The following is a 57,671-nucleotide window of genomic DNA, read 5'->3' as shown; positions in this document are numbered from 1 at the left end:
GCGGCGCGCTGGCGGCACCAGGCCCTGGAGCGGTGGCAGGTGCGGCTGGCGCCGCTGGCCTCGCGCGGGAGCTGGGGCGGGATCGACCCGTTCGGCCCGCTCGGCGCGGGCCGGTCCGGAGACGCGGACGGCGGGCCGGTCGCGGTGCTGACGCGGGCGTCGATCCGGCCGTCGCGGCTGGTCGCGTTCTACCGCTCGGTCCCGGCCGTGGACGCCCTGCTGCGGGAGCAGGACGGCTGCCTGGCCTCGGTCGGCGTCGGGGAGTGGCCGCTGGCCCGGCAGGCCACGTTCTCGCTCTGGCGCGACGCGGCCGCCGTGCGGGACTTCGCCTACCGGGACGGGGCGCACCGGCGGGTGATCGGGCGGACCCGGGACGAGGGCTGGTACTCCGAGGAGCTGTTCGCCCGGTTCGCCCCGTACGGCAGCGAAGGGACCTGGGACGGGACGGACCCCCTCGGCCCCCTCGGCCCCCTCGGCCGCGCCGATCCCCTCGGTCCCGCCGCCGGCCCTCCGCCGTAGCCGCGGCTCCGGCCGGCTCACCGTCCCCGGCCCTGCCCGTCCGGGACCGCCGCCTGGTGGGCGGCGGGCCCGGGCGGGCCGGGGACCCGTTCCGGGACGCCGCCCGCGGCCAGGTCGCGGGCCACCGCGCACGCCCGGGCGATCGTCCGGGCGCGGGAGGAGCCGTGCGCGACGACGACGGTGCGGCGCAGCCCGAGCAGCGCGGCCCCGCCGTGGGTCTCCGGGTCGTAGCGGCGCGCCACCTCCCGCAGCGCCTCCGGTCGGGCGTCCTGCGCCCGCGCGGCCATGGCCAGGACGGCCCGGACCGTCCCCTCGACGTTCTTGAGCACGACGTTGCCGGTGAAACCGTCGGTGACGATCACGTCGACGGCGCCGGCCAGCACGTCGTGGCCCTCGATGGGACCGCGGAAGCGCACCGGCAGCCGGCGCAGCAGCTCCTCGGCCCTGCGGGTCAGCCGGCTGCCCTTGCCCGGTTCCGAACCGATCGAGAGCAGTCCCACCGACGGCGTGGCCGCGCCGAGCACGCGCCGGGCGTAGGAGACGCCGAGCAGTGCGAAACCGGCGACCATCTCCGGTGTGGGGTCGCAGGTCACGCCCGCGTCGAGCAGCACGCTCGCGCCCCCGGTGGCCTGGGGCAGCGCCACGGCCAGCGCGGGCCGGAGCACCCCGTCCGCCCGGCCGACGCTCCTGACCGCGCACGAGGCGACCGCGCCGGTGGAGCCGGCCGAGACGAATGCGGCCCCCGCGCCCCGGCGCAGCAGCTCGCACCCGACCGCGATGCTGGTGTCCGGGGCGAGCGCGCCGGTGCCCCTCTCCCCCATGGGGACGACCCCCTCGGCGTGGACCACCTCGATCTCGCCGCAGGCGCCGTGGCGGGCCAGTTCCCGGCGGACCCGCCCGGCCCGGCCGACCAGCACCACCGGCACCCCGTGCTCCCGCAGCGCGGCCACGGCTCCGGCGACGGTCTCGGCGGTCCCGTGGTCCCCGCCCATCGCGTCGACGACGACCGGTCCCGGCATCCTGTCCTCCTGACGGTGCGATCCGACGTGCTCCGGGGGCGCCGCGGCCGGCGGCCCGCCCGGGGCTCTCAGCGCGTCCCGGCGGGCGCCCGGCGCTCCGCCCGGTCCGCCGTGGCCGCCGCGACCAGGTGGCGGGCGAAGACGGCCAGCCTGCGGCGGCGCGGCACGGTGGCCCTGCCCCGCAGGACGTCGTACCCGGCGGCCTCGATCCGCTCGAGGATGCCGCCGTACAGCTCGTAGGCGGCGCGCACGCACGGGCGGGAGGAGGGGGTGAGCATGTCCACGCCCTCCAGGGCCCGCCGGTAGTGCCCGCGCGCCCGCTCCGCCTCGAAGGCCAGCAGCCCGCGCAGGGCCGGGCCCGCGACGGGCCGCCCCAGGTCGGCGACGCGGACGCCGAACCGGTCCAGGTCGGCCAGGGGCAGGTAGACCCGGCCGCGCGCCAGGTCCTCGGCGACGTCGCGCAGGAAGTTGGTGAGCTGGAAGGCCAGCCCGAGCTGGCGGGCCGGTTCGCGGGCCCGTTCCGCCATGCCCGGCAGCGGCTCGAGGACGGGCAGCGTCATCGTGCCGATGACCGCGGCCGACCCCTCCATGTAGCCGAGCAGGTCGTCGTAGGTGGCGTAGCGGGTGACGGTCAGGTCGGCCCGCATCGACGCCAGGAACGCCCGGATGTCGGCGTGGTCGATGCCGAAGCAGCGCACGGTCTGCGCGAACGCGGGCAGCACGGGGTCGCCGCCGGCCTCGCCCGCCAGCGCCGGGGCGAGCCGCTCCGCCAGCCGGTCGAGGGCCGCCGCGCGGTCCCCGGTCACCGCGAAGGAGTCCACGATCTCGTCGGCGTACCGGGCGAAGCCGTACAGGGCGTGCACGTGGGGGCGCTTCCAGGCGGGCAGCAGCAGGGTCGCCAGGTAGTAGGAGCGCCCGTACCGGGCGTTGAGCCGGCGGCAGAACTCGTAGCTGCGGGTCAGCGAGACCGGCGGCGCCCCGGGCGCCCTCGGCGGGGGCCTCACCTGCCGGCCGCCAGGATGCGCTCGGCGGCCAGCCGCCCCGAGATCAGCACCGGGGGCACGCCCACGCCCGGCGCGGTGTACATGCCCGCGAAGTGCAGGCCGGGGACGCGCCGGGCGGCTCCCGCCGGGCGGAACCAGGCGGTCTGGCGGAAGCGGTGGTCCAGGGCGAACGGGGTGCCCGCCGAGTGGCCGAGCCGGGCCCAGCCGGGCGGGTCGAACACGATCCGGGGGGCGCCCGACAGGTCGCCGTAGCCCAGGCCGGCGAGCCTGGCCAGCAGCCGCTCCTCCAGGCGCGGGGTCAGCCCGTCCCACCGGCCGTGCGCCAGGTTGGGGGCGGGCTCCAGCACGGTGAGCGTGGCGTGCCCCGCGGGCGCGGCCTCGCCGTCGGACTCCGGGTAGGTGACCAGCAGGTTCGGGTCGGGCTGGGGGCGGCCGCGGGCCAGGGCGGCGAACGAGGAGTGCCAGTCGGCGCCGAAGTGCAGGGTGTGGTGGGCCTGGCCGGGCAGGCGCCGGTCGAGGCCGAAGTGGAGGACCAGGCAGGACGGCGAGTAGCGGGGGCGGCGCAGCCGCCAGTCGCCCGCGCCGCGCGGGAGCAGCCCGGCGTGGGCGCGCGGCAGGTCGCAGGCGACCACGACGCTGCCCGCGGGCAGGCGTTCCCCGGTGTCCAGCCGGACGCCGCTGACGCCCGAGGCGCCCGTCTCGACTCTGACCGCGCGCACGCCGTACCTGAGGCGGGCCCCCGTCTTCTCCGCCACGGCCGCCATCGCCCGGGGGATGGCGTGCATGCCGCCGCTGCGGGGGAAGTAGACGCCGCCGACCGTGTCCATGTGGGCGATCACCGCGTAGATGCCGAGCGCCTGCCGCGGCGACAGGCCGACGTACAGCGCCTGGAAGGTGTGCGCCTTGACCAGCCGGGGGTCGGTGAGGTGACCGCCCACCAGCCGGTCCAGCCGCCGGAAGCCGCCCAGGGCGGCCAGCCGGGCCATGCGGGCCAGCGCCGCCGGCCCGGCCAGGTTCCGCAGCCGCGTCATGTCCCGGTCGATGAAGGCGCGCCACTCGGCGGCGAACAGCTCGGCGAGCCGGGCCCGGAACCGCCGGTAGCGGGCCGCCTCGGCCGGGCCGCACAGCCGCCGCACCTCCTCCGCCATCGCCTCCTCGCCCGCCACGACGTCCAGGTGGGAGCCGTCGTGGTAGCGGAGCCGGTAGTACGGGTCCAGCCGGCGCAGCGGCAGCCAGTCGTCCATGTCCTCTCCCGCGGCGGCGAAGACTCCGGCCAGGACGTCCGGCATGGTGAGCACCGACGGCCCGGTGTCGAAGCGGTAGTCGCCCAGCCGGGCGCTCCCGCAGCAGCCTCCCGGCGCGTCCCCCGCCTCCACCACGGTGACGTCCCGCCCCGCGGCGGCCAGCCGCATCGCCGCGGCCAGGCCCCCGAGCCCGGCTCCGATCACCACGGTCGGCCCCATACGCCCTCCTCCTTCATCACCGAGGGCGGCGGCCCACGGGACGGTCCCGGTGACTGTCTGCCCTGACCCGGCCCGCTAATCTCCCGGGAACGGCCCAAGAGATCTCCGGTTCCGCCCCGCGGGCCGGGACTCCTCAGGCGGCGCCCCGGCTGCGGGCAGCCGGACGGTGAAGGCCGCGGATCCGCCCGCGCGCCGCGGGACGCTCAGCGCGGGCGGGACGCCCCGCCGCCCCCCGGGCGGTCCGGATCCTCCTCGGCGGGGTCGCGCGGCTCGACGTACGGCTCGGCGGCGGGGGGGTGGCCCGCGGCGATCTGCCGGCCGCGCACCAGCTCGGCGTCGAACTCGGCGCCCAGCAGGATCGCCATGTTGGACAGCCAGAGCCAGACGAGGAAGACCACGACGGTGCCGAGCGCACCGTAAGTCTTGTTGTAGGACGCGAAGTTCGCCACGTAGACCGCGAATCCGGCCGAGACGGCGATCCACAGCAGCACCGCCAGCACTCCTCCCGGGCTGATCCACGGGAATCCCGGCTGGCGGACGTTGGGGGCGGCCCAGTACAGCAGCATCACCAGGCACGAGACGATCAGCACGAGGACGGGCCACTTGGCGACGTTCCAGATCGTGACCGCGGTGTCCCCGACCCCCAGCGCGTCGCCCGCGATCCGGGCGAGCCGCCCGGTGAAGGTGACGATCACCGCACTCGCGGCCAGCAGGACGACCAGGATCAGCGTGAGGCCGACCCGCAGGGGGGTCAGCTTCCAGAACGGCCGCCCCTCCTCGATGTCGTAGATGGCGTTGCCGGCCCGGACGAACGCCCCGACGTACCCGGAGGCCGACCAGAGCGCGACCAGCAGACCGAAGATCGCGACCAGACCCGTCCCCTGGGTGCTGCGCAGGTTCCGCACCTGCTGCTCGACCAGCTCGGTGGCGTCGGCCGGGGCGACCGCCGACACCTGGGCCAGGAGGGTGGAGATCACGTCCTGGCCGACGAGGCCGAACAGCGAGACCAGGACGATGAGCGCGGGGAAGATCGAGAGCACCCCGTAGTAGGTGAGCGCGGCGGCCCAGTCCATCAGATTGTCGTCGCGGAACTCGCCGACCGTGCGCTTGAGCACGCCCCACCACGCTCCCGAGGGGAGCTGGGCGGGCGTCTCGGGGGCGGCCGGGCCCGCCTCCCCGCGGGCCCGGGCCGCATGCGGTGTGCTCATCTACCGGCTCTTCCGCAGCCGCGCGAGCCCCGCTCCGACCGGCTCCTTCCTGCCGAACCGCAGGATGCCGATCCCGGCGGGCTTGTTCCGCTGGAACCGCAGGATCCCGATGTCGAGCGGAGTGCGCTTGCGGGAGCGCAGGAATCCGGCGCCGAACGGCCGGCTCTGCCGGAACCTCAGCATCCCGATCCCGGAGGGGTTGTTCTTCCGCAGCCGCGGCAGGCCCGATCCGGTGGGGCTGCTCTTCATCAGCCGCGGCATCCTCATCCCGGACGATCCGGTGAGCCCCGGCATGCGCCTGGCGGGCGATCTCGTGAGCACCGTCGTGCGCGTCGCGGACGATCCGCTCTTCCGGCTCCGCAGGACGCGGATCACGACCAGGGCGACGGTGCCCAGTACGGCCAGGGTCGCCGCGGGCCGCCGGCCGGCCTCGGCCGAGACCTTCCCCGCCGCGTTCCTCACCTCGGCGGGTGTGGCGTGCCTGGCCTTGTCCAGCATCTCGGGCGCCGCCTCCTTGACCCGGTCCACCAGACCGGTGGCGGTGCCGGCCGTGGCCGCGCCCATGCGCTTGAGGTCGTCGCCCATGTGGGCGGCCTTCTCCTGTACCCGGCCCTTCACGTCGGTCTTGTGCATCAGCGCCTCCACGCTGTCTCCGAGTTCGCGGCGGGTCTCCTCGATCTCCCGCCGTACGGCCTCCTCCTGACTTCCCGGTCCCCGCGCGGCTCCCGCGCCGATCCCGGCCGTCCCGCCGCCCTCCCAGGGCGGGGTCCCGAAGTCACCGGCGGACGTCCCGTCCGGCCGGGGACCCGCGCCGGGCCGCAGGGCCGGCTCGTTCGGCGGGATGTTCAGCGATCCGCGCTCGTCCGAGGGGATGGGGGCGCCGATCTCCTGTCTGCGGGCACCGGTCACCCCCGCCTCCGCCGTGTCCCTGCCGGGACCCGGGTCGGTCTCGCTCATCGGTGTGCCCTCTCCTTCACGGCGTCGATGTCGTCCTTGACGCTGCGGATGGTCCTTTCGGGGGTCGGCGAGCCCATCGCGGACACCTGGCGCTTGCCCCGGACTCCGAGGAGCGCGGCCGCGACCAGCAGCACCGCGCCGACGACCGCCGCGGCGGCCCAGGCGGGCATCACGTACGCGAGCAGCAGGACGACCGCGGCGACCAGAGCGCCGCCGCCGTACAGGGCGACGACCCCCGCGCCACCGAACAGGCCCGCTCCTCGCCCCGCGTACTTGCCCTTCTCCGCGAGCTCGATCTTGGCCAGGCGGATCTCGTCCCTGACCAGGCGGGAGACCTCCTCGGAGACCTGCCGGATCAGCTCGCCGGTGGACAGTGCTTCTTTCGTAGCGTTCGCCATGAAGCGCCTCCTCCCTACAGAGGTAGGCGCTACCCTCTCCACCCACGGCAAACATGGGCGACCGGCCCCGGCGCGTCCCCGGCCGGGCCGCGGCGGCGCGCGGAGCGGCGCGGGAACGGAGTGCGGGGCGGCGCGCGGGGGACGGGACACGGGGGCGGACCGGGCCGGGCGGCCGGCGCCGGGGACGCGCGGGGACACGGCAGGACGCGCGGGAGCACGGGGCCGCGGGGACACGGCGGAGCGGTGGGACCGGCCTGTGGCCGGGGCCAGGTCTCCCCTCCTGCCCCGGCCACCGCCTCGGACGGGGTCATGCCCCGCGCTCCGCCGTCACGCGGTCTCGGAGGCCGCCCCCGTCTGCGGACCTCCGGGCGGCGCGGGACGCGGGGCCCTGAGCCTCCGCCGCCCGGAGAGCACGTGGCCTCGCCGCCGCCCCGCCGCGGCGCGGGCCGCCGGGCCCCGCCGCGTCCCCTGAGGGCTCGCGGGATCCGCCCGGCGACGAGCGATGACGGGAGACCACGCTAGATCGGCGGGCCTCCGCGCGGCGTCCTCCGGAAGGAGGATCCGGCCGTTACCCGGGCGGTACGGGCGGCTCCGCCGTACACCGTCCGCGGTATGCCCGATCGGCCCGGCACCCGATGGGGCGGCGCTCCCGGGCTGGCTAGCATGCGCGGGTGCGGGTGATGGCGTGGGCGGGCCGGATCGGCCGGATCGACCCCCTCCTGGTGGACGCGGCGTCCGCCGCGGGGCTCACCGCCATCACGCTCCTGTGGAGCGCGGCGGACCACAGCGGCCCGTGGCGGCGGCCGGACGCCGTGGCGGTCCTGCTGACCTGCCTGATCAACCTGCCGATCGCCCTGCGCAGGCGCGCCCCCGTCGCCGTGCTCGGCGGCTGCTCGGCCGCCGCCGTCTGCCACCACCTGCTGGGCTACCAGCCCACGGTGAACAACGTCGCGGTGCTGCTCGCCGTCTACACCGTCGCCGTCCACCGGCCGCTGCGGACCGCGCTCGCCGCCGCGGCGGCGGGGACCGCGGTGTGGTGGACGGCCTCGGCGGCGGCCGCCGGCGGGCTGGTCGTGCTGAACGGGGTCCAGAGCCTGGCTCTCGTCGGGGTCGCCGCCGCGTTCGGTTCCGGCGTCCGCCGGCTCGCCGAGCGCAACCGCCGCCTGGCCGAGCTGACCGAGCGGCTCCGGCACGAGCAGGAGGACCGGGCCCGGCGGGCGGTCACCGAGGAGCGCATCCGCCTCGCCGGAGAGCTGCACGACATCGTCGCCCACCACATGTCGGTGATCTCGGTGCAGGCGGGGCTGGCCCGCTACGTGTTCACCGCCGACCCCGGCACCGCCCGGGCCGCGCTGGACACGGTGGCCGCCACCAGCCATGAGGCGCTGGAGGAGATGCGGCGGCTGCTGGCGGTGCTCCGCCTGGACGGGGAGCCCGGCCGTGACGGCGTCTACGACCCCACCCCCGGCCTGTCCCAGCTCGACCGGCTCGTCGAGCGCGTCCGGGCCGCCGGCCTCACCGTGGACGTGCGGGTGACCGGCGGCGTCCGGCCGCTCACCCCGGGCGTGGAGCTGTGCGTCTACCGGGTGGTCCAGGAGGGCCTCACCAACGTGCTCAAGCACGCCTTCCCCGCGCGGGTGCGGGTCCGGCTGCACTACGGCGGGGAACAGCTGCGCGTCGCGGTGGCCGACGACGGCGCGCCCGCGCGGGCGACGGGCGGGTCCGGGGAGCACGGCGGGACCGGCGGATCCCGGGAGCACGGCGGGACCGGCGGGCCGGGGAGGGGCGGCCACGGTTTGATCGCGATGCGCGAACGGGTCAGGCTCTACCGGGGGACGGTGGCCGCCGGACCGCGCCCGCAGGGCGGCTTCGAGGTCGCGGTCGCGCTGCCGCTCCCGCCCGCGGCGGCGGGCCCGTCGAGCGGTGAGCGAGGGGACGAATGATCAAAGTGGTGGTCGTCGACGACCAGATCCTGGTGCGCGCCGGGTTCTCCGCGCTGATCCGGGCGACCCCGGATCTGGAGGTGGCCGGCGAGGCCTCCGGCGGCCGGGAGGCGGTCGCGCTGGCCGCCGCCGTACGGCCCGACGTGATCCTGATGGACGTGCGGATGCCCGACCTGAACGGCATCGCGGCGACCGAGCGCATCCTCGCCGCCGGGCACGCGCCGCCGAAGGTGCTGATCCTGACCACCTTCGACCTGGACGAGTACGTCTACGACGCGCTGCGGGCCGGGGCCTCGGGGTTCCTGCTCAAGGACACCCCGCCGGAGCGGCTGATCGCCGCGATCCGCACGATCGCCGCCGGCGACATGCTGTTCGCGCCCACCGTGACCCGCCGCCTCGTGGAGGCCTACACCCGGGGGCGCGACTCCGCCCTCGCCCCGCAGGCCGGTCTGGAGGCGCTCACCTCCCGCGAGGTCGAGGTGCTGCGCCTGGTCGGCCGCGCGCTGTCCAACGCCCAGATCGCCGGCGAGCTGTGCGTGAGCGAGGCGACGGTCAAGACCCACCTCAACCGGGCGATGTCCAAGCTCGGCCTGTCCAGCCGGGCACAGGCCGTCGCCCTCGCCTACGAGACCGGGCTGGTCGCCCCCCGGCGCCGGTCGTGACCCCGCCGCACCCGCCCGTCCGCGGGGTCAGCGGCCGGAGCTGAAGATGACCACCAGCACGCGCAGGCCCAGGATCGAGCTGACCACCAGCAGGCTGTAGCCGATGAGGTCGAGCAGGCCGAGGTCCGGCGTGACGGCGGGGCCGCCGTCGGTGCCGAGCAGGAGCACGGCCATGATCCCCGTGGTGGCGGCCAGGACGGTGAGCAGCGCCTGGTGCAGCAGGCCGGTCAGGTGCCGCCGGTCGCGCTCGTCGGCCAGCAGCCGCACGTTGACGCCGAACCGGCCGTGCTCGGCGGCGCCGGCGATCCGCTCGATCCTGCGGGGCAGGCGGCGCAGCATGGGCAGCAGGGCGAGGGCCTCACGGGTGGCCGCCTCCCGGATGCCCGCCACCTCGCCCCGTTCGGCGAGGTGGCGGGCGGAGAAGGCGCGGGCCTCGGCGACGACGTCGAATCCGGGCGCGAGCCGGGCCAGGGTGCCCTCGGCGGTCCCCAGCGCCCGGAACACCGCCGCCACCTCGGGCGGGACGGACAGGCCGTGCGCGGCGACGATCCGGAACAGGTGGCCGAACATCTGCGCGTCGGGGGTCGCGCCGGGGGCGAGGTGGCGGGCCATGAACCGGCCGAGCGCGCGCTCCAGCTCGCGTTCGTCGATCTCGTCGGGGCGCGCCACGACCTCCAGCAGGGCGTCGGCGACCCCGAGCGGGTCGCCCCGGTCCATCGCGGCCAGCAGGCGCTGCAGGGCCTCCCGCAGCGCCCCGTCGAGGCGTCCCACGGAGCCGAAGTCCAGCAGGGCCGGACGCCCGTCGGACAGCAGCATGATGTTGCCCGGGTGCGGGTCGGCGTGGAAGACGCCGTGCACCACGATCTGGCGGAGCAGCGTCTCGAACAGGGTCCTGGCGAGCTCCTGCCGGTCCACCCCGTCCGGTACGGCGCCGCCGAGCGGCACGCCGTCCAGCCGCTCCATCACGAGCACCCGGCGGCCGGACAGCTCCGGGCGGGGCGCGGGGATGCGGACCGGCCCGCCGGCGGAGGCGGCGGCCACGGCCGCCATGTTCGCGGCCTCCACCCGGAAGTCGAGTTCCTCGCGGAGCGCCTCGGCGAACCCCCGGGACAGGTCGCCCACGCCGACCGCGCGGCCCCAGCGGGTCCGCCGCTCCAGGGACCGGGCGAGGCGGGCCACGATGTCGAGGTCCTGCTCCACCACGGCGGCGATGCCGGGCCGCCGGACCTTGACCACGACCTCCTCGCCGGTCGCCAGCCTGGCCCGGTGGACCTGCGCGATCGAGGCCGCGGCCAGGGGCTCGCGCGCGAACTCCGCGAACGTCTCCGCCACCGGCCCGCCGGTCTCGGCGACGAGCACCGGTTCGATCTCCGCCCAGGGGGCGGCCGCCACCCGGTCCTGGAGCAGCCGCAGCTCCTCGACGAACTCCGGGGGCAGCAGGTCCCCGCGGGTGGACAGGATCTGGCCGAGCTTGACGAAGGTGACGCCGGCGTCGTCGAGGGCCTCGCGGAGCGAGCGCGCCAGGCGGGCCCGGCTGCCGGGGGCGCCCAGGTCGGGGTCGCGGCCGCGCAGGTAGGGGCCGAGGCCGTGCCGGACCAGGATGCGGGTGATCGCCAGGTAGCGCCGCGAGCGGGCCAGGCGGCCGCGCAGCCCCCGCACGAGCTCCAGCGGCCCGGGGAGCGAGCCCGGCGGCACCAGCGCCTCGGCGACCACCAGGAACACCATCCCGGCCAGCAGCGCGCAGACCGTCCCGAGGAGGAGGATCCAGAGCGGGCCGAGGCCCGGGTCCTCCGGGTCCACGCCGGCGATCATCGACTGCATCAGCGGCCCGCCCGCGGCGAGCACGAGCATCCCGGCCAGGAGCGTGCGGACCACGCCGAAGCGGAGGTCCAGCAGCCGCCGCACGACCACCGCGATCCCCGCCAGGACCGCGACCAGGGAGAGCACGGCTATCGCCGTCACCAGGAAGTCCATCACGCGTCCCATCCGAGGCCGACAGCGATCGCGGACAGACTAGATCATTCACCCGGGTAACGTGATGGAACGCACTCCGGCCGGGCCGCGGCCCGGCGTTCCCGCACGGTCCGGCCGGTCCGGACAGGTGGCGCGGGTGCGGGCACTCACGTGAGGATGGGAACCTGGGTCCGTCCGGGACACGCGAGAGAGGTGACACGCGCGACATGGCACAGATCGTCGGTGGCGGACGCCCGGTCAACGACGCCGAGCGGCGGGTCATCGCGCACCTGCGGGACAACGCCCCCGATGACTGGCTGCTGCTGCACAACATCGAGGTGCCGCGCGGCGACGACTCCTTCGAGGTCGACCTGCTCGTGCTGACCGGCCACTCGCTCTGCGCCATCGACGTCAAGGGCACCCGGGGCCGGATCGAGGTGGCCGGGACACGGTGGTTCCCCGAGCGGCGCGGCGCGTTCGGCTCCCCGGTGAGCAAGCTGCGCGGCAACGGACGGGCGCTCAAGGGCCTGCTGATGCGGGAGCGCCGGGAGCTGGAGCGGGTGTACGTCGACAGCGTCGTCGTGCTGACCGGGGCCGGGGCCGAGCTGGTCGACCCGGCCGGCCGCGACTCCCGCAACGTCACCGACCTGGCCGGGCTGGTCGCGGTGCTGAGCGACGCCTCCCGGGTGCGGCGGGGATACAGCACCGACACCCGGCCGTACCGCACGGCGATCATCGAGGCGCTCAACGGCAGCGTGCGGCGCTCCACGGCGCCCCCCAGGTTCGGCAACTGGGAGGTGGAGGAGGAGCTCGGCGGCGACGCCCGGGTCACCGAGTACCGCGCGGTCAACGCGACGGTGCGCGGCGGCGAGACGGTCCTGCTGCGCGTCTACCGCGCCGACCCGCTGGCCGAGGAGGGGCCGCGGGAGGCCGAGCGGCATCTGATCACCAACGCCTACCAGGCGCTGACCAGGATCCCGCCGCACCCGTGCGTCGTCCGCTCCCGCGACTTCTTCGCCGTCGACGACGAGAGCCGGTTCGTGCTGGTCCTCGACGACGTGCACGGCCAGGCGCTGCACCTGCGCCTGGGCGCCTCCGGGCGGCACGCGCTCCCGGCCGGCGCGCGGCTGGACGTGGTGGAGGACATGCTGAGCGGGCTGGCCCACGTGCACGCCAACAACGTCGTCCACCGGGCGCTCAGCCCCGCCTGCGTGCTGGTGGCCGAGGGCGGGCGCGCGATGCTGACCGGTTTCGACTACGCCAAGCCCGGACCCCGCGCGCACACCGTGGCCAACGAGCTGCCCAACGTGCTGGACACCCACTACGTGGCGCCCGAGTGCCAGGCCCGGCCGGAGCTGATGACGGCGGCCTCCGACGTCTACGCCGCCGGGGTGATCGCCCACCAGCTGCTGACCGGAGCGCCGCCCGGCGCCGGACCGGACGCCGGGCCCGCGCCGGACGGCGCCGATCCCGCGGTCATGGACCTGCTGCGCCGCATGCGCGACCACACCCCGGCCAAGCGCCCCTCCGCCGCCGAGGCGCTCGCGGAGCTGCGCGCGCTCCGCGTCCGGCGGGACGGGCAGGACGGAGCCGAGCGGGCGCGGCTCCGCGAGCCCGCCGACCCGGTACGGCGGGAGCAGGCCCGGCCGGGCCTGCTCCGGCAGGCGCTGAACCGCCTCTCCCGCGGGCGGGGGTGAACCCGCCGGGTCCCGCCCGGACGCGGGAGGAGCCTCAGCGCAGGGGGTCCCAGCGCAGGGGGTCCCAGCGCAGGGGGCCTCAGCGCAGGAACGCCGCGGCGACGCCGGCGTCGACCGGGACGTGCAGGCCGGTGGTGTGCGACAACTGTCCACCGGTCAGCACGAACACCGCCGCCGCCACGTGCTCGGGCAGCACCTCCCGCTTGAGCAGGGTGCGCCGGGCGTAGAACGCGCCGAGCTCCTCCTCCGGCACGCCGTACACCGCGGCGCGCTGCGCGCCCCACCCGGAGGCGAAGATCCCGGAACCGCGCACCACGCCGTCGGGGTTGACGCCGTTGACGCGGATGCCGTGCTCCCCGAGCTCGGCCGCCAGCAACCGCACCTGGTGGGCCTGGTCGGCCTTGGCCGCGCCGTAGGCGACGTTGTTGGGCCCGGCGAAGACGGCGTTCTTGCTGGAGATGTAGACGATGTCGCCGCCCATGCCCTGCGCGGTCATCACCCGGGCCGTCTCCCGGGAGACCAGGAAGGAGCCTTTGGCCATCACGTCGTGCTGCAGGTCCCAGTCGGCCTCGGTGGTCTCCAGCAGCGGCTTGGAGATCGACAGCCCGGCGTTGTTGACCACCAGGTCCACGCCGCCGAACGCCAGCACCGCCGCGCGCACCGCCGCCGCGACCGCCTCGGCGTCGGTCACGTCGGCCGCGACGGCGATCGCGGCGTCGGCGGCCCGGTGGGCCCCGGCGCCGATCTCGGCGGCGACCTTCTCCGCGGCGGCCGGGTCGCGGTCGGCCACCACCACGCACGCGCCCTCGGCGGCCAGCCGCCGGGCGGTGGCGGCGCCGATGCCGGAGCCGCCGCCGGTGACCAGCGCGATCCGGGCGGCCAGCGGCTTGGGCGCGGGCATGCGGCGGAGCTTGGCCTCCTCCAGCTCCCAGTACTCGATGCGGAACTTCTCCGCCTCGTCGATCGGCGCGTACGACGAGATCGCCTCGGCGCCGCGCATCACGTTGATCGCGTTGACGTAGAACTCGCCCGCCACCCGGGCGGTCTGCTTGTCGCGGCCGAAGGAGAACATGCCGATGCCGGGCACCAGCACGATCGCCGGGTCGGCGCCACGCATCGGCGGGGAGTCGGGGCCGGCGTGCCGGGCGTAGTAGGCGGCGTAGTCGGCGCGGTAGGCGGCGTGCAGCTCCCGCAGGCGGGCGACCACGTCCTCCAGCGGCGCGTCCGGAGGCAGGTCGAGCACCAGGGGGGCGACCTTGGTGCGCAGGAAGTGGTCGGGGCAGGAGGTGCCGAGCGCGGCCAGGCGGGGGTGCTCGGCGCGGGCGAGGAAGTCCAGCACCTCGGGGGTGTCGGTGTAGTGGCCGACCTGGGGGGCGTCGGTCGAGGCCAGGCCGCGCAGGACCGGGAAGAGCGCGGCGGCCCGCGCGTGCCGCCCGGCCTCGGGCAGCGTCTCGAACACGACCTCCCCGAACGGCTCGGGGCGGCCGTGGGCGGCGATGTACGCCTCGGCGGTGCGGATGATCTCCAGCGAGTTGGCCTGGCACTGCTCGCTGGTGGCGCCCCAGGCGGTGATGCCGTGGCCGCCGAGGATGACGCCGATGGCCTGCGGGTTGGCCGCGGCGATGGCGGCGATGTCGAGGCCGAGCTGGAAGCCGGGCCGCCGCCAGGGCACCCACACGACCCGGTCGCCGAAGATCTCCTCGGTCAGGGCGGGGCCGTCGGCGGCGGTGGCGATCGCGATGCCGGCGTCGGGGTGCAGGTGGTCGACGTGGGCGGCGTCCAGCAGGCCGTGCATGGCGGTGTCGATGCTGGGCGCGGCGCCGCCCCGGCCGTGCAGGCAGTGGTCGAACGCGGCGACCATCTCGTCCTCGCGCTCGACTCCCGGGTAGACGCCGGTCAGCGCGCGCAGCCGGTCCAGCCGCAGCACGGCCAGGCCGGACTCGGTCAGGGTGCCGAGGTCGCCGCCGGAGCCCTTGACCCACAGCAGCTCGGTCTCGGCGCCGGTGACGGGGTCGACGGCGGTGCCCTTGGCGGAGGTGTTGCCGCCGGCGTAGTTGGTGGTGCGCGGGTCGGCGCCGAGCTCGTGCGAGCGCCGCAGCAGTTCTTCGACGGGTGAGGTCATGGGGTGTCCTAACGGGTCGGCCGTGGTCTCGGAAAACGGGGCGGACGCCTGGGCTCCGCCGGGCGCCGGGGGCGTCCGGGTCGTCTCAGGCGCCCCAGCCGGCCTGCGTGCCGCCGACCCTCTCGGCGCAGACCTTCTCGAAGTAGCCCGAGCGGGCGTAGGCGGCCATCGGGTCGGGGTCCAGGCCCATCTCCGCGCGCAGCTCGGCCAGGAGCGGCCGCACGTCGGTGCTGTAGGCGTCCATCAGCACCGCGTTGGCCCCCAGCACGTCCCCGGCCGCCTGGGCGGCGGCCAGCGCGTCGCGATCGACCAGCAGCGCCTTGGCGGTGGCCTCCTGGACGTTCATCACCGACCGGATCTGCCCGGCGATCTTCGGTTCGAGGTTGTGGCACTGGTCGAGCATGAACGCCACGTGCGGGCCGTACCCTCCGCCGCGGACCACCTCGAACATGATCCGGAACAGCTGGAACGGGTCGGCCGCGCCGACCATCAGGTCGTCGTCGGCGTAGAAGCGGGAGTTGAAGTCGAAGCCGCCGAGTCTCCCCTGCCGCAGCAGGAACGCCACGATGAACTCGATGTTCGTGCCCGGCGCGTGGTGGCCGGTGTCCACCACGACCTGGGCCTTGGGGCCCAGCTCCAGGCAGTGCGCGTAGGCGGTGCCCCAGTCCGGCACGTCGGTGGTGTAGAACGCCGGCTCGAACAGCTTGTACTCCAGCAGGAACCGCTGGCCGTCGCCGAGGCGGTCGTAGACCTCGCGCAGCGCCTCGGCCAGCCGGTCCTGGCGGGCGCGGATGTCGTCCTGGCCGGGGTAGTTGGTGCCGTCGGAGAACCAGAGCTTGAGCGTGCCGGAGCCGGTGGCGTCCATGATGTCCACGCACTCCAGCAGGTGGTCGGTCGCCTTGCGGCGCACCCGCGGGTCGGGGTTGGTCACCGAGCCCAGCCTGTAGTCGTCGTCCTGGAAGACGTTGGAGTTGATCGCGCCGATCCGCACGCCCAGGTCCGCGGCGTGCCCGGCCAGCGCCGCGTAGTCGTCGACCCTGTCCCACGGGATGTGCAGCGCCACGCTGGGCGCGACGCCGGTGAAGGCGTGCACCTGCGCGGCGTCGGCGAGCTTCTCGAACGGGTCGCGCGGCACCCCGGGCTGGGCGAACACCTTGAAGCGGGTGCCGGAGTTGGCGTAGGCCCAGGAGGGGGTCTCGATGGCCTGCGCCCGCAGCGCGGCCTTGATGTCGGTGGTCATGCCTTTCCCCGATCAGTCCAGGTGGAACACTTCGTCGAGCGGGCTCATGTCCTCGTCCGGGCGCCCGTCGAGGGCTTCGAAGAACGGGGCCATCTCGGCCTGCCAGCGGGCGTTGACACCGGTGGCGGCCATCGCGGCGCGGGCGGCCTCGAAGTCCTCGGTCTCCAGGTAGCCGACCAGCAGCCCGTCCGGGTGCAGGAACAGCGAGTAGTTGCGCCAGCCGGCCTCGCGGAGGGCGTCGAGCATCTCCGGCCAGACCGCCCGGTGCCGCTCGCGGTACTCCTCCAGCCGCTCGGGCCGGACCTTCAGCAGAAAGCAGACGCGCTGCACAGGGGCTCCATCTTCTAAAAAACGTTTTAACAACTTCCAGGAAGGTACGGCGGGCACCCTCCCCTGTCAATGCCACTGAATCAGACAAACCGCATGGATGGATCAGATAATGGCACGTTCCTTCAGTTGCACGTTTTAATCACGTCGCGTCACCGGAGAGGAGACGGAGGGCGCCGGACAGGTGGCCGGGGACGAGCGCCAGGTTCTGGATCGCCGCCAGGCCGTACTGGGCGGCGTCGTTGGTGGAGACGAACGGGGCCTCGGTGACCGGCATGAGCACGGCCGGGCCCCGGACCTCGGTCAGCCGCCAGTCGCGCTCGCGCTGCAGCGGGTTGACGTTGAGCCGGTCCCCCTCGTCCACGAGGAACGCCCGCCAGGCGAGGCGGGCGAGCTCCGCGTCGCCGGTGCGGGCCGCGGCGTAGGCGGCGAGCCTGCTGTGCGCCTGCACCAGGGAGACGCCCTCCAGCACCCGGCCCACCTCGGCCTGCTGCCGCTCGGCGGGGGCGAGGTAGAGCCGGCAGTAGTCCAGCCAGGCCCGCTCGAACCCCTCGACGCCCAGGTCCAGGTCGATCAGCTCGGCGCAGATCTCCGGCAGCCCGAACACCGCCGACAGGTGGGAGACCTCGACGCTCTCGCGGGTGGCGTCGAACCGCCCGGCGGCCAGGTCGAACAGCGCCTGCCCGGTCAGGAAGCCGTACGGCAGGGCCGCGATGTCCGCCATCGTGCCCAGCAGCCGGTCCCGGGCCCGCTCGTCGCCGTGCCGCTCCCAGCGGGTGAGCCAGGCGGCGGCCAGCGCCCCCCAGTCGGCGCCCAGCCCCACCGAGAGCGCACCCGGGTCGGGGGTGTAGGCGTCCCGGCGGACCTTGCGCAACGGGTCGACCGCCAGGAAGGTCTCCTCGGGCGCGGCCAGCTCGTCGAGCAGGTCCCCGGTGCGCTCGTCGGCGGTCAGGTAGTAGAAGAAGCGCCGGTAGGCGGCGTTGGAGATGCGCAGCTGCTTGCAGCTGCACCCCCAGTGCTGCACGTTGTGCCGGGAGCCCAGGCCCTTCCACCGGCCCAGGTGGTAGACGTCCACCTCGCCGGTGTGCCGGGTCATCGCCTCCGCCAGGCGGAACACCTCGGCCCGCCCGGTGCGCAGGTACTGGTACCACAGCCACAGGTCCGGCGAGAGCTCGGAGTTGTCCCAGGCGTAGCCGCCCACGTCGTAGCGCCAGGTGTGCCGGTCGGGGTCGTAGGCGTGCATGACGTCGCCGTAGTCCCAGAAGCCGTACCAGCGGCGCTGCTCCACCTGGTCCCGGTAGAAGCCGAACAGGAAGTCCAGCCGGTCCTCGATCGCCGCGGCGGCCGGGTCGGAGCGGTCGGGCGGCGACCAGACCCCGAACACGCCGGCCGCGCGGATCCGCTCGGGGGCGGCGGTCAGCAGGCCGGGGCTCTCCAGCAGGGCGGCGTGCTCGGCCAGCTCCCCGTTCGGCGGGGTGGCGCCGTGGACCCGCAGGGTCAGCTCGTGGGTGCGGGCGATGCCGTGCGGGTCGCCGAAGCCCGGCTCGTGGTCCTCGTAGGTGATCTCCAGGCCCTCCAGCTGCCCGGCGAAGGTGTCCTGGCCCAGGCCGTCGTGCCAGAAGCGCAGGTCCATCGGCGCCGCGCCGGGCGACCAGAGCCAGACGGTCGCCGTGGCCGCGTCCCCGGCGGCGCCCCGCACGTCGAGCCGGGTGGGGTGCAGCCTCCAGAAGTCGCGCAGGCCGAAGCCCAGGCCGCCGCTCGCGCCCCCGACGTAGCCGTACCCCCGCGACCGGGTGCCTGCCGGGACGGTGACCCAGGCGTGGCCGGGCGCGGTGCGCTTGCGCAGGGTGAAACCGTCGGCGCCGCCCTGCTCCAGGGTGTAGTCGTTCCAGGCCGGGATCAGGTGGAGCCGGTCGGCGACCTCCGGGTTCCCGATCTCCCCGACCGGGCGGCCGGCGACCTGCGCCCGCCGTACGGCCTCGCCCGGGTCCCGGCGCAGACCGGTCAGCCCGCGGACGGCCTCGGTGAGGAAGCCCTCCGCCCCGGCCAGCCGGACGTGCCGGTCGTGCAGGGGGTCGCGCATGACGACGTCCGCGCTCAGGCCCAGCCCGGCGAGGAAGTCGGCGCCGGCGCCGCCGTCCCAGACGAAGGTGTGCACGATCCGCACGTCCGCCGCCCCCGCGTAGAAGTACAGCCGCACCGTGAAGGGCAGCCAGGACCTGCCGCCGGCCAGGACGTGCCGGCCCTCCAGCCGCACGACCGCGCGCACCGGCCCGTCCTGCTCGACGGCGACCCGCGAGACGGTCCCGGCGGACGGCTCGCGGACGCGCGAGCCGTCCTCGTCGGGGGTGTCCTGGCGCAGGCCCACCAGGCGCACCCGGCGCGCGATCTCCGCGCCGCCGTGGGAGACGGAGCCGATCAGCTCCGTCCCCCCGGTCCCGGGCAGGGTCCAGGCGACCGGTCCGGTGGCCACCCGCAGCGCGTCGCCGTCACGGGTGACCGTCACCGGCTCCCGCGGCGCGGCGGGCTCGGCGCCGGGCACCAGCGTGTAGGACCCGGCGGGTACGGCCTGCGGCCCGGCGGCGTGGGCCGACCACTTGACCGAGCCGTCGGGCCAGGTGGCGGTGGTCCAGCTCTGCACGGGGACGGCCGTGCGGTCGGCGGCGGCCAGCGCGAACGGCGTGCCGGGCCGCAGGGCGCCACGCGGCCAGGGGACGCCCCAGGTCACGCCCTGCCGGCACGGCCGCTCCAGCCAGCGCAGCACCGTCGCGCCCCCGGCCGCCGGCGGGGCGGCGGTCTCGCGGGCCGTCATTCCTTCACCGACCCGATCAGCACGCCCTTGGCGAAGTGCTTCTGCAGGAAGGGGTAGAAGAACAGGATCGGGAGCGTCGCGATGACGACGACCGCGAACTTCAGGCCCTCGGCGGGGAAGAAGACCGAGTCGAGCTGGGCGAGCGCGTTCTCGGCGTCGGCGCTGGTGAGCTGGCGGACCAGCACCTGCAGCGTCCACTTGCTGGAGTCGTCGATGTACAGCAGCGGCGAGACGTAGTCGTTCCAGATGCCGACGGCGTAGAAGAGCGAGAACGTCGCGATGACCGGCTTGGAGAGCGGCAGCACGATCTTGAGGAAGACGCCCAGCTCGCTGCAGCCGTCGATGCGCGCCGCCTCCTCCAGGGCCTCCGGCAGGTCCTGGAAGAAGCTCTTGACGATGATCAGGTAGAACGGGTTGATCGCCAGCGGGAGGATCAGCGCCCAGTAGCTGTCGAGCAGCCCGAGGTCGCGCACCACCAGGTAGGTGGGGACCATGCCGCCGCTGAAGACCAGGGTGAACAGCACCAGGTTCAGCACCAGCGCACGGCCCGGCAGGTACCGCTTGGCCAGCGGGTAGGCCATCGTGAGCGTCAGCGCGACCTGGATCACCGTGCCGACCGCCGTCACGCCCACCGTGGTGAGCAGGGCGCGCACGAAGGTGTCGGTGCCGAAGATGTAGGCGTAGGTGTCGGTGACGAACTTCTCCGGCCACAGGAAGAACGGCCGCGAGGCGATCTCCGCCTCGGTGGCGAACGACCCGGCCAGCACGTAGAGCAGCGGCAGGATCGTGACCAGGGCCAGGCCGGTCAGCAGGACGACGTTGAGCGCGTCGAACACGCGGCTGCCGGGCGACTTGTAGTGGTTGACGGACATCGCCGGTGCTCCCTAGAACAGTCCGCGCTGGCCCAGGCGCTTGGCCAGCCAGTTGGAGCCGAAGATCAGCACGGCGCCGGCCAGTCCCTTGAACAGACCGACGGCGGTGGAGTAGCTGAAGGCGCCCTGCGTGATGCCGATGTAGTAGACGTAGCTGTCGAACACGTCGGCGACCGAGCGGTTCAGCGAGTTCGTCATCAGCCAGATCTGCTCGAAGCTGGCGTCGAGCAGGTTCCCCGAGGTGAGGATGGCCATGACCACGATCGTGGGACGGACGGCGGGCAGCGTGATGTGCCAGAACTGCCGCCAGCGCCCCGCGCCGTCCATGCGGGCCGCCTCGTAGAGGTTCTGGTCCACGCCGGCCAGCGCGGCCAGGTAGATGATCGTGCCCCAGCCGGTCGTCTTCCAGAGCGTCTGCATGATGATGATCGGCCGGAACCAGTCCGGCTGCGCCACGTAGTCGACCTTGGGCCCGCCGGTCAGGCCGTGGACGAACTGGGCGACGACGCCGAAGTCCACCGCGAACAGCAGGTAGGTCAGGGACGCGACGATCGTCCAGGACAGGAAGTGCGGGATGTAGACGAGCGACTGGATCGAGCGCTTGAGCACGTTGATCCGGAGCTCGTTCAGCATCAGCGCGACGATGATCGGGGCCGGGAAGACGAAGACCACCGTCAGCAGCGCGAGGAAGAGCGTGTTGAACAGCAGGCGGCCGAAGTCCGGGCCGGTGAACAGGGCCTCGAAGTGCTTGAAGCCCACCCACTCGCTGCCGGAGTAGCCGAGGAAGGGCACGAAGTCCTGGAAGGCGATCGTCAGGCCGTACATCGGCAGGTACTTGAAGACCGCGAAGTAGACCAGGCCCGGGACGAGCATCAGGTACAGCCAGCGGTAGCGCAGCAGCGCGGAGCGGAGCGGTGTCCTCGCGGGTCCGCGTCCGGGCCCGCCGTCCGCCTGCACGGGAGGCGGCGCCAGGTCGGTGGCCACAGCGGCCTCCTTCCGGTGGGGTCGGGGAGCGCGGGGCCCGGCGCGCGCCGGGCCCCGCGCGGGTCGGGTCAGTTGCCGCCGGCGCCGAGCTCGGCGCGCAGGTCGGTGATCTCCGCGACGACCTGCGCGCCGCCGCTGTCGTACCAGCGCTTCACCTCGGCGCGCAGCTGCTCCTCGGTGATCTCGCCGGCCAGGTACTTGACCCGGGCGTCGGAGACGATCGGGTCGAGGGTCGCGCCCCTGCTGACGTAGGTGGGCGAGACGATCGGCAGGGCGGGGTTGTGCACGGCCGTCTGCAGGTCGAGTTCGGCCAGCTCCTTGCGGAGCCTGAGGTTCTCCCGCTCGGCCTCGCTGGTCGGCATGCTCTCGTAGACGCCCATGCCGATGGTGGCCCAGGTGCCGAGCTGGACGAAGGCGAAGTCCACGTCGTTGTTGATGGTCTTGACCGCCGGATCGTCGTCGTCGATCGGCACGTCGTAGCCGTTCTCCAGCTTGAAGTTGCGCCCCTCGATGCCGTTGGCCAGCAGGGTCTGGCCCTCCTTGGTGGCCAGCCGGTCCAGGGCCTTGAGCACCTCGTCGAGCTCGGCCTCGGTGCGCACGCTCTGCTTGGAGACGGCCAGGAAGCCGTTGTAGCCGTCGAAGGGGTAGGAGAACTTCTGGCCGTCGGAGCGCTTGAGGTTGCCGCCCATCGCCAGCTTGTCGCCGTACCCGTCCGGGTCCTGCTCCTTGAGCAGGCCGTACAGCTGGGTGGCGCGGACGTTGACGTCGATGATGATGCCGCCCTTGCCCTGGACGAACGGGTCGTTCCACTTGCCCGAGTCGAGGGTCGCGAAGTCCGGGTTGACCAGGCCCTCGTCGACCATCTTCTTCAGCCACCGGTTGGCGGTGTAGAACTCCTCGGTGTCGAAGGCCGGCACGAGCCGGCCGCCGCGGTCGCCGTAGCAGTTCGGGGCGCCGAACCAGGTCTCGATCACGTTGTACGGGCTGGCGCTGCAGAAGACCGGGGTGGGCCACTTGGGGATGATGAGGCCGTAGGTGTCCTTCTCGCCGTTGCCGTCCGGGTCCTTCTCGGTGAAGGCCTTGGCGACCTCGTAGAGCTCGTCGACGGTCTCCGGGACCTTCAGGCCGAGCCTGTCCAGCCAGTCCTTGCGGTACAGCACGGCCGAGCGCAGCAGCGGGCGGACGCGGTAGATGCCGAAGACCTTGCCGTTGATCGAGGCGTTGAGCTCGGCCTGCTCGGACTTGGCCTTCAGGTTCGGATACCTGTCCAGCTTGTCGGTCAGCTCCCAGAACGCCCCGGCCTGCGCGGCCTGCACGAACGCGGCGGTCTTGCCCTGGACGACCATGACCTGCGGGATGTCGTCCGAGGCGAGCACGACGTTGGTCTTGTCGCCGTACTCGGCGTTCGGCACCCAGGTGATCTTCAGCTTCTTGCCGACGACCTTCTCCACCGCCTGGTGCACCTCGCCCTTGGGGTCGGGGGCGGTGCCGAACAGCGGGACCATCATCGTCAGCTCGCCGCTCGCGGCCCGCCCTCCTCCGTCGTCGCCGCCGCCGCAGGCGGAGGCGAGGAGGGCCGTGGTCAGCGCGGCCATTGCGGCGAGCAGCCGGCGGGGGGTGGTTCTCATCGTTCGCCTTTCGGGTGCAGGTACGCCTCGTTCTCGTCGAAGAAGCGCAGGCAGAGCCAGGTGTCGAGCTGGATCCAGGCGCCGGCGGCGAGCGCGAGCGCCAGGAAGGGGAAGGCCGCGGCGGCGGAGACCACCGCGGCCAGGGTGAACAGCAGCAGGACCGTGGAGGCGGGACGGGCCAGCACCAGCCGCGACGCCCTGGGCAGGCAGGCCAGGGGCTCCAGGTCGTAGTGGACGTACATCGGCAGCAGGTAGGCGGTCACGGCGGCCAGCGCGAGCAGCCCCGCCAGGGTCGCCAGCCGCGGCGCCGCCTGCCCGAGGGCCGAGAAGTACAGGTGGTTGCCGTAGAGGACGGCCGCCGCCGCAGCCGGCGGGAGCACCAGCAGCGAGCCGCGGGCGAACTCCCGGCGGTAGACGGCCGCGAACTCCCTCCAGAGCGGGGGCCACTCGCCCCTGGCGTGCCGCCGGGCCAGGGTGTAGGCCGCCACGGTCGCGGGCCCGAGGCCGAGGACCACTCCGCCGGCGAGCGTGAAGGCGATCCAGGCGAGGTTGAGCCGGACCACCCACAGCAGCTCGTCGCAGGCCGAGTACAGCCTGACCGGCCAGGCGGCCATCACGCGCCGCCCGTCCGGGCGGGCACGTCACCGGAGGTTAAGTTTCGCATTTTTCCTCTTTCGCTAAAAAATCACGGCTTTCTCACGGGAAAAGGGATGGATGAATCGGTTGATGGAGAAAATTCTCCGGTTCAGCTGGGCGTCAAAGAGGGGTGACCCGCAGATTCGCGTACTCCCCGATCATCGGGGCCATCTGCCGGAAGCCGATCTTCCCTCCGCGCAGCGGCCGCTCGTCCCGCCAGCGGAACGAGACCAGACCGCCGATCCGGAAGGTGATCTCACCCCGGTGCACGGTCAGGCGCAGCGGGTACGGGCCCTGGGCGTCCAGCACCGCCGGGAGCGGGTCCGCGCCCTGGGCGACGAGGTGGAAGCCGTGACTCCTGCGCAGGTTGCAGGTGTGCAGCCGGCGCTCGGAAGGCCACATCCGGCGGAAGTAGGACACGTGGTAGGCGTCCAGGTCGCCGTGGTGGTACTGCTCGTAGGGGCCGGTGCGCGGCGCGAGGTCGAACAGGTCCTCGCCCCGCCTGCCCCTGGCGTGGAAGAACAGGATGCACAGGCCCGGCTCGCGGACGGGCCAGAAGTCCCATTCGACGGAGACGTCCGCGGGGAAGTCCTCGGGGCACCACAGGACGATGTTGGCGTCCTGCCCGTCCTGCGGCGGGCGCAGGCTCTCCAGGCGCATCCGGCCCGCAGGGAAGGTGACCGCGCCCTCCCCCTCCAGGCGGAAACCGTCAAGGTCCGCGGAGGAGGCGAGGGGATTGACGTACGGCATGCCGTCGTCCCTCCTGTGTGTGGTGGCTCATGACCGCGCCGGTCGCGGGCCGGGGCCGCTCTCGCGGACCACGCGGACGCCCCCGGCCGGGACCGTCAGCGCGCCGTCCACCGGCTCGCCGCCCGGCAGGACGGCGCCCGCGGCCCCGACGACCGCGTCGGCCCCGGTGTGGTTGATCGCGAACAGGTAGGACCTGCCGTCGGGGTGCGCCCGCCGTACGGCCTCGACCCCGGCCGGGGCCTCCGCGGCCGCGGTGACCCCGGCCTCGGCGCAGGCGGCGGCGAGCACGGCGGCCAGGGCCTCGTCGTCGGGCAGGGTGGTCAGGTAGTGGGCCGCCCCCGCGCCCCACGCGTTGCGGGTCCAGGCGGGCGAGCCGGCCAGCGGCCCGTCGGCGTAGGAGTCGAGCGTCTCGGCGGTCGTGGCGTGGGCCGCCTCGCTCCAGATCCGGGCCGTGCCGCCGCCGGTCAGGCGGAGCGTGCGCCCCGGCGGGAGCGGGAAGAACTCCTCGGCGGTCACGCCGAGCAGTTCCCGCCACGCCCCGGGGTAGCCGCCGAGCCGGACCCGGTCGTGCTCGTCGACGACGCCGCTGTACGGCCCGACCACCGCGGTCCCGCCCCGCCGGACGAACCCGGCCAGGTTGGCCGCCCCGGCGTCGCTCACCAGGTAGAGCGCGGGGACCAGCACCAGGCGGTAGCCGGACAGGTCGCCCTCGGGGCGGGCCAGGTCGCAGGTGATCCCGGCCCGCCAGAGCGCCGCGTGCCAGCGCTTGGCCTCCTCGGCCGGGTCCAGGTCGGCGGTGGGCTGGGCCGGGTGGTCCTGGGCCCACACGCTCGCGGTGTCGAGCAGGATCGCCGCCTCGGCGCGGACCGTGCTCCCCGCCACCTCCGCGAGCGCGGCCAGCTCGGCGCCGAGCGCGGCCGTCTCCCGCCAGATCTTGGTCCCGGTGCCTGCGTGCGGCAGCATCGCCGAATGCCACTTCTCGGCCCCGGCGCGCGAGGCCCGCCACTGGAAGAACATGATCGCGTCGGCCCCCCTGGCCAGGTGGGCCATGGAGTTGCGGCGCAGCTCGCCGGGGGTCTTGGCGAGGTTGCGCCCCTGCCAGTTGACCGCGCTGGTGGAGTGCTCCATCAGCAGCCACGGGCGGCCCCCGTTCAGGGAGCGGGCGAAGTCGGCGGCGAAGGCCAGGTCGACGTGCGGCTCGGCGCGCTCGCCGATCAGGTAGTGGTCGGTGGCGACCACGTCCACCTCGGCCGCGAAGGCCCAGCAGTCCATGTCCCAGTGCGCCCCGGCCATCAGGTTGGTGGTGGCGGGCACCCCGGGCGTGATCTTCTTCAGCAGGTCGCGCTCGGCGGTGTAGAGCTCGACCAGGGCGTCGGAGCTGAACCGGCGGAAGTCGAGCTGCTGGCCGGGGTTGGTCAGGCTCGGAGTGGCGCGGGGCGGCAGGATCTGGTCCCAGTCGCTGTAGCGCTGTGACCAGAACGCGGTGCCCCAGGCGTCGTTGAGCGCCTCCAGCGTGCCGTACCGCCCGCGCAGCCAGGCGCGGAACGCCCCGGCCGAGGTGTCGCAGTAGCAGCGGGCGTTGTGGCAGCCGTACTCGTTGTGCACGTGCCACAGGGCCAGCGCCGGATGGCCGGCGTAGCGCAGGGCGACCCGCTCGGCGATCGCCAGGGCCTTGTCCCGGTAGACGGGCGAGCTGGGGCAGAAGCCCTGCCGGCTGCCGTGGTACAGCACCCGCCCGCCGGCGTCGACCGGCAGCGCCTCGGGATAGGTGCGGCCGAACCACGGCGGCGGCGAGGCGGTGGGGGTGGCCAGGCACGCCTCGATGCCGGCCCCTGCCAGCAGGTCCATCACCCGGTCGAACCAGCCGAAGTCGTAGACGCCCTCGACCGGCTCCAGCATCGACCAGGAGAAGATCCCGACGCTGACCCGGGTGACGCCCGCCTCGCGCATCAGCGCGACGTCCTCGGCCCAGGTCTCCTCGGGCCACTGCTCGGGGTTCCAGTCACCGCCGTAGGCGATGCCGTCACGCATGCCGCCCACCGCCCTTCACGCCGGGACGGCGACCCGTCCCACCCGCTGTTACCGTTCACACAGCCGTGTTGCGTCTGCTTTACGGGGATTAAAACGTTCCCCTACCTGCCGCACAAGACCCCGTTTCCGCCCCGCCCCGGTGGCGGGCGCGGCGGCCCGGCGCGACGGGGGCATACTGGAAAGCGGTTCCCGCAGGCGGGAACGGTGCTCGACGGCACCGCCCGCACACCCCCGATCCCGTCCGGGTTATCCGAACGTTACAGATCCCCGGCCCTCCGGGCCCCGTCCCGGAGGGCCAGGAGGAAGAACGTTTCAATCCCGGCCCCCGACCGAGGAGACGACCTTGTTCGTAGACATGCCGCTCGACCGGCTCCGCGCCTACCGTCCCGAGCGCCGGGAGCCCGCCGACTTCGACGCCTTCTGGGCGCGGACCCTCGCCGAGGCCCGCGGGCACGACCTCGGCGCCGTCTTCACCGAGGTGGAGACCGGCCTGGCCGAGGTGCGCTGCCTGGACGTGACCTACGCCGGCTTCGGCGGCCACCCCGTGCGCGGCTGGCTGCTGGCCCCGGCGCGCGCCGCCGGGCCGCTGCCCTGCGTGGTGCAGTACATCGGCTACAACGGCGGGCGCGGCTTCCCGCACGACTGGCTGCTGTGGCCGGGCGCGGGCTGGGCCGTGTTCGTGATGGACTCGCGCGGGCAGGGCTCCGGCAACCGGCACGGCGACACCCCCGACCCGGCCGCCGCCGGCGGGCCGTCCGCGCCCGGGCGGCTCACCCAGGGCGTCTCCTGCCCCGACGACTACTACTACCGGCGGCTCTACACCGACGGCGTGCGCGCCGTGGAGGCCGCCCGCTCCCACCCGCTGGTGGACGCCTCGCGGGTCGTGGTCTCCGGGGGCAGCCAGGGCGGGGGCATCGCGATGGCGGTCGGCGCGCTCGTACCGGACCTGCTGCACGCCTTCATCGACGTGCCGTTCATGACCCACATCCGGCGCGCCGCCGAGATCACCGACGCCGAGCCGTACGCGGAGCTGGCCCGGTTCTTCACCGCGCAGCGGCACCGCGTGGACGAGGTCTTCGCCACCCTGGACTACTTCGACGGGCTGAACTTCGCCGCGCGCAACACGACCCCGGCGCTGTTCTCCGTCGCCCTGCGCGACGGCGTCACCCCGCCCTCGACGGTGTTCGCGGCCTACAACCACTACGCCGGGCCGAAGGACATCCGCGTCTGGCCGTACAACGGCCACGAGGGCGGCGGCTCGGCCCAGGTCGCCGAGCAGCTCGCCCTGGCCGCCCGGCTGCGCTGAGGCGGTCCGGCCGCGGCGGGCCCGGCCCCGCCGCGGCCCTCACAGGCCCAGGCCGCCGTCGAGCCGGTGGTAGAACGGATCGTGCGGGCCGATCTCCTCCCGGAGCACCGGGCGCCCGGTGAGGGCCGAGGCGTACAGGCCGGTGACGAACTCCATCGCGCGCCGCCCGTCCGGCCCGCTCGCGGGCGGGCGCTCCCCGCGCTCGAAGGCGTCGAGCACGGTGCCGAGCTGCGCGGCGTGCCCGCTCGGCACGTCCCCCGGCGGGTTCCACAGCGGCGAGGTGGACGCCCAGTCCTCGTTGCGGTAGCCGTACAGGTGGCGCAGCTCGACCGTGCCGCCGGAGAAGTCGAAGCGCAGATAGCTCTCCTGGCGCGGCGACAGCACGCTGGTGACCACGCTCGCCATCGCGCCGCCGGCGAACCGCACCGCCGCCATCGAGACGTCCTCGGTCTCGACGGGCCGCTCCAGCCGCCCGGCCATCGCGCGGATCTCCGCCCACTCGCCGAGCACCGAGAGCATCAGGTCCATCTGGTGGATGCCGTGCAGCACGGTGGTGCCGCCGCCCTCGGTCTCCCACCTGCCGCGGTACGGCGCGGCGTAGTACTCCGCGTCCCGGTGCCAGGCGGTGGTGCACAGCGCCACCAGCGGCCGGCCGAGCGCCCCGGAGGCCGCCAGCTCGCGCAGGTGCTCGGCACCGGAGCCGAAGCGCTGCTGGTAGACGACCGCCAGGTAGGGGCCCGCGGCTCCCTCCGCGGCCTGGATCCGGTCGTACTCGGCCAGCGAGCGGCACAGCGGCTTCTCGCACCACACCCAGGCCCCGGCGCGCAGGCACTCCACCGCCTGGTCGGCGTGCAGGTGCGGCGGGGTGCAGACGAGCACCAGGTCCGGGCGCTCCGCGGCGAGCATCTCGGTCAGGCCGGTGTAGCAGGCGGGCACGCCGTGCTCGGCGGCGAACGCCCGGGCCCGGGCCGCGTCGACGTCGACCACGGCGGCCAGTTCGACGCGGTCCCGGTGGGCCCGTACGGCGGGCACGTGCCCGTGCGCGGCGACGGCGCCCGCGCCCACGACGGCGGCCCGGATCATGGGCGACCTCCTCAGTAGAACGTTTTACCCCGCTGCCGGGACGCTAGGCCGACCGTTCCGGGAGTGTCAACGGCGTCACCGCCCCTCATGTCCCGGTGACTGGCGCGGACGCTGTTGGTACGTTTTAATCAGTGGCCATGACCACGGTCAGCATCAGGGAGGTGGCCGCCCGCGCGGGCGTCTCCCCCGGCACGGTCTCGAACGTGCTCAACCGCCCCGGCAAGGTCGCCGCCGCCACCCGGGAGCGGGTGGAGGAGGCGATCCGCGAGCTCGGCTTCGTCCGCCACGGCTCGGCCTCGACGCTGCGCGCCGGCCACAGCAGGACCCTCGGCCTGAGCGTCATCGACATCGGCAACCCGTTCTTCACCGACGTCGCGGCCGGGGTCGAGGACATGGCCAGCGGACGCGGGTACGCCGTGATCCTCGGCAACTCCGCCGGTTCGCGCGCCAAGGAGGAGCGCAACCTGCGGGTGCTCGCCGAGCAGCGGGTGCGGGGCGTGCTGATCACCCCGACGGACGAGGACCTCACCCGGCTGGACCGGCTGCGCGAGCGGGGCACCCGCCTGGTCCTGGTGGACCATCCCGCCCACCGCCCCGACCAGTGCGCGGTGGCGGTCGACGACGTGGCGGGCGGCCGGGCGGCCGTGGCGCACCTGCTGGCCGGGGGCGCGCGGCGCGTCGCCTACGTGACCGGGCCGCTGACGATCCGCCAGTGCCGGGAGCGCCGGCAGGGCGCACTGGAGGCGCTGGAGGCGGCCGGGCTGGCGCCCGACCGGCTCCAGGTGGCCGAGACGACCGCGATGACGGCGCGCGCCGGGGAGAAGGCCGCCGCCGACCTGCTCGCCGAGGGCCTGCCGGACGCCGTCTTCTGCGCCAACGACCTGCTCGCGCTGGGCGTGCTGCGCACGCTGCTGCAGGCCGGGGTCCGGGTGCCGGACGACGTGGCGCTGATGGGCTACGACGACATCGACTTCGCCGCCGCCTCCGCCGTGTCGCTCAGCTCGATGCGCCAGCCCACCTACCAGCTCGGGCGCATCGCCACCGAGCTGCTGCTCGACGAGTGCGAGAACCCCGGCGCCCACGCCCACCAGCACATCATGTTCCAGCCGGAGCTGGTGGCCCGGGAGTCGACCCGGTGACCCGCTTCGCCGCCGTCGACCTCGGCGCCTCCAGCGGGCGCGTCATGGTCTGGGACGGCCGGGGGCTCACCGAGGCGCACCGCTTCCCCAACGGGCCGGTGCGCGCCCGCGGCAGGCTCCGCTGGGACGTGCGGGCCCTGTACCGGGAGATCCTGCACGGCCTGCGCAGGGCCGGGCCCGTGGCCTCGGTCGGCGTCGACTCCTGGGCGGTCGACTACGGTCTGCTGGACGCCTCCGGGCGGCTGCTGGACGATCCGGTGCACTACCGCGACGACCGCACCGCAGGGATCGCCGAGCGGGTCGCGGCGCGGGTCGGGGCGGCGGAGCTGTACGACGTCTCCGGGCTGCAGGTGCTGCCCTTCAACACCGTCTACCAGCTGCTGGCCGAGGACCGGCTCGACGCCGCCGCGGCGATGCTGCTCGTCCCCGACCTGATCGCCTACTGGCTCACCGGGGAGATCGGGGCCGAGGTGACCAACGCCTCGACCACCGGGCTGCTCGACGTGCGCACCCGCGCCTGGGCGAGCGGGCTGATCGGGCGGCTGGGCCTGCCGGAGCGGATCTTCCCGCCGCTGCGCCGGCCCGGCGACCCGATCGGCTCCCTGCGCCCCGAGACGGCCCGGGAGGTCGGGTGGACCTCCCGGGTGACCGCGGTCGCCTCGCACGACACCGCCTCGGCGGTCGCCGCGGTGCCCGCCGACGGCCCGCGCTTCGCCTACGTCTCGTGCGGCACCTGGTCGCTGGCCGGGGTGGAGCTGCCCGCTCCGGTGCTGACCGAGGCCGGCCGGGCGGCGAACTTCACCAACGAGGCCGGGATCGACGGCACGGTCCGCTACCTGCGCAACGTCATGGGGCTGTGGCTGCTGCAGGAGTCGCTGCGCGCCTGGCCGGGGGCCGGGCTGGAGGGCCTGCTGGAGGCGGCCGGGCGCGAGCGCCCGTTCGCCGCGCTGGTCGACCCGGACGCCCCGGTCTTCCTGCCCCCGGGCGACATGCCGGCGCGGATCGCCGCGGAGTGCCGGCGCACCGGCCAGGAGCCGCCGGCCTCCCCTCCGGCGTTCGTCCGCTGCGTCCTGGAGAGTCTCGCGCTGGGTCACCGGCGCGCGATCCGCCAGGCGGCCGCCCTGTCGGGCCGCGAGGTGGACGTGGTCCACCTGGTCGGCGGCGGCTCCCGCAACGCCCTGCTGTGCCGGCTCACCGCGGACGCCTGCGGCCTGCCGGTGGTGGCCGGCCCGGCGGAGGCGACCGCACTGGGCAACGTGCTGGTCCAGGCCCGGGCGGCGGGCCTGGTCTCCGGGCTCGCCGAGATGCGCGCCCTGGCCGCGGGCGCCGGGCCGCTGCGCCGCTACGAGCCCTCGGGAGACGCCGCGGCGTGGGACGCGGCGGAGGCCCGGATCACCGCCGGGAGCGCGGCCGGGGCCTTCTGACCCGGGCGCTGCGGGCGACCCGGGCGCTGCGGGCACGCTCCCGCGCGGCCCCGGCCCTTTCCGGGCCGGGGCGTTCCGCAGGCTCCCTAGTAGCGGGTGCGGGTGGTGGTGCCCTGGTGGGTCCGGCCGCCGCGGAGGCGGGCCAGCAGTCCGCGCACCCGCTGCCGGTTGCGCGGGTCGCGCGCCATCCGCTTGGCCTGTTCGATGTTCCTGCGCCCCTGCGGGCTGCTCAGGTAGCCGCGGATGCGGGATATCAGCGATGCCATGGTCTCCTCCAGACGTGTCGGGAGGTACGGCTACCCGGCGGGGAGGAGTCCAATCCCGCCCCGCCGGGACCGGCGGCGGGGCGGGTCAGGAGTCGACGAAATCCTCGGGGACCATCACGCGCAGGCCGTTGGGGACGGTCCGGATCGTGAGCGGGGTCATCAGGCGGACCTCCCCGTCGACGTCGGCGGCCATCGGCGGGTCGGTCTCCAGGTACATCTCGGTGCCGATGACGAAGGGGCCCCCGGCGAGGCTGCGCCAGCGCCCGGTGGCGGCCCGCACCAGGGTCTCCAGCAGCAGCCGCAGCCGCTTGCCCGAGCCGAGCTGGTAGGCGACGAGCAGGCCGTCGTCGATGCTGATGTCGCGGGCGACCTGCCAGCCGCCGTGGAAGCGGCCGTTGGCGATGTTGAGCTGGTGGGTGAGCAGCTCGTGGCGGCGGCCCTTGACCGTGATGAACGCGCGGAAGGGGCGGTGCCCGGGCAGGACCGTCAGCGCGGTGAGCGGGTAGGCGGCCCGGCCGAGCAGGCGCTTCAGCCAGGGCTTGACCGTCCCGGCGACCTCGACCGAGACGCCGAAGCTGGCCAGGTTGGCGAACTCCCGGTCGCCCGCGACGCCCAGGTCGATGTCGGCGACCTTGCCGGTGCGCAGCACCCGGATCGCGCCGGCCAGGTCCAGCGGGAGGCCGAGGCTGCGGGCGAAGTTGTTGGTGGTGCCCAGCGGCAGCACGCCCAGGGCGACGTCGCGGTGGGCGACGTGCTTGACGGCGGCGCTGAGCGTGCCGTCGCCGCCGCCGACGACGAGCAGGTCGGGTCCGGCCTCCAGCGCGCCGTCCAGGATCGCGCGCAGGTGCCGGGGGTCCTCCACCGGGAACAGGCCCAGGATGTCGAAGCCCTCGGCCCTCAGGATGCGCAGCACCTGCGGGTAGCGGCGGCGGCCCCGGCGCGAGCGGGTGTTGACGACCACGCAGACCCTGCGTTCGGTCCGGATGGCCTCGGTGTGCTCGGCCTTGGTGCGAAGCTCTGCCACGCTGTCCCTCTTCGATCGGATGCTCACGACAAATCGTAGGGCCACGCCGTCGTCGACGGCGTGGCCCTGTCGCCCGCGGGTGCGGGCCGATCTGTCTGGCTGTCCGGTCTGTCTAGCCGTCCGGCGTCACTTCTTGGCCGGGGTCACCTGGACGACGACGCCCAGGTTCGCCGGGAGCGGGGAGATCAGCTTGAGCTCGACGCCCAGCTGCTTGCCCTCGTCGCCGGGGTTGCCCGTGCCGAGGATGTGCCCGTCGCCGATGTCGGTGCCGTACAGCTCCGTGGCCGGGGTCCCGTCGGGGTTGACGACCCGGGTGGTGTACGGCTGGCCGTCCTTGGACGGCACGACCGCCGAGGCGTCGCGGTGGCGGTAGAACAGGCTGCCGTCGCGGACCTCCAGACCCGGGTACCAGGTCTTGGCGTCGGTGAAGGTCTTCACCGCCGGGAGGGCCGGGAACTTGGTGCAGTACTCGGTGAACGGCTCGCCCTCGATGCACTCGGTGAACGGGTACGTCTTCTTGAAGCCGAACGCCGCGTTGGAGGACTGCGGACGGGACGGGAGGTTCTTCAGCGCCGACGGGTCCTTCTCCGCCGCCTCGCCGGTCCGCCGGAGCGGCTCGTAGTGCGAGTCGACGACCAGGACCTCGCCCTTGGGCCCGACCGACGGCAGGTCGAAGGTGTGGGCGTCGCCGTCGTTGGCCGGGTAGGCCGCGTCGCGGTACCAGACCAGCAGGCCGGGCGCGTTGTACTTGATCTTCTCCACCTTCCACGCGTTCTCGTGCGACCAGGTGGTGTCGTAGGCGTACTGCAGGCCCTTGTCGAAGCCGTCGAAGTTGCGCCACTCGGCCAGGTAGTAATGGGCGGTCTTCAGGCTTCCGCTGTGGGTCCTCCAGCCGCCGCCGGAGGTGTCGGTGAAGGTGCCCTTGACGGCCGTCCAGCCGTTGTCGCCGCCCTCGACGTCGTCGCTCCACACCGTGGCGCCGCCGGCGGTGACGGAGAAGTCGTCGGCGAACCAGCCGGTGTCCTCGAAGGCGGCGTCGGTGGCGTAGCGCAGCCGCAGCTGGACGGTCTGGCCGGCGAACGGCGCCAGGCTCACGTAGTCGTGCCGCCAGCCCGCGGTGGCGCCGGTGAGGCCGTACTTCTTGCCGCCGAAGTCGGACAGGCGGTTGTTCGGGTCGGTGTAGTCGTCACCGGTGGAGACCAGCGTGCCGGCCTCGTCGTAGACCTTCTGCTCGGTCCAGGTGGCGCCGCCGTCGGTGGAGACCTCGACGAAGCCGTAGTCCCAGTCCGCCTCGATGGAGTACTGGTTCCACATCCAGAAGCGCGGGTCGCCCTCGGCCGGGACCTGGATGGTCCGGGTCAGCTTGACGTCCGCCCAGCTCTGGTCGTTGCCGGACCACCAGAGGTTGCCGCCGCTGTGCGGGACGGCCATGACGACGTTCTTGTCGGGCAGGTTGACGCGCAGGCCGTCCGCGGTGTGCTTGGGCGTGCGGGAGGTCTGGCCGATGGTCACCAGCTGCCTGCGGTCGCCGACCTCGACGACCTTCGGGTCCGCCCAGCCGAGCAGCCACTTGTCGTACAGGCCCATGTGGGTCGGCATCGACTGCATGAGCGGGCCGGCGTGCGAGCCGGAGGACATCAGGTCCCAGAAGTCGACGCTGGTGTCGCCGCCGCCGGAGGAGTCGTAGAGGTCCGGCAGGCCCAGGTCGTGGCCGTACTCGTGGGCGAAGACGCCGACGCCGGAGTCCTCGGGCTGCACGATGTAGTTGGAGATCTTCTTGTCCGTGCCCGGGATCGTGTAGCCGCCGGGGATGGCGCTGGCGTGCGCCCAGATGGCGTAGGGGCCCTCGGCTCCGCCGCCGCCGGACTTGTCGGCGCCGGCGTGCACGAGCACGAGGTGGTCGATCACGCCGTCCGGCTCGAGGTAGTTGCCGTCGCCGTCGGCGTCGCTGGTGTCCTCGATGTCGTAGTCGGCCCAGGGGAAGTCCGGCCGCTGCTGCGCCAGGACGTTGACGGCGTCCTTGCTGAGCGCGGCGGGACCGTCCGGGTTGTCCGGGTGGCCGGACATGTCCTGCGGGATGGTGCCGCAGCGGCCGGCGCCGTACCAGGCCTCCGAGTGCGGGACCTTGATCCAGCCGACCGCCTCGCCGGTGACGGTGTAGGCGCCCTTGGACATCTCCTCGTACATGTTCTTCATGGTGTAGCCGGAGATGTCGATGCCCTTGCGGCCGTCGCGGGGGTCGGTCAGGTCCATGCGGACCCGCTTGGTGATCCCCTCCTTGGAGTAGAGCATCTTGTTGTAGTGCTCCGGGCTGAAGTCCGGAACCCACATCGTGTTGTTGTCCCTGCCCGCGCCGGAGGTGGCGGGGTTCGGGATCTGGTTGTGCAGCGGGCCGTTGAGCTTGGTGCCCGGCGGCTCGGTCACGCAGTCGTTGACGTCGTCGATCGACTTGGGCCGGCTGAAGCCGGAGAAGTCGTCGTTGGCGTTCTCGTTGAACTCCACCAGGAGCGTGAGCAGCTTCGCCTGCTGGGTCTGGCCGGCCTTCTTGAAGAGGAAGTCGAAGGGGTTCTTGCCGGTCCTGATCGCCCGGGTCTCCCGCTCGGCGAGCGTCTTGGCGGCGACCGGGTTGCCCTGGCTGAACTTGCGGTCGACCTCCTGCGCGAAAGCCAGGCCCGACTTCTTGGCGGTCCCGCGCTCGAAGCGCTCCGCGGTGGTGGTGGTGTCACTCTGCACCAGCGGCGGCGCGTAGTTGATGTAGTAGTCACTCGACGACGGGACGTACCGCGCGACCGAGTCGTCGGCCTGGGCCGACGCGGCGCTGACGGACAGTCCCGCGGCGGCGAGCCCGATGACGGGCACGATCGCGAGGAGGCGCTTCCCTGCGCCTCTGCCTCTGCTGGACAACGAATACCCTCCCTGCCCGGGTTCGCCGGGCGCGGACGATCCCGGCACGCCGGTATTTGCGCACCGTGCGGGACGTTAGAGGACGAAATAAAGCAGAGGTAAACCGCCCGACTGATGTTGTCAAAATGTGATCAACTGGTTTGTTGGTGGATATATCGGAATGCGGATAGATCAGGCATCTAGCCTTAAAGTGGCATATATCTGCCAATATGGGCGTGCTGCCGGAGGCCGGGACCGGGACGGAGGGCGCGCCGCGGGCCGTACAGTCCGGATGTGACCGCTATCGCTGAACTCACCGCCGCACTCGGTCCCGGGAAGGTGCTGACCGACCCCGACGTCACGGACTCCTACGCCCGGGACCGCACGTTCCTGGAGCCGGGCAGGCCGCTGGCCGTCGCGGTCGCCGAGAGCACCGCCGACGTGGTGGCCGTCATGGAGTGGGCGAGCAGGCACCGGGTGCCCGTGGTCCCCCGCGGCGCCGGGACGGGCCTGGCCGGCGGCGCGACGGCCGTGCCGGGGTGCGTCGTGCTGGCCCTGCAGAAGATGACCGCGATCCGGGAGATCTCGCCCGCCGACGAGATCGCCGTGGTGGAGCCCGGCGTCATCACCGCGGACCTGGACCGGGCCGCCCGCGGATTCGGGCTGATGTACGCGCCCGACCCCTCCTCCTACGAGATCTCCACCATCGGCGGCAACCTCGCCACCAACGCCGGCGGGCTGCGCTGCGTGAAGTACGGCGTGACCCGCGACTCGGCGCTGGGACTGGAGGTCGTGCTGGCCGACGGGCGCGTGCTGAACACCGGCCGGCGGACCGTCAAAGGCGTGACGGGCTACGACCTGACCGGCCTGTTCGTCGGCTCGGAGGGCACCCTGGGCGTGATCACCGCCGCCACCGTGCGGCTGCGCCGGGCCCCGCTGGTCCCCCCGGCGACGATCGCGGCGGAGTTCGGCTCGCTGCGGGACGCCGCGGCGGCCGTGGCCGCGATCATCGCCGCCGGCTGCCAGCCGTCGCTGCTGGAGATGCTCGACCGGGCCACCCTCAAGGCCATCGACGACTGGAAGAACATCGGGCTGGAGCCGTCCGTGCAGGCCATGCTGATCGCGCAGTCCGACGCGCCGGACGGGCGGGAGGTCGCCGAGCGGATGCGCGGGCTGTGCGAGAGCGCCGGGGCGTCGTTCGTCGCGGTCGCGGCGGACCCGCAGGAGGCCGAGGAGCTGATCGGCGTGCGGCGCCTGGCCTACCGGGCCAAGGAGCGGCTCGGCGCGTGCCTGGTGGAGGACGTGTGCGTGCCGCGCTCCGCGCTGCCGGACATGATCTCCGCCGTCGAGGGGATCGCGGCCCGGCACGGTGTGCTGATCTGCACGGTCGCGCACGCCGGGGACGGGAACCTGCACCCGGTGTTCGTCTTCGACCGCGGCCTGCCCGAGCCGCCGCCGGAGGTCTGGGCCGCGGCCGACGAGGTCTTCCGGGAGGCGCTGAACCTCGGCGGCACCCTCACCGGGGAGCACGGGGTCGGGCTGCTGAAGCGGCGCTGGCTGGCGCTGGAGACCGGGCCCGTCGCCGAAGAGATCCACCAGGGCATCAAGCGGGTGTTCGACCCGCTCGGCATCCTCAACCCGGGCAAGGCCATCTGACCCGGCCGCGGCGTCCCCCGCCCGCCGTGCGGCGGGGCCCGCGGAGCCCCGGAGGCGAATTCCGGTAGATCATCCGCCCCCCGGCTCGCGCTGGTAGCGTTCTGCCCCACATAACCGAATTAGTAGGTTTTGCCGGGGGGTCATCGTGGTACAGCCGCTCACGGCGGAGGATCCTCCGCGGCTGGGACCGTTCGAGCTGACGGGGCGGCTCGGAGAGGGCGGTCAGGGCGTCGTCTACCTGGGGCGGGGGCCCCGGGGCGAGCAGGTCGCGGTCAAGCTCCTCCACCACGGCCTGACGGCCGACGCCGAGGCCCGCGCGCGCTTCCTGCGCGAGGTCGCGGTCGCCCAGCGGGTGGCCCGTTTCTGCACCGCGCCGGTCCTCCACGCCGATCTGGCGGGGAGCCGGCCGTACATCGTCAGCGAGTACGTGCCGGGGCCCTCCCTGCGCAGGCTCGTCGACGACGAGGGCCCGCGCCGCGGCGGCGCGCTGGAGCGCCTGGCCGTCAGCACGGCCACCGCGCTGTCGGCGATCCACCGCGCGGGCGTCCTGCACCGGGACTTCAAGCCCGCCAACGTGCTGATGGGCCCCGAGGGGCCGGTCGTGATCGACTTCGGCATCGCCCGGGCCCTGGACTCCCCCGGCATGACCGCCACGGGGACCGCCATGGGGACCCCGTCCTACCTGGCGCCCGAGCAGCTCGGCGGCGGCGAGGTCACCCCGGCCGCCGACGTGTTCGCCTGGGGCGTGACGATGGTCTTCGCCGCCACCGGCACGCCCGCGTTCGGCCAGGACTCCATCCCCGTGGTGATGAACCGGATCCTGACCGTCGAGCCCGACCTGAGCCGGATGGACCCCGGGCCGCTGCGCGACCTGGTGGCCGCCTGCCTGTCCAAGGACCCGGCGGCGCGGCCGACCGCCGAGGAGCTCGTCCGGCACCTGACCGAGGGCACCGCCCCCGCGCCGCGGGCCCCCCGGCCCGTCCCCGCCGGACCGCGGCCTGCCGGGCGGGGCGGCGCGCCGGCCGTACCCGGCCCGCGGGCGCACCGGCCGCGCCCGGTCGGCCTGCTGCTGACCGCGGTCGCGACGCTGGCCGCGCTCGGTGTGACCACCGGGACCGTGGTCGCCCTGCGGAGCGGCGAGTCTGCCTCCTCCGAGCGGGCCGCCGGGCAGGCCGCCTCGTCCGCCGGGCAGACGGCCCCGGCCCGGGGGACCGGCCCGGAGCCCACCCTCGGGGAGCCGCTCCCGACCGGGGAGTCCTCCCCCCGGCCCGCCGCGACGAGGACGAAGCGGACGTCCGCGGCGGAGCCCCGGGCCACCGCCGCGGACCCGCCGGGTCCCGCGGCGGATGCCCCCCGCTCCCGACCGGCGGACAGGACGGCGCCCCCCGCGCGCGGGGCGGCCCCCACCCCCCGGGAGGGGGTCCTGGAACCGGGCACGGAGGGGTCGCAGCCGTCGCCGGGCGCGGGTGACCCCCCCGCGTCCAGCGCGCCCGGGTCCACCTCGAAGCCGACCGCGAAGACGTCCTCGAAGCCCACCTCCAAGCCCACGGCCGGGACGTCCTCGAAGCCGGCCGCCAAGCCGACGCCGAACACCTACAGCGCGGCCGCGGTCTGCGGATCGGGCTTCAAGCAGATCAACTCCCACGCGCTGGGCTCCAGCGCCACGATCTACCTGTTCTACAACGCCACCAGCAAGCAGAACTGCGTCGTCACCATGTCCCGGTACGTCCACCCCGGCAAGGTCAAGATGAACGCCCTCCTCCAGGTGAAGGGCGGCTCGTCGGCGAGCAACCCGGGCAGCTTCACCGCCTACGCGGGCCCGGTCCGGCTCAACGCCGCCAAGAGGTGCGTGATCTGGGGCGGCTCGCACGGCTCGCTCTCCTGGAAGAGCGGCTGGAGCCACTGCGGCTGAGACCGCCGGGCCCGGGCGACCCTCCCCGGCCGGGCCGTCTGTCCCGGCCGGGGCCACCCCGGGGGCGGCGGGCGGCTACGGTTGCACCACGCGGGGGATCCGCGCGGCCCCGGGCGGGCCGCGGATCCCCCGGACGCAGGCATGTCCGATCGCTGGGAGGTCGACGATGAACACCGACGGTGGCTGGCCGGTGGAGCGGCTGGTGCGCAAGGAGGTCTCCGGCGGGGTCGCCACGATCACGCTGGACTCCCCGCGCAACCGCAACGCGCTGTCCGTGCGGCTGCTCGGCGACCTGGAGGACCGGCTCAACTGGGCGCTCGCCGACGAGAGCGTGCGGGTGATCGTGCTGACCGGGACCGGGCCGGTGTTCTGCGCCGGGGCGGACCTGAAGGAGCAGCGCGCCGAGCCGGGGAGCGCGCACGAGGCCCCGGTGACGGCCTCCTTCCCGGAGATCATGAGCATGATCTGGGAGAGCCCCAAGCCGGTCATCTGCCGGCTCAACGGCACCGCGCGCGCCGGCGGGCTCGGCCTGGTCGCGGCGTGCGACTTCGCGATCGCGCCGGACTCGGCGTCGTTCGCCTTCACCGAGGTGCGGCTGGGCGTGGTGCCCGCCATGATCGCGGTGACCGTGCTGCGCCGGATCGACCCCAGGGCGGCGGCCGAGTACTTCCTCACCGGCGAGGTCTTCGACGCCGCCCGCGCCCAGGAGATCGGCCTGCTCACCCGGGCCGTCCCCGAGCAGGAGCTGGACGCCACCGTCGCCCGCTACGCCGACATGCTGCTGCGCGGCGGCCCCGAGGCGCTGGCGATCACCAAGCAGCTGGTGCGGAGCGTGCCGGCCCTGCCCTTCGAGGAGGGCATGCGCCGGATGGCCGAGCTGTCGGCCCAGCGGTTCACCTCCGCCGAAGGGCAGGAGGGCATCGCCGCCTTCATGGCCAAGCGCCCGCCGTCGTGGGTGCCGGCACCGGAGGCCGCGGCGGACGGCTCCCCCGCCCTCCGCTGAGCCCTTCACGCCCGGTCCGGGGCGACCGTGACCGTCTGAGGGGAAGGTCCGTAGAACCACCCTGACAGCCGGAGTTTGATGATTTGTACGATCTTCCCCTTTTAATGCCTCTATGATTGCGCGCAATTGCAACATGAGACCCGCTCGGGGAAGGACTCGGCCATGCGTTTGCGGTTCCTCGGCTCCACGTCGGAGGCGGGCGCCTGCCCCTCCCTCTACGAGACCGACCGCGGCACCATCGTCGTCCAGGGGCTCCAGGTGACCGACCCCGCGGCCCTGGCCGACCTGCGGCACGTCCTGGACGGCGAGGGCGCCGTCGAGGTCCCCCGCGAGCTGCTGGTGGACATCGCCCGCCGCGTGCTCCCGTAGCCCTCCGCGGGCGTCCCACCTGTCGATCACGATTGGGACAAGCACGGTGGCATGATCCCCTCGCGGGGTCTACCCTCGTGCGGACCGCAGGCAGGAGGGCGCATGAGTGGGTTCCAGCAGGCCCGCATCGAGCTGGGCATGCAGCTTCGGCAGCTGAGGGAGGGGTCCCGGCTGTCGGGCAAGGAGCTCGCCGAGCGGCTGGGCTGGCAGGCGTCCAAGGTCTCCCGGATCGAGAACGCCCGGCAGACCGCGGCCGCGGACGACATCGCCGCGTGGGGGCGGGCCGTGGGGGCCGCCCCCGAGGTCGTCGAGGAGCTCGTCGAGCGGCTGGAGGGCCTGCTGGAGCGGCAGGACTCCTGGCGGCAGCGGCACCGCAGCGGCCTGGCGGCCCTCCAGGAGGACATCCGCGACATGGAGGCGCGGACCACGCTTTTCCGGGTGTTCGAGCCGGGCGTGGTCATCGGCCTGCTGCAGACCACCGAGTACGCGCGGAGCATCTTCACCCGCATCAAGCGGCTCTACAACGCGCCCGACGAGGTCGACGCGGCCATCCGGGTGCGCATGCAGCGGCAGGAGATCCTCTACGACCAGCGCCGGAGGTTCCGGTTCGTCCTGCCGGAGGCCGTGCTGCGCTACCGGCTGGCGCCGCTGGACGTGATGCGCGGCCAGCTCGACCGGCTGCTGGCCGTGACGGCGCTGCCGAACGTCGAGTTCGGCATCGTGCCCTTCACAGCTCCCCTCCCGTCCGCCCTGCTCAACGGTTTCTGGATCTACGACAGGGACCACGTGGCCGTGCCCACCCGGACCCGTGACCTGATCCTGCGCGACCCGGAGGACGTCGCCTTCTACGAGCGGGCCTTCGACGAGTTCTGCGAGGTGGCGGCCTTCCGGGAGGACGCCCGCGCGGTGATCGTCCAAGTCCTGGAGGATCTGTCCGGACAATCAGAGGAATAATCCAGCAATTGCTTGATTAGGTCGGCAATGTCGTGCAATCCTCGATGCGACGGAGGTGACGCACGATGCTCGACACGCTGTCCTGCCTGGAGCGGTTCGCCGCGGCGACCCGGTCGCACGCCGACCTGTCCCTGCTGCACGTGTCGCTCGGCGACCCCGCCTACGTCCGCGTCCGCAACCGGTTCAGCGAGAACCTGGCCGAGACCGTCACCTGCTCGCCGGACGGCGGTTTCATCACCTCGTGGGGCTACCGGCTCGGCGGCGCCGACGACATCGAGGGCGCCGCGGCCCGGCTGGCCTACCTCCTGGCCGCCCTGCCCGCCTGATCCCCGGTCCGCCCCGGTGCGACCGCTCCGCGCCCGGCCGGACGGACGCCCTCGCGAAGAGCCCGCCCCGGGTCCGCGCCCCCGGGGCGCCCCGGCGGCTCCCGGGGTCCCCGCGGGCCCCGGGAGCCCTCAGGGGACCGGTGGGCCCTTTTCCGGCGGCGGCGCCTCAGGAGGCGGGGAAGACCGACGGGTCCAGGCCGACCTCGCGGGCGGCGGCGACGCGCGCGTGGTGCAGCAGGCGGCTCCTGGACATGTTCCCGGCGTCCAGGGTGTAGCGGATGGCCAGCCCGTCGAGCATGCCGTCGAGGCGCTCGGCCGCGCCCTGGGGGTCGTCGCAGTCGAACTCCCCCAGCGTCACGCCCTGCGTGATCACCTCGCGGAGGATCTCGATCCAGGCGCCCTCGAACTCCAGCAGGATGGTCCGCACGTGCTCCTCGCGCACCCCGACCGCCCAGGCGTCGAGCCAGAGGATCCAGCCCTGGTCGTCCCGCGAGGCCGGGATGCACAGGCGCAGCACGCTGTCCAGCCGCTCCACCGCGGTCCCCGGCCCGTCGACGATCTCCCGCAGCCGCTGGATCTCCGACTCGGTCGTGCTGCGGAGCATCTCGGTGATGAGGTCGTCCTTGGTGGCGAAGTGGTAGTGGATCAGCCCACCGCTCACGTTGGTCGCCCTGGCGATGTCGGCGACGCGGGTGCCGGCCAGGCCCCGCTCCAGCACGACCTTCCGGGCGGCCTCGAGCAGCTCCGCCCGCCGCTGGTCAGCCTGGTCCGCGCGGCTGCCTCGCGCCCCTCCTCCGCTCTGCACGGCGCAAGACTACAGCAGCGCGCCCTCCCCGCCCGATCCCGATGGGACCCGTGGTCCCACCGGGATCGCAGGGGAGGAAGGGGATGCGGTCAGCCGCACCGGTAGAGGGGCTGCTCCCCCTCGGTCCCGCCGTACTCGGAGGCGGCGACGGCGGTGCAGTTGGCCCGCACCCACGCGTCCGCCTCGGAGGAGCCGCCGCCGGGGCCGCCCCGGCCGCCGCCGGGGCCGCCCCGGCCGCCGCCGGGCAGCACGTACCTGAGCCGGCCGGAGGAGACGAGTCCGGCGAGCCGGTCCGCGGTCATGGCGGGGTCGCTTCCGGTGAAGCCGCCCATCGCGATGACCGGCAGGCCCGTGGAGAGGATGACCGACGAGGCGCTCTGCGCGCTGCCGACCGCCAGCAGCCAGGTGGCGCCGTCCCGGTTCTCCTCCAGGTAGGCGATCATCTCCCGGCTCACCGACCCGCCGGGGCCGCCCCGCATCCCGCCGGCCCGGCCGGTGGCGGCGCCGCCGTCCTGCGGGATCCCGGTCCCGCCGTCCTGCGAGGCCCCGGTCCCGCCGGACGGCGGGGCCCCGGCGTCACCGGCGGACCCCTCCGGCATGCCGTACGGTGCCCCGCCGGGGTCGCCCGCCCGCGTCCCGCCGGGGCCCCGCACGCCGCGGAAGCCTCCGGGACCGCCCGAGCCGGCCGGGCCCGCGGTCGGGTTGGTGCCGTTGACGGGCGAGCCGAGCGGGGTCACCGCGTAGGCGGCGGGGCCCGCCAGAGCGGCGAGCATCCCGGCGGCCAGCGCGACCGCGGCGATCCGCAGCCTGACCCGCCGCCCGAGACGGGCCGCGACCAGCCCGAGCGCCGCCACCGCCGCCGCCCCGGCCACCGCCCAGGCCAGCCAGGGCACGAACTCGGGGGTGCGCCGCAGCACCGTGAACGACCACGCCCCGGTGGCCGCGATCCCGGCCGGCAGCGCCCAGGCCCAGGCCCGGGACTCCCGGTACGCCTGCCACATCAGCACCCCGCCGGTGCCGGTGAGGGCGGCCACCGCCGGGGCCATGGCGGTGGTGTAGTACGGGTGGAAGGTGCCGCTGGAGAAGCTGAAGACCAGATAGTGCACGACCAGCCAACCGCCCCACAGCAGCAGGCCCGCGCGGGCGCCGGCCGGGGAGCGGCGGGCGGCCAGGACCAGGCCGCAGGCCAGGGCGAGCACCGCGAAGGGCAGCAGCCACGAGATCTGCCCGGCCATGACGTCGTTGAACAGGCGCCCGGCGCCGGACTCGCCGCCGAAGCCGCCCCCGCCGCCCCGGCCGTTCTGCCCGAAGACCCGGCCCAGGCCGTTGTAGCCGATGACCAGGTCCCGCACGGAGTTGTCGGTGCTGCCGCCGATGTACGGCCGGCTCCCGGCGGGCCACAGGTCGACCACGAGCATCCACCACCCGCTGGAGACCGCCAGGACGGCGCCCGCCGCGAGCAGGCGGCCGATCCGCCGCGGCACCGTGCCCGGCGCCAGGGCCAGGTAGGTCAGGGCGAGCGCGGGCACCACCAGGTAGGCCTGGAGCATCTTGGTGTTGAAGGCCAGCCCGACGAGGGCCGCCGACAGGAGCAGCGTGCGCGTCCGGCCGGTGCGGACCGCCTCCAGGCAGCACCAGGCCGCCGCCACCAGGAGCAGGACGAGGATCGTGTCGGGGTTGTTGTCCCGGTTGATGGCGACCGTGATCGGGGTCAGCGTCATCACCAGGGCCGCGACCGTCCCGGCGGCGTGCCCCGCCGCGCCCGGCAGGCCGCGGCGCACCGCCGAGTGCACCAGCGCGACGGAGGCGACGCCGCAGACCGCCTGGGGCAGGAGCATGCTCCACGTCCCGAAGCCGAAGACCCTCGCCGACAGGCCCATCACCCACAGCGCGAACGGGGGCTTGTCCACGGTGATGAACGACCCGGCGTCCAGCGCCCCGAAGAAGAACGCCTTCCAGCTCCGCGTGCCGGACAGGATCGCCGCCGCGTAGTACTCGTTGGCGTGGCCGTTGCGGCCGAGCGCCCAGGTGTACAGGACCGCGGCCGACGCGAGCACCGCCCAGAGCGCGGGCCGCGCCCAGCGCGGGGCGGCCATCACCCGTTCCCCCGCACGCGGCGGGGGTGGAAGACCCAGGAGCGCAGCAGCAGGAAGCGCACCAGGGTGGCGAGGGCGTTGGCCGCGACGACCGCGGTGATCTCCGCTGCGGTGGAGGCGTCCGGGACCAGCAGGTCCAGCAGGGCCAGGCCGCCGCTGCTCAGCGCCAGGCCGAGCAGGAAGGCCAGGCCGCCCTCGAGCTGGTGGCGCAGCGCCCCGGCGCGCCCGGTAACGCCGAAGGTGAAGCGGCGGTTGGCCGCGGTGTTGGCGACGGCGGTGACCAGCAGGGCCAGGCCGTTGGCGGCGACCGCGGGCGTCACCGTCCGCAGCAGGACGAACAGCACCAGGTGCGCCAGGGTGGAGACCACGCCGATGACGGCGAAGCTCGGCAACTGGCGGGCCATGCCGGTGGGCAGCCGGGCGTCCCTGACGCGCGGCGGGACGGGGAGCCCGGCCGGGCCGGACAGGGCCCTGCGCGCCACGCGGGCCATGCCCTTCAGGTCGTCCACGACGGTCCTGGCGATGTCCACCCGGCTGTCGGGGTCGTCCACCCAGTCCACCGGCACCTCGTGGATGCGCAGCCCGTGCCGCTCGGCGAGCAGCAGCAGCTCGGTGTCGAAGAACCACTCCTCGTCCTCGACCGCCGGGAGCAGCGCCTGGGCGACCTCGGTGCGGACCGCCTTGAACCCGCACTGGGCGTCGGAGAAGCCCGCGCCCATCGCCCCGCGGAGCAGCAGGTTGTAGGAGCGGGAGATGAACTCCCGCTTCGGCCCCCGGACCACGTTCGACCCCCGGGACAGGCGGGTGCCGATGGCCAGGTCGCTGTGGCCGGACATCAGCGGGGCCACCAGCGGCAGGAACGCCCTCAGGTCCGTGGACAGGTCCACGTCCATGTAGGCGACCACGTCCGCGGAGCTGGCCGACCACACCCGGCGCAGCGCCCGGCCCCGGCCCTTGGCGTCCAGGTGCACCGCGTGCACGTGCGGCAGCTCCCGGCACAGGTCCTGCGCGATCCGCCAGGTCGCGTCGGCGCTGGCGTTGTCGGCGACGGTGATGCGGAAGCCGTACGGGAAGGTCCCGGTGAGATAGGCGTGCAGGCGGCGGATGCTCCCGGCGAGCACCCGCTGCTCGTTGTGGACCGGGACCACGACCTCGACCAGGCGCGTGCGCGCCGGCGCGGGCATCGTCAGCCGGTCCGGCGCCGCCCCCCGCGGACGGTTGATCTGCTCTGTCATGCCCTCAGGCTCGGCGGGAGATCTTGGGCGAGTCTGAGGCGGTCGTTAACGGCGGATGAGAAACCCGGGATCAGATCCCGCCGGCAGGCGCGGGACGGCCGGGCAGGCGGAGCCTGGCGACGGCACCGCCGCCCTCGGCGTTCTCCAGGGCGACCTCGCCCCCGGCGTCCCGTACGGCCTGCGCCACGATCGCCAGCCCGAGCCCCGACCCCGGCATGCTCCGCGCCGAGGGCGAGCGCCAGAACCGGTCGAACACGTAGGGCAGCTCGTCCGGGGGGACACCCGGGCCGTGGTCGCGGACGGTCAGCTCGCCGCCGCGCAGCCGCACCACCACCGGGCCGCGCTCCGGCGCCCGCCCGGGCCCGTCCGCCGCGCCGCCGGGCCCGTCGCCGGGGGCGTCCCCGGGCGGGGCGCCGGAGAACTTCACCGCGTTGTCGAGCAGGTTGACCACGGCCCGCTCCAGCGCGCCCTGGTCCCCCTGGACGTACCAGGGCTCGAGCCGGACCTCGATCGGCAGCCCGCGGGCGCGCAGGCGGGCCCGGCCCACCGCCGCCTCGACGACCTCGTGCACGGCGACCTCGGTGCGCCGGGCGTGCTCGCTGCCGGCGCGGGAGAGCTGGAGCAGGTCCCCCACCAGCGTCGACATCTCCTCGAACTGGGCCTTGAGGCTCGTCAGCAGCCTGCGCTTGGCCGCGGGCTCCAGCGGGCGCCCGGAGTCCTCGCTGCGCAGCAGCAGGTCGACGTTGGTGCGCAGGCTCGTCAGCGGGGTGCGCAGCTCGTGCCCGGCGTCGGCGATCAGCCGCCGCTGGCGCTCCCGGGACCCGGCCAGCGCGGCGGTCATCGCGTTGAAGGACGCACCGAGCCGGGCGAGCTCGTCGGTGCCCTCGACCGGGATGCGGGTGCCGAGGTCCTCGGTCCTGGCGACGTGCTCGACGGCGCCGGTCAGCCGCTCCACCGGGCGCAGCGCGGTGACCGCGACGATCCGGCCCGCGCTGGCCGCGCCCAGCACGCCGACCGCGGCGACCCCGGCGAGGATCCAGGCGAGGGCGGCGAGCGTGGACTGGAACTCCTCCAGCGACCGCGCCTCCATCACCGCCAGGCCGCCTCCGAGGCTCTGGACCGCCACCCGGACCTCCTCCCCGTCCGCGCTCGCCCCGTCCCTGACCGTCCGCGCCCCCGCGACCGCCAGCGCCAGCTCCCGGTCGGCGGGCAGCACCTCGATCGCGGTGCCGCCGACGACGCACACGCCGCCCCGGGCGTCGATCACCTGCAGCAGCAGCCGGGGCGGGAGCGGCTGCTGCGGGGCGCTCGGCTGCGCGCCGGTGCAGAACCGGTCGATCCACGCCCTCTCCTGCGGTCCCTTCGGGACGCGCAGGGAGCGGTCCACCTGGTCCAGGAGCTCGGCGCGGACGATGAACCAGCAGGCCCCGGCGCACACCGCCACCGCCACCGCCACCGCCGTGGCGGCCAGCGCGGTCAGCCGCGAGCGCAGCGAGCGCGGCGCCGTCCTCACGGGGTGGCCCGCAGCACGTAGCCGACGCCCCGGACGGTGTGGATCAGCCGCGGCAGGCCGCCCGCCTCCGTCTTGCGCCGCAGGTACATCACGTAGACGTCCAGGGAGTTCGACGACGGCTCGAAGTCGAAGCCCCACACCTCGCTGAGGATCTGCTCGCGGGTCAGCACCTGCCGGGGGTGGACCATGAACAGCTCCAGCAGCAGGTACTCGGTCCGGGTCAGCTCCAGCGGGACGCCCGCCCGGGTGACCTCCCGGCCGGCGGTGTCCATCCGCAGGTCGGCGTAGACCAGCACGCCGGAGCCCGGGGGCCCCGGCGGCGCGCCGCCCAGGGCGCCGCGCCGCAGCAGCGCCCGGACGCGGGCCAGCAGCTCGTCCAGCTCGAACGGCTTGGCCAGGTAGTCGTCGGCCCCGGCGTCCAGCCCCGAGACGCGGTCGCCGACGGCGTCGCGCGCGGTGAGCATGAGCACCGGCACGTGGTTGCCGGCCGCCCGGAGCCTGCGGCAGGCGGTCAGCCCGTCCAGCCGGGGCATCATCACGTCCAGCAGCACCAGCTCGTACGGCTCGCGCTCCAAGACCTCCAGCGCGGCCTGCCCGTCCCCGGCCAGGCCCACCCGGTACCCCTCGTACTCCAGGCTGCTCTGCAGGGCCTCCCTGAGCGCGGGCTCGTCGTCCACGACCAGCACCCGCGCGGCCTCACCGTCACCCATGCCTCCACGGTAGGGACCCATCATGAGAAGTCCGTGAGGAGGACGGGCGCCCCCGGCGGAGGGTCCCGGCGGCACGGCGCCGCGCCGCCTCGGGGCGGCGCCCCCGGACCGCGCCCGGCGCGGCGGCGCGGCCGGTCACGCGCTCAGGACACGCGCTCAGGACAGCAGCGCCATGGCGGCGTTGTGCCCGGGGATGCCGCTGACCCCGCCGCCGCGCCGCGCGCCCGCGCCGCAGAGCAGGATCCGCTCGAACCCGGTCTCCACCCCCCACCTGCCCGCCTCGCCGAACGGCCAGGACAGGTCGCGGTGGAAGATGTGCCCGCCGGGCAGGCCGGACTCGTTCTCCAGGTCCACCGGGGTCTTCGCCTCCAGGCAGGGCCGGCCGTCCGGGCCGCGCAGCAGGCAGTCCTCGATCGGCTCGGCGAGCACCCGGTCCACCGAGCCGAGCGTCGCGCGCACCGCCCGCTCCCGCGCGCCGTCGGGGTCGGCGCGGAACAGCCGGGCGGGCATGTGCAGCCCGAACAGGGTCATCGTGTGGGCCCCGGCCGCGCGCAGCTCCGGGCCGAGGACGGAGGGGTCGGTCAGCGAGTGGCAGTACACCTCGGCCGGCGGCAGGGCCGGGACCGACCCCCGCGAGGCCTCGACCCGGGCGCGGGCGAGCTGGTCGCGGCCCTCGTTGATGTGGAAGGTGCCGCTGAACGCCTCCGCCGGATCGACCTCGGGGTCCTTCAGCCGGGGCAGCCGGGAGAGCACCATGTTGATCTTCAGCTGGGCGCCCTCGGGCACGGAGGGCTCGGTGCCGAGCAGCCGGGCCAGTACGGCGGGCGGCACGTTGGCCAGGATCCGCTCGCCGGTGACCGTGTGCTCCCCGGCCCCGTCGCGGAAGACGACCTCCCCCGAGGGGCTGACCGCCACGACCTCGGCCCCGGTGCGGATCTCCGCACCCGCCGCCCGCGCCGCCCCGGCCAGCGCCCCGGAGACCGCGCCCATCCCGCCGACCGGGACGTTCCAGTCGCCCGTCCCGTCGCCGATCACGTGGTAGAGGAAGCAGCGGTTGGCCAGCAGCCCCTCGTCGCGCGGGTCGGCGAAGGTGCCGATCAGGGCGTCGGTGAGCACCACCCCGCGCACCGTGTCGTCGGCGAAGCGCTGGTCGACCACCTCGCCGATCGGCCGCTCGAACAGCTCGCGCCAGGCCTCGCGGCCCACCAGGTCGCGCATCGCGCCGCGGCTCATCAGCGGTTCGAGCAGGGTCGGCGCGACCCGGGAGGCGACCTCGGCGGTCATCGCGTAGAAGCGGCCCCAGGCGTCGAAGTCGGCGTTCCCGCCGGTGACCCGGGCGAACGACGCGGCGGTGCGCTCGGCGTCGCCGCCGTCCACCAGCAGGCCGGTCTCCCCCACCGGGGTGTAGGAGGCGTACCGGCGACGGCGCAGCTCCACGGCGAGCCCGAGGTCCTTGACGATCTTGGACGGCAGCAGGCTGACCAGGTAGGAGTAGCGCGACAGGCGGGCGTCCACCCCGGGGAATGCCTGCTCCGAGACGGCGAGGCCGCCCACGTGGCCGAGGCGTTCGAGGACCAGCACCCGGCGTCCGGCGCGGGCGAGGTAGGCGGCGGCGACCAGGCCGTTGTGGCCGCCTCCGGCGACCACGACGTCGTAACGGGAACGGAGCATGGCGGCGTCCAGGGGGTCGGAGGGCATCGGGGGGAAGGGGGACGGGACCGGGGAGCCCGCGGGGCCGCTCCCCGGCTAGAGCCCGGTCTGCCGGTGCGGCTTGGGACGGAGCACGCTCGACACCTCGGCCGACGTCATGGCCGCGACCCTATACCGAAAAAGACAAATCGGTCCATAGTCCCCAGAGGGCCCGAAGGCGGCCCCCGGGACGCGCGCGCTCAGGCCCGGGACGCGCCGAGGGCGATCGCCATCAGGACCGCACCGGGACCCGTGGGCGGGCGCCCGCGGCGCCAGACCGCCCGGAGCCGGCGCCGCAGGTCGATGCCGCCGGTCGCCACCTCGACCAGGCGGCCGGTGGCGAGCTCCGCCTCGACCGCGTAGGCGCTCAGCACGGCCGGCGCCGAACCCTCCCGGGCGGCGCCCTTGACCGCGGTGTTCGACCCCAGCTCCAGCCGCGGGGCCGCGACGGCGTGACCGGCCAGCGCGCGGTCCAGGGTCTCGCGGGTGCCGGAGCCGCGCTCCCGGACCACCAGCGGGGTCGCGGCCAGCTCCGCGGCGAGCAACGGGGTGCGGCGGCGCGCCCACGGATGGTCCGGAGCCGCCACGACCACCAGCCGGTCGGCGGCCACCGCACGCCAGGCCAGTCCCTGCGGTACCGACGGCCCCTCCACGAACCCGAGCTCGATCCCGCCGATCTCCCCGCCGACCAGCCGGGCCACCTCCGCCGAGTTCTGCACCTCCAGCCCGACCTGGACCTGCGGCAGGCGGCTCTGCAGCTCCCCCAGCCAGCGGGGGAGCAGGTACTCGGCCACGGTCATGCTGGCCGCGATGTGCAGGTGCGCCGCCCGCGCGTGCCGTACGGCCGCCGCCCCGCGCATCAGCTCCTCGGCGGCCGCCAGCACCTGCGCCGCCCAGGCCGCGATCATCGCTCCCTGCGGGGTGAGCGTGGAGCCGCGGGGGGTGCGCTCCAGCAGGGTCAGGCCGAGCCGGCGTTCCAGCAGCGCGATCCGCTTGCTCGCCGAGGGCTGGGCGATGCCCGCCGAACGGGCGGCCTGCCCCAGGCTCCCCAGCCGCTCGACCTCGACGAGCAGGCGCAGTGACTCCAGGTCGGGCAGGGCGCTCATAGCCCCAGGCTATGGCCTGACCCGGTGCGGCGGGTGCCCCGACCGCCCGGATCCGCGCGGTCTGGCGGCCGATGCCTTTACAACGTAGATTCTTTACGTGCCCACCGGGAGGCCGCCGAGTGGACGCCGCAGCATCATGCCCGTAACGTGATTTTTTGCAGGGAAACAACCATTTACCCCGCTCAGCCCGGCAGGCGCCCCTCCCGACCTAGGAGACAGAACCCGCTCATGCCTACCACCCAGCAGCCGACCGACACCGTGATCCGCCCGTCCGACGAGGTGGCCGAGGCGCTGGCGCAGGGCGCCCCGGTCGTGGCGCTCGAGTCCACGATCATCTCGCACGGCCTGCCCCAGCCCCGCAACCTCGAGGTCGCGGCCGAGCTGGAGGAGATCGTCCGCGAGGCGGGAGCCGTCCCCGCGACCATCGCGGTGCTGGACGGGGTGGCGCACATCGGCCTGGACGCCGCCGGGCTCAAGCGGATCGCCACCGAGCCGGGCCTGCGCAAGCTGGGCTTCCGCGACCTGCCCGCCGCCGCGGCGCTGCGGGCCAGCGGCGCCACCACGGTCTCGGCGACCTCGTTCCTGGCCGCCCGGGCGGGCATCCGGGTCTTCGCCACCGGCGGCCTCGGCGGCGTGCACCGAGAGTGGACCGCCACCCAGGACGAGTCGGCCGACCTCGACATGCTCAGCCGTACCCGCATCACCGTGGTGTGCGCGGGCGTGAAGTCGATCCTGGACGTCCCGGCGACCCTGCAGCGGCTGGAGACCAAGGGCGTCACCGTGGCCGGGTTCCGCACGGACGAGTTCCCCGGCTTCTACCTGCACACCTCCGGCGAGCCGGTCGACTGGCGGCTGGAGACCCCCGAGGAGGCCGCAGGCGTCATGCGCGCCCAGGACGCCTTCGGCGGGCCGGAGACCGCGCTGATCGTCGCCAACCCGGTGCCCCGCGAGGAGCAGCTCGACCCGGACCTGCACGACCGCGTCCTCGCCGAGGCCCTGGCCGCGGCGGAGCGGGAGAAGGTGACCGGCCAGGCGATCACCCCGTTCCTCCTCGGCTACCTGGTGCGCGGCACCGGGGGCGCCTCGCTGGAGGCGAACCTCGCCGCCGTGCGCGGCAACGCGCGCCTGGCCGGGCGGATCGCCCTGGCCTGGAGCAGGGGGGCCTGAGCCGCCCATGAAGGGCCCCGGGAGAGGCGCCGCCAAGGGCCGCGGCAGGGCGCCCGCGGCGGAGGGCGCCGCGCACGCCCCCTCCGCCGCGGGCGGCAGCGGCCTGCTGGTCATCGGCGACGTCGTCACCGACGTCGTCGCGCTGCACGGCCGGACGGGGTTCGCGGGCCTGGCGGCCGGCACGGACACCGCCGCCGACATCGTGCTGCGCCCGGGCGGCTCGGCGGCCAACACCGCCGCCTGGGCCGCCCACCTGGGCGCCGACACGCGGCTGCTGGCCCGGGTGGGCCACGACACCGGCGAGTGGCACGAGGCCGAGCTGCGGCACGCCGGGGTCCGGCCGCACCTGCGGACCGATCCCGAGCAGCCGACCGCCGTGGTGATCGCCATAGTCGACGCGGCCGGGGAGCGGACCATGCTCACCAACCGGGGCGCGGGCGGGCGCATCGGCGTCGGCGACTGGGACCCCGCCCTGCTCGACGGGGTCGCCCACCTGCACCTGTCCGGATACACGCTCTTCGCCGAACCGGGGCTGCGGCTGGCCCGGCTGGCGCTGGCCGAGGCCCGCCGGCGCGGCCTGTCCAGCAGCGTCGACCCCGCCTCCACCGGGTTCCTGCGGGCCTTCGGGCCGCAGCGGTTCGTGCAGGAGACGGCGGAGGCCCGGCTGGTGATCCCCAACCTGGACGAGGCGCTGCTGCTGACCGGCGAGACCTCCGCCGAGCGCGCCGCCGAGCTGCTCAGCCTCAGGTACGGCGCGGCGGCGGTGAAGCTCGGCTCCGAGGGCGCCGTGCTGGCCAGGCAGGGGCGCCCCGTCGCGCGGGTGGCGGGCCTGCCCGCGCGGGCCGTGGACTCCACCGGAGCGGGCGACGCGTTCGCCGCCGGGCTGCTGACCGCCCTGCTCGCGGGGGCGGATGACGAGGCCGCGCTGGCGGCGGGGAGCCGGGCCGGAGCCGAAGCTGTTACGGTCATCGGTGGCCGTCCGCGTATCCTACGGTCTGATCTGGGTTCCACCGAGCTTTACCCTCATAGGGCCAATTGATAGCTTGCGGCGTAGGCTGCACCATTAGCCACATGCGTCACTTTGGGGAGGTTGCGGTCAACCGATGGACGCCGAGTCATCGATCTGCCTGAGTGATCTGGTCCCGGCCCTGCGCTGGAGTCGCCAGCAGCAGGTCGCCGAAGCCCTCTCCGACCCCCGCCTGCCCGCGGGCTGGTGGTCCTCCGTCACGCTCCCCAAGGCCCTCGGCACCGCCGGGCTCGACTGGGTCTGCGACCGGCTCGCCCGGCTCTCGGTCTCCCGGTGGGAGCACCTGCCGCTGAGCGACGTCCTCCCCGCGCTGCACGTGCACACGGTCGACCCCACCCTGCCCGGCTGGCCGGAGCCCGCGCGCTCGGCCATCACCGGCCTGGGCGGCTGGTCCCGGCTGCGCCGCCTGACCGCGGGGGACCTCACCGGCCCCGCCGTACCGGCCTCCCCCGAGGTCGTGGTCACCGCGATGTTCCGCGAGGTGCTCGGCCGGATCCCGGGGATCACCGAGCAGGTCGCCGCCCCCGCCGCACAGGCCGCCGCCCCCGCCGCGGTGCCCCCGCAGGCCGCCCCTGCCGCTCCCCCGGCGCCCGCGCCGGCGGCCCCGCCCTCCGTCGACATCAGCGAGTACCCGCTGGTGCGCCTGGTGGACAACATGTTCCGCGACTGGGGCCCGCTGGAGCGTGCCGTCGCCGTGGACCGCCTGTTCGCCGTCGACCCGATCAGCCTGCGCGCCCTGGCGCACAAGCTCAACGCCGACCTCGGCGCCCTGTCGGCGGCCCAGCGCGCCGCCGAGGAGCGCATCCTGCTCTGGCTGCGCTCCTCCGAGTCGGCCCCGCTGACCGGCCACATGTTCGGGCTCACCGAGTGGCTGGGCGCGGCCGCCACCGAGGAGCAGCTCATCGGGGCCGACCCCGCGCACCCCGTCGAGGTCCCCACGCTCCGCACCCCGCTCTGGCGGGTGCTGGTCACCCTCATGCCCGACCGGCGGCTCCAGGACGGCTGGCTCGTCGTCGGCGACCTGGGGAGCCTGCGGGAGCGGACCCGCCGGCTGCTCGCGGGCAAACCGGCCGACGCCGATCTCTTCGCGCTCATGGAGCACCAGCTCGGCATCCGCACCCACTCCGCGCAGGCCTGGCTGGACGCGCTCACCGCCTCGGCCGCGCAGGAGGAGACCGCGGCGGCCGCCTCCGGCGGGGGCGCCGAGCAGCTGCCCCGCCGTACGCCGGGGGCCAACGGCCACCACCGCGGCGGCCAGCCCGTCCCGCAGGTCAACACCGCCTCGATCGACCCCCGCGCGGCCCTGGCCACGCTCTCGGCGCTGTCCGGGGGCGGCCGGCCGCATCTGATCACCAGCCAGCGCGAGAGCACTCCGATGCCGCCGCCCAACCCCGCGACCGACCCGAGCCGCTGGCAGCGGATCGAGGTGACCAGCGAGCACCTGCGGGGCGCTCCGGTGGCCGTGCCCGAGGGGTACGCCACCCGGCTCGGCATGCGTCCCGGCACGCTGCTGTCGGTGACCGGCCCCGGCGACAACGCGGTGGTCCTCGTCTGGCGGGACCAGCCGGTCTTCGACTCGCTCCAGCCCGTGCTGATGCGCCTGAACGCCCGGCCGGGCGACCAGGTCTACGTGACCGTGGACGGCTACCGGCTGGAGGCGCAGCTGCCCAGCTGACGGCCGGAGCCGGCGCCGGCCGCCCCGCACGCGCGAGGGCCGGGCGCCGGCGATGCGGCCGATGAGCGCGGTCCGGTCGTCCGCCCCGCACGCGCGAGGGCCGGGCCCGCCGGTGTGTCCGGCGGGCCCGGCCTGTGAGATGTCGCGGGGTGCCGCGGGGCCGGACCGGGGCGTGCGGTCCCCTGGTGGTCGCGGCCCCGCGGAGATGGAACGGTACGGCCCGCGGGGATGCGCGTCGGACACGGACCGTACCGGGTCGTGCGCTCCGCCGCCCGCACGGGCGGCGGAGCGGTCCGCGGTGCCCGCCGGGTCAGGCGGCGGAGCAGCTCACCGAGGAGGGCGAGCCGCCGCTCCCGGTGCCGGTGAACCCGAAGGAGGCCGAGGAGCCGGGGGCCAGGCCGCCGTTGTGGTCGGCGTTGCGCACCGTGACGTCGGCCCCGCTCTGGGTGTGCCGGCCGTTCCAGAGCTGGGTGACGCTCTGGCCGCCGGGGAAGGACCAGCGCACCGTCCAGCCGGACAGGGCCGCGTCCCCGGTGCTCTTCACCGTCACCTCGGCCTGGAATCCGCCCTGCCAGGAGTTGACCAGCCGGTACGTCGCCGTGCAGGCCCGGCCGCCGATCGGCGTGGAGCTGGGGGTCACCGTCGGCGTCACGGTCGGCGTGACCGTGGGGGTCGCCGTGGGCGTCGAGTCCGGGGCGGCCATGGCCAGCTCGTAGGCGCGCTGCGGGACGAACTGGCCGGCCCCCGCGATGCAGCCGTCGGCCTCGCCCGGCAGCTTGATCCAGAGGAACGCGTCGATCATGGAGTCGCCGGTGTTCGTCGTGCTCGGCGTGCCGATGGCCCGGCCCGCCGGGTCGCACCACTCGCTGCCGGCCGGGCCGTTGCCGTTGCGGCTGGTGTCGATCACCGCACGGAGGCGGGAGACGCCGGTGGCGGCGATGACGTTCTTGGCGTAGGCCACCTCGGTGGAGGTCCAGCGGTAGTTGGAGACGTTGAGCGAGATGCCGTCCGCGCTGTCGGCCACTCCGGCGGCCCGCAGGCGGGCCGCGGCCTCGCCCGCGCTCAGCCAGCCCGAGTGGCCGATGTCGAAGTAGACCTTCGCCTGGCCGGAGGCGGCCTTCAGCTTCCTGCCCGCGTACGCCATGGAGGCGTTGACCTCCTGCTGCTGGGCGGAGCTCATGCAGTTGGTCATGATCGGCAGGACGTCCGGCTCCAGGACGATCGCGGCCGGGCGGCCCTGCAGGCCCGCGGCGAACTCGTCGATCCACTGCCGGTAGGCCGTGTGGCTGGGCGCGCCGCCGGTGCTCGCGCCGCTGCAGTCGCGGTTGGGGATGTTGTAGACGACCAGGATGGGCGTCTTGCCCGCGGCCGCCGCCGCGCCGACGAAGGAGGAGACCTGCGAGCGGATGGTCGAGGTGTTCGTCGTGGTGAACCACCGCCCCTGGGGCACGGAGGCGATCCGGTCCCGGATGACGGGCGTCCGCGAGTCGCCGGGGTTGGCGGCGACCCACTTGGCCGCGCTGGTCTCCGGGTCGACGTAGAAGGACGAATCCGCCGCGGACGCTCCGGCGGCCAGCGACACCGCGGCGCAGGAGGCGGCGACCAGGGCCGTGCACACCGTCGCCAGGATGGACTTTCTTGACATCGAACGGGCTCCTTAGGGGGTGATGTGGGAGCGCTCCCAAAGTAGCCGTCCGCCTCCTGCCGACCTAGCGGGAGCCGCTCCCCCACCCTCCGCGCGAGCCTCTGAGCTGCACGGACACCGAAGTCCGAGGATGAAAGTTTCAAGGTCCCTGCCGCCGGCACGGGCCGGGGTCAGCGGCGGGCCGAGCGCATGGCCCTGCGGACCGTGACACCCGGGACCGAGCCGCCGGCGATCCTGCGGTACTCCTCCGACTCCACCGGGCACAGGGTGATGCGGCCCCGCGCGTCGAAGAGCAGGCCCCAGCCGTACCGCTTCGGCAGGGGTGAGGCCCGCAGGCAGGCGCGGGGCCCGGCGAAGAAGCGCTCCCGCAGCTCGGCGCGCTCGGCCCCCGACGGCTCGCCGAGCCCTTCCTGGCGGCGGAGCCAGGTCTCGAACAGCACGTCCTCCTGGGTCAGCGCGCCCGGGTTCTCCGCGAGCATCGCGAACTGCACGGCGGCGACCGTCTTCCCGCCTCCGGGCGGCACCACCGCCCGGTCGACCGGGCAGTCCTCGGCCACCGCGATGAGCGTGTCGTAGTAGTTGAGGTCCACGGGGAGATGATGCCGCTCCGGGGCGGGCGGGGCCACGGCGGGGGACGGATCCGGCGGGCCCCGCAGGGGCCGGCCGGATGCGCGGAATCCGTCAACCACAGGTTGACGCACGCGGCGCGTCAACTTATGGTTGACGCATGACTGATGACATCCGGCCCACCCCGATGAAGCACCACGTCCGGCTCGACGATCTGATCGAGGCCATCAAGAAGGCCCATCCCGACGTGCTGGACCAGCTCTCCGACGCGGTCATCGCCGCGGACCACCTCGGCGAGGTCGCCGACCACCTCATCGGCCACTTCGTGGACCAGGCACGGCGCTCGGGCGCCTCCTGGACCGAGATCGGCAGGAGCATGGGGGTCAGCAAGCAGGCGGCCCAGAAGCGCTTCGTGCCGAAGGACCCCGGCGCCTCCGATCTCGATCCCGAGCAGGGGTTCGCCCGGTTCACCCCCCGCGCCAGGAACGTCGTGGCGGCGGCGACGAACGAGGCCCGGACCGCGCGCAGCGCCGAGATCGGCCCCGCCCACCTGGTGCTGGGGCTGCTCAGCGAGCCGGAGGCGATCGCCGCGCGGGTGATCAACGCCCGGGGCGTGTCGTCGGACGCCGTACGGCAGGCCGCCGCCGCGGCACTGCCCCCGGCGGCCGAGCAGGCGCCCGACCTCGTCCCGTACGGCCAGCAGGCGCGCAAGGCACTGGAGCTCACCTACCGGGAGGCCCTGCGGCTGGGGCACAACTACATCGGGACCGAGCACATCCTGCTCGCCCTGCTGGAGCTGGAGGACGGCACGGGCGTGCTCTCCGGCCTCGGCCTCACCAAGGCCGCCGCCGAGGCCGAGGTCGCCG

General features: G+C 74.5%; 47 protein-coding genes (2 of these 47 cut by a window edge). 17 read left to right on the top strand and 30 right to left on the bottom strand.

The window, feature by feature from the left end:
- A protein-coding gene (locus ABD823_RS13395) for a spheroidene monooxygenase (RefSeq protein WP_344859308.1) crosses the window boundary here: on the top strand, positions 1-519 show its 3' portion. It extends 249 nt beyond the left edge of the window; 519 of the gene's 768 nt are visible here — the last part of the coding sequence; the start codon falls outside the window, past its left edge; its stop codon occupies positions 517-519.
- 17 nt (positions 520-536) lie between these two features.
- Here ABD823_RS13395 and ABD823_RS13390 read toward each other — a convergent pair whose 3' ends face one another.
- From ABD823_RS13390 to ABD823_RS13365, 6 genes are all read right to left on the bottom strand, one after another.
- A complete protein-coding gene (locus ABD823_RS13390; protein WP_344859307.1) occupies positions 537-1,538 on the bottom strand; it encodes a phosphate acyltransferase in 1,002 nt (333 codons plus the stop codon).
- 68 nt (positions 1,539-1,606) lie between these two features.
- Positions 1,607-2,542, bottom strand: a complete 936-nt coding sequence (locus ABD823_RS13385) for a phytoene/squalene synthase family protein (RefSeq protein WP_344859305.1) — start codon at positions 2,540-2,542, stop codon at positions 1,607-1,609.
- A complete protein-coding gene (gene crtI / locus ABD823_RS13380) occupies positions 2,539-4,005 on the bottom strand; it encodes a phytoene desaturase family protein (protein ID WP_344859304.1) in 1,467 nt (488 codons plus the stop codon). Before crtI ends, ABD823_RS13385 begins: the two co-directional genes overlap by 4 nt.
- Before the next feature lie 203 nt (positions 4,006-4,208).
- Positions 4,209-5,213, bottom strand: coding sequence for a YihY/virulence factor BrkB family protein (locus tag ABD823_RS13375; protein WP_344859302.1), 1,005 nt, complete (start codon positions 5,211-5,213; stop codon positions 4,209-4,211).
- Complete coding sequence (locus ABD823_RS13370; RefSeq protein WP_344859300.1) at positions 5,214-6,170, bottom strand: DUF3618 domain-containing protein; 957 nt, start codon at positions 6,168-6,170, stop codon at positions 5,214-5,216.
- Positions 6,167-6,568 carry a phage holin family protein gene (locus tag ABD823_RS13365; protein ID WP_344859298.1) on the bottom strand — a complete coding sequence of 134 codons (402 nt, stop codon included), beginning with the start codon at positions 6,566-6,568 and terminating at the stop codon, positions 6,167-6,169. Before ABD823_RS13365 ends, ABD823_RS13370 begins: the two co-directional genes overlap by 4 nt.
- Positions 6,569-7,248: 680 nt before the next feature.
- Between ABD823_RS13365 and ABD823_RS13360 the strand changes: the two genes are divergently transcribed.
- The gene (locus ABD823_RS13360; protein ID WP_344859318.1) at positions 7,249-8,511 is read left to right on the top strand and encodes a sensor histidine kinase; all 1,263 of its coding nucleotides are present in this window, start codon (positions 7,249-7,251) and stop codon (positions 8,509-8,511) included.
- The gene (locus tag ABD823_RS13355; protein WP_344859296.1) at positions 8,508-9,173 is read left to right on the top strand and encodes a response regulator; all 666 of its coding nucleotides are present in this window, start codon (positions 8,508-8,510) and stop codon (positions 9,171-9,173) included. The genes ABD823_RS13360 and ABD823_RS13355 overlap by 4 nt, the downstream gene beginning before the upstream one ends.
- A 27-nt stretch (positions 9,174-9,200) precedes the next feature.
- Here ABD823_RS13355 and ABD823_RS13350 read toward each other — a convergent pair whose 3' ends face one another.
- Entirely contained in the window at positions 9,201-11,147 is a 1,947-nt protein-coding gene (locus ABD823_RS13350; protein WP_344859316.1) for an ABC1 kinase family protein, read from the bottom strand.
- Positions 11,148-11,353: 206 nt separating this feature from the next.
- On the opposite strand from ABD823_RS13350, the gene mads6 reads away from it, so the two are divergent.
- Positions 11,354-12,823, top strand: a complete 1,470-nt coding sequence (gene mads6, locus ABD823_RS13345; protein ID WP_344859294.1) for a methylation-associated defense system protein kinase MAD6 — start codon at positions 11,354-11,356, stop codon at positions 12,821-12,823.
- A gap of 79 nt (positions 12,824-12,902) precedes the next feature.
- Here the strand turns inward: mads6 and ABD823_RS13340 are convergent, their stop codons facing one another.
- The 10 genes from ABD823_RS13340 to ABD823_RS13295 all read right to left on the bottom strand — a co-directional run bounded on the left by ABD823_RS13340 (position 12,903) and on the right by ABD823_RS13295 (position 26,225).
- Positions 12,903-14,945, bottom strand: a complete 2,043-nt coding sequence (locus tag ABD823_RS13340; RefSeq protein WP_344859292.1) for a bifunctional aldolase/short-chain dehydrogenase — start codon at positions 14,943-14,945, stop codon at positions 12,903-12,905.
- Positions 14,946-15,030: 85 nt separating this feature from the next.
- Positions 15,031-16,185 carry an L-rhamnose isomerase gene (gene rhaI / locus ABD823_RS13335; protein WP_344859290.1) on the bottom strand — a complete coding sequence of 385 codons (1,155 nt, stop codon included), beginning with the start codon at positions 16,183-16,185 and terminating at the stop codon, positions 15,031-15,033.
- Between the two features lie 12 nt (positions 16,186-16,197).
- Entirely contained in the window at positions 16,198-16,515 is a 318-nt protein-coding gene (locus tag ABD823_RS13330; RefSeq protein WP_344859288.1) for an L-rhamnose mutarotase, read from the bottom strand.
- A 139-nt stretch (positions 16,516-16,654) separates the two neighbouring features.
- Positions 16,655-19,324 carry an exo-rhamnogalacturonan lyase family protein gene (locus ABD823_RS13325; RefSeq protein ID WP_344859286.1) on the bottom strand — a complete coding sequence of 890 codons (2,670 nt, stop codon included), beginning with the start codon at positions 19,322-19,324 and terminating at the stop codon, positions 16,655-16,657.
- Entirely contained in the window at positions 19,321-20,196 is an 876-nt protein-coding gene (locus ABD823_RS13320; protein WP_344859285.1) for a carbohydrate ABC transporter permease, read from the bottom strand. Before ABD823_RS13320 ends, ABD823_RS13325 begins: the two co-directional genes overlap by 4 nt.
- Before the next feature lie 12 nt (positions 20,197-20,208).
- Complete coding sequence (locus tag ABD823_RS13315) at positions 20,209-21,180, bottom strand: ABC transporter permease (protein WP_344859282.1); 972 nt, start codon at positions 21,178-21,180, stop codon at positions 20,209-20,211.
- A 68-nt stretch (positions 21,181-21,248) separates the two neighbouring features.
- A complete protein-coding gene (locus ABD823_RS13310) occupies positions 21,249-22,808 on the bottom strand; it encodes an extracellular solute-binding protein (protein WP_344859280.1) in 1,560 nt (519 codons plus the stop codon).
- Complete coding sequence (locus ABD823_RS13305; protein WP_344859278.1) at positions 22,805-23,422, bottom strand: YesL family protein; 618 nt, start codon at positions 23,420-23,422, stop codon at positions 22,805-22,807. The genes ABD823_RS13310 and ABD823_RS13305 overlap by 4 nt, the downstream gene beginning before the upstream one ends.
- 142 nt (positions 23,423-23,564) lie before the next feature.
- Entirely contained in the window at positions 23,565-24,194 is a 630-nt protein-coding gene (locus tag ABD823_RS13300) for a DUF1961 family protein (protein ID WP_344859277.1), read from the bottom strand.
- A gap of 27 nt (positions 24,195-24,221) precedes the next feature.
- The gene (locus tag ABD823_RS13295) at positions 24,222-26,225 is read right to left on the bottom strand and encodes a beta-galactosidase (RefSeq protein WP_344859275.1); all 2,004 of its coding nucleotides are present in this window, start codon (positions 26,223-26,225) and stop codon (positions 24,222-24,224) included.
- A gap of 343 nt (positions 26,226-26,568) precedes the next feature.
- Here ABD823_RS13295 and ABD823_RS13290 point away from each other — a divergent pair, with 343 nt between their 5' ends.
- Entirely contained in the window at positions 26,569-27,531 is a 963-nt protein-coding gene (locus ABD823_RS13290; protein WP_344859273.1) for an acetylxylan esterase, read from the top strand.
- Positions 27,532-27,570: 39 nt separating this feature from the next.
- On the opposite strand, the gene ABD823_RS13285 is transcribed toward ABD823_RS13290, so the two are convergent.
- A complete protein-coding gene (locus ABD823_RS13285; protein WP_344859272.1) occupies positions 27,571-28,614 on the bottom strand; it encodes a Gfo/Idh/MocA family protein in 1,044 nt (347 codons plus the stop codon).
- Between the two features lie 137 nt (positions 28,615-28,751).
- On the opposite strand from ABD823_RS13285, the gene ABD823_RS13280 reads away from it, so the two are divergent.
- Entirely contained in the window at positions 28,752-29,753 is a 1,002-nt protein-coding gene (locus ABD823_RS13280) for a LacI family DNA-binding transcriptional regulator (protein WP_344859270.1), read from the top strand.
- Between the two features lie 44 nt (positions 29,754-29,797).
- Positions 29,798-31,177, top strand: coding sequence for a rhamnulokinase (locus tag ABD823_RS13275; RefSeq protein WP_344859315.1), 1,380 nt, complete (start codon positions 29,798-29,800; stop codon positions 31,175-31,177).
- A gap of 86 nt (positions 31,178-31,263) precedes the next feature.
- On the opposite strand, the gene ABD823_RS13270 is transcribed toward ABD823_RS13275, so the two are convergent.
- From ABD823_RS13270 to ABD823_RS13260, 3 genes are all read right to left on the bottom strand, one after another.
- Entirely contained in the window at positions 31,264-31,443 is a 180-nt protein-coding gene (locus ABD823_RS13270) for a hypothetical protein (protein ID WP_344859269.1), read from the bottom strand.
- An 85-nt stretch (positions 31,444-31,528) separates the two neighbouring features.
- Positions 31,529-32,467 carry a diacylglycerol/lipid kinase family protein gene (locus ABD823_RS13265; RefSeq protein WP_344859268.1) on the bottom strand — a complete coding sequence of 313 codons (939 nt, stop codon included), beginning with the start codon at positions 32,465-32,467 and terminating at the stop codon, positions 31,529-31,531.
- 126 nt (positions 32,468-32,593) lie between these two features.
- On the bottom strand, positions 32,594-35,326 hold the full coding sequence (locus tag ABD823_RS13260; RefSeq protein ID WP_344859266.1) for an immune inhibitor A domain-containing protein: 2,733 nt from the start codon (positions 35,324-35,326) through the stop codon (positions 32,594-32,596).
- Positions 35,327-35,644: 318 nt separating this feature from the next.
- Between ABD823_RS13260 and ABD823_RS13255 the strand changes: the two genes are divergently transcribed.
- From ABD823_RS13255 to ABD823_RS13230, 6 genes are all read left to right on the top strand, one after another.
- Positions 35,645-37,006, top strand: coding sequence for an FAD-binding oxidoreductase (locus tag ABD823_RS13255; protein ID WP_344859264.1), 1,362 nt, complete (start codon positions 35,645-35,647; stop codon positions 37,004-37,006).
- A 145-nt stretch (positions 37,007-37,151) separates the two neighbouring features.
- The gene (locus ABD823_RS13250) at positions 37,152-38,918 is read left to right on the top strand and encodes a protein kinase domain-containing protein (RefSeq protein WP_344859263.1); all 1,767 of its coding nucleotides are present in this window, start codon (positions 37,152-37,154) and stop codon (positions 38,916-38,918) included.
- 166 nt (positions 38,919-39,084) lie between these two features.
- Positions 39,085-39,921, top strand: coding sequence for an enoyl-CoA hydratase family protein (locus ABD823_RS13245; RefSeq protein WP_344859262.1), 837 nt, complete (start codon positions 39,085-39,087; stop codon positions 39,919-39,921).
- 162 nt (positions 39,922-40,083) lie between these two features.
- Positions 40,084-40,290 (top strand): hypothetical protein, encoded by a 207-nt coding sequence (locus tag ABD823_RS13240; RefSeq protein WP_344859261.1) that lies wholly within the window; start codon positions 40,084-40,086, stop codon positions 40,288-40,290.
- Positions 40,291-40,392: 102 nt separating this feature from the next.
- Positions 40,393-41,244, top strand: a complete 852-nt coding sequence (locus tag ABD823_RS13235) for a helix-turn-helix domain-containing protein (RefSeq protein WP_344859260.1) — start codon at positions 40,393-40,395, stop codon at positions 41,242-41,244.
- A 65-nt stretch (positions 41,245-41,309) separates the two neighbouring features.
- The gene (locus ABD823_RS13230; RefSeq protein ID WP_344859259.1) at positions 41,310-41,570 is read left to right on the top strand and encodes a hypothetical protein; all 261 of its coding nucleotides are present in this window, start codon (positions 41,310-41,312) and stop codon (positions 41,568-41,570) included.
- A gap of 166 nt (positions 41,571-41,736) precedes the next feature.
- Here ABD823_RS13230 and ABD823_RS13225 read toward each other — a convergent pair whose 3' ends face one another.
- The 7 genes from ABD823_RS13225 to ABD823_RS13195 all read right to left on the bottom strand — a co-directional run bounded on the left by ABD823_RS13225 (position 41,737) and on the right by ABD823_RS13195 (position 50,724).
- Entirely contained in the window at positions 41,737-42,375 is a 639-nt protein-coding gene (locus ABD823_RS13225) for a TetR/AcrR family transcriptional regulator (protein ID WP_344859258.1), read from the bottom strand.
- Between the two features lie 89 nt (positions 42,376-42,464).
- Entirely contained in the window at positions 42,465-44,471 is a 2,007-nt protein-coding gene (locus ABD823_RS13220) for a glycosyltransferase family 39 protein (protein WP_344859257.1), read from the bottom strand.
- Positions 44,471-45,655 carry a bifunctional glycosyltransferase family 2/GtrA family protein gene (locus tag ABD823_RS13215; RefSeq protein ID WP_425566604.1) on the bottom strand — a complete coding sequence of 395 codons (1,185 nt, stop codon included), beginning with the start codon at positions 45,653-45,655 and terminating at the stop codon, positions 44,471-44,473. Before ABD823_RS13215 ends, ABD823_RS13220 begins: the two co-directional genes overlap by 1 nt.
- A 121-nt stretch (positions 45,656-45,776) precedes the next feature.
- Positions 45,777-47,219, bottom strand: coding sequence for a HAMP domain-containing sensor histidine kinase (locus tag ABD823_RS13210; RefSeq protein WP_344859254.1), 1,443 nt, complete (start codon positions 47,217-47,219; stop codon positions 45,777-45,779).
- A complete protein-coding gene (locus ABD823_RS13205; RefSeq protein ID WP_344859252.1) occupies positions 47,216-47,929 on the bottom strand; it encodes a response regulator transcription factor in 714 nt (237 codons plus the stop codon). Before ABD823_RS13205 ends, ABD823_RS13210 begins: the two co-directional genes overlap by 4 nt.
- Before the next feature lie 156 nt (positions 47,930-48,085).
- Positions 48,086-49,627 carry a phytoene desaturase family protein gene (locus tag ABD823_RS13200; RefSeq protein ID WP_344859250.1) on the bottom strand — a complete coding sequence of 514 codons (1,542 nt, stop codon included), beginning with the start codon at positions 49,625-49,627 and terminating at the stop codon, positions 48,086-48,088.
- A gap of 191 nt (positions 49,628-49,818) precedes the next feature.
- On the bottom strand, positions 49,819-50,724 hold the full coding sequence (locus ABD823_RS13195) for a LysR family transcriptional regulator (protein ID WP_344859247.1): 906 nt from the start codon (positions 50,722-50,724) through the stop codon (positions 49,819-49,821).
- Positions 50,725-50,952: 228 nt separating this feature from the next.
- Here ABD823_RS13195 and ABD823_RS13190 point away from each other — a divergent pair, with 228 nt between their 5' ends.
- The 3 genes from ABD823_RS13190 (at position 50,953) to ABD823_RS13180 (ending at position 54,593) form a co-directional block, all read left to right on the top strand.
- Complete coding sequence (locus ABD823_RS13190) at positions 50,953-51,891, top strand: pseudouridine-5'-phosphate glycosidase (protein WP_344859245.1); 939 nt, start codon at positions 50,953-50,955, stop codon at positions 51,889-51,891.
- A 7-nt stretch (positions 51,892-51,898) separates the two neighbouring features.
- Positions 51,899-52,930 (top strand): carbohydrate kinase family protein, encoded by a 1,032-nt coding sequence (locus ABD823_RS13185; RefSeq protein WP_344859244.1) that lies wholly within the window; start codon positions 51,899-51,901, stop codon positions 52,928-52,930.
- A 64-nt stretch (positions 52,931-52,994) separates the two neighbouring features.
- The gene (locus tag ABD823_RS13180) at positions 52,995-54,593 is read left to right on the top strand and encodes a hypothetical protein (protein WP_344859242.1); all 1,599 of its coding nucleotides are present in this window, start codon (positions 52,995-52,997) and stop codon (positions 54,591-54,593) included.
- A gap of 310 nt (positions 54,594-54,903) precedes the next feature.
- On the opposite strand, the gene ABD823_RS13175 is transcribed toward ABD823_RS13180, so the two are convergent.
- Together ABD823_RS13175 and ABD823_RS13170 are read right to left on the bottom strand one after the other, a co-directional pair.
- Complete coding sequence (locus tag ABD823_RS13175) at positions 54,904-56,238, bottom strand: glycoside hydrolase family 6 protein (protein WP_344859240.1); 1,335 nt, start codon at positions 56,236-56,238, stop codon at positions 54,904-54,906.
- Positions 56,239-56,408: 170 nt separating this feature from the next.
- The gene (locus ABD823_RS13170; RefSeq protein WP_344859238.1) at positions 56,409-56,828 is read right to left on the bottom strand and encodes a DUF6157 family protein; all 420 of its coding nucleotides are present in this window, start codon (positions 56,826-56,828) and stop codon (positions 56,409-56,411) included.
- Positions 56,829-56,965: 137 nt separating this feature from the next.
- Here ABD823_RS13170 and ABD823_RS13165 point away from each other — a divergent pair, with 137 nt between their 5' ends.
- Positions 56,966-57,671 carry the 5' portion of a Clp protease N-terminal domain-containing protein gene (locus ABD823_RS13165; protein WP_344859237.1) on the top strand. Its footprint extends 74 nt past the window's final position, so the window shows 706 of its 780 coding nt (coding positions 1-706); it begins with the start codon at positions 56,966-56,968; the stop codon falls past the right edge of the window.

The sequence above is a fragment of the Planomonospora alba genome (assembly GCF_039534085.1).
GTDB lineage: Bacteria > Actinomycetota > Actinomycetes > Streptosporangiales > Streptosporangiaceae > Planomonospora_B > Planomonospora_B alba.
This window is presented reverse-complemented; position numbering and strand designations above follow the sequence as displayed.

Coding starts and splice junctions, on each gene's coding strand:
- ABD823_RS13390 (WP_344859307.1), bottom strand. CDS start 1,538: ATGCCGGGACCGGTCGTCGTCGACGCGATGGGCGGGGACCACGGGACC.
- crtI (WP_344859304.1), bottom strand. CDS start 4,005: ATGGGGCCGACCGTGGTGATCGGAGCCGGGCTCGGGGGCCTGGCCGCG.
- ABD823_RS13375 (WP_344859302.1), bottom strand. CDS start 5,213: ATGAGCACACCGCATGCGGCCCGGGCCCGCGGGGAGGCGGGCCCGGCC.
- ABD823_RS13370 (WP_344859300.1), bottom strand. CDS start 6,170: ATGAGCGAGACCGACCCGGGTCCCGGCAGGGACACGGCGGAGGCGGGG.
- ABD823_RS13365 (WP_344859298.1), bottom strand. CDS start 6,568: ATGGCGAACGCTACGAAAGAAGCACTGTCCACCGGCGAGCTGATCCGG.
- ABD823_RS13360 (WP_344859318.1), top strand. CDS start 7,249: ATGGCGTGGGCGGGCCGGATCGGCCGGATCGACCCCCTCCTGGTGGAC.
- ABD823_RS13355 (WP_344859296.1), top strand. CDS start 8,508: ATGATCAAAGTGGTGGTCGTCGACGACCAGATCCTGGTGCGCGCCGGG.
- ABD823_RS13350 (WP_344859316.1), bottom strand. CDS start 11,147: ATGGACTTCCTGGTGACGGCGATAGCCGTGCTCTCCCTGGTCGCGGTC.
- mads6 (WP_344859294.1), top strand. CDS start 11,354: ATGGCACAGATCGTCGGTGGCGGACGCCCGGTCAACGACGCCGAGCGG.
- ABD823_RS13340 (WP_344859292.1), bottom strand. CDS start 14,945: ATGACCTCACCCGTCGAAGAACTGCTGCGGCGCTCGCACGAGCTCGGC.
- rhaI (WP_344859290.1), bottom strand. CDS start 16,185: ATGACCACCGACATCAAGGCCGCGCTGCGGGCGCAGGCCATCGAGACC.
- ABD823_RS13325 (WP_344859286.1), bottom strand. CDS start 19,324: ATGACGGCCCGCGAGACCGCCGCCCCGCCGGCGGCCGGGGGCGCGACG.
- ABD823_RS13320 (WP_344859285.1), bottom strand. CDS start 20,196: ATGTCCGTCAACCACTACAAGTCGCCCGGCAGCCGCGTGTTCGACGCG.
- ABD823_RS13310 (WP_344859280.1), bottom strand. CDS start 22,808: ATGAGAACCACCCCCCGCCGGCTGCTCGCCGCAATGGCCGCGCTGACC.
- ABD823_RS13305 (WP_344859278.1), bottom strand. CDS start 23,422: ATGGCCGCCTGGCCGGTCAGGCTGTACTCGGCCTGCGACGAGCTGCTG.
- ABD823_RS13300 (WP_344859277.1), bottom strand. CDS start 24,194: ATGCCGTACGTCAATCCCCTCGCCTCCTCCGCGGACCTTGACGGTTTC.
- ABD823_RS13295 (WP_344859275.1), bottom strand. CDS start 26,225: ATGCGTGACGGCATCGCCTACGGCGGTGACTGGAACCCCGAGCAGTGG.
- ABD823_RS13285 (WP_344859272.1), bottom strand. CDS start 28,614: ATGATCCGGGCCGCCGTCGTGGGCGCGGGCGCCGTCGCCGCGCACGGG.
- ABD823_RS13280 (WP_344859270.1), top strand. CDS start 28,752: ATGACCACGGTCAGCATCAGGGAGGTGGCCGCCCGCGCGGGCGTCTCC.
- ABD823_RS13275 (WP_344859315.1), top strand. CDS start 29,798: ATGGTCTGGGACGGCCGGGGGCTCACCGAGGCGCACCGCTTCCCCAAC.
- ABD823_RS13270 (WP_344859269.1), bottom strand. CDS start 31,443: ATGGCATCGCTGATATCCCGCATCCGCGGCTACCTGAGCAGCCCGCAG.
- ABD823_RS13245 (WP_344859262.1), top strand. CDS start 39,085: ATGAACACCGACGGTGGCTGGCCGGTGGAGCGGCTGGTGCGCAAGGAG.
- ABD823_RS13240 (WP_344859261.1), top strand. CDS start 40,084: ATGCGTTTGCGGTTCCTCGGCTCCACGTCGGAGGCGGGCGCCTGCCCC.
- ABD823_RS13235 (WP_344859260.1), top strand. CDS start 40,393: ATGAGTGGGTTCCAGCAGGCCCGCATCGAGCTGGGCATGCAGCTTCGG.
- ABD823_RS13230 (WP_344859259.1), top strand. CDS start 41,310: ATGCTCGACACGCTGTCCTGCCTGGAGCGGTTCGCCGCGGCGACCCGG.
- ABD823_RS13220 (WP_344859257.1), bottom strand. CDS start 44,471: ATGGCCGCCCCGCGCTGGGCGCGGCCCGCGCTCTGGGCGGTGCTCGCG.
- ABD823_RS13215 (WP_425566604.1), bottom strand. CDS start 45,655: ATGCCCGCGCCGGCGCGCACGCGCCTGGTCGAGGTCGTGGTCCCGGTC.
- ABD823_RS13205 (WP_344859252.1), bottom strand. CDS start 47,929: ATGGGTGACGGTGAGGCCGCGCGGGTGCTGGTCGTGGACGACGAGCCC.
- ABD823_RS13200 (WP_344859250.1), bottom strand. CDS start 49,627: ATGCCCTCCGACCCCCTGGACGCCGCCATGCTCCGTTCCCGTTACGAC.
- ABD823_RS13195 (WP_344859247.1), bottom strand. CDS start 50,724: ATGAGCGCCCTGCCCGACCTGGAGTCACTGCGCCTGCTCGTCGAGGTC.
- ABD823_RS13190 (WP_344859245.1), top strand. CDS start 50,953: ATGCCTACCACCCAGCAGCCGACCGACACCGTGATCCGCCCGTCCGAC.
- ABD823_RS13185 (WP_344859244.1), top strand. CDS start 51,899: ATGAAGGGCCCCGGGAGAGGCGCCGCCAAGGGCCGCGGCAGGGCGCCC.
- ABD823_RS13180 (WP_344859242.1), top strand. CDS start 52,995: ATGGACGCCGAGTCATCGATCTGCCTGAGTGATCTGGTCCCGGCCCTG.
- ABD823_RS13175 (WP_344859240.1), bottom strand. CDS start 56,238: ATGTCAAGAAAGTCCATCCTGGCGACGGTGTGCACGGCCCTGGTCGCC.